40 protein-coding genes (1 of these 40 running past the window's edge) are annotated in these 57,671 nt (G+C 68.6%); 15 read left to right on the top strand and 25 right to left on the bottom strand.

The genetic code is table 11. From position 1 onward, the window contains the following. Positions 1–28: 28 nt before the first annotated feature. The 13 genes from KEG57_RS39780 to KEG57_RS39840 all read right to left on the bottom strand — a co-directional run bounded on the left by KEG57_RS39780 (position 29) and on the right by KEG57_RS39840 (position 18,434). Positions 29–1,102: a monooxygenase gene (locus tag KEG57_RS39780; protein ID WP_272420952.1), complete on the bottom strand. Its 1,074-nt coding sequence runs from the start codon at positions 1,100–1,102 to the stop codon at positions 29–31. Between the two features lie 180 nt (positions 1,103–1,282). Then, on the bottom strand, positions 1,283–3,214 hold the full coding sequence (locus KEG57_RS39785; protein ID WP_272459475.1) for a DUF4215 domain-containing protein: 1,932 nt from the start codon (positions 3,212–3,214) through the stop codon (positions 1,283–1,285). A 199-nt stretch (positions 3,215–3,413) separates the two neighbouring features. After that, the gene (locus tag KEG57_RS39790) at positions 3,414–4,451 is read right to left on the bottom strand and encodes a phosphotransferase enzyme family protein (RefSeq protein ID WP_272459476.1); all 1,038 of its coding nucleotides are present in this window, start codon (positions 4,449–4,451) and stop codon (positions 3,414–3,416) included. A gap of 44 nt (positions 4,452–4,495) precedes the next feature. Continuing rightward, positions 4,496–5,650, bottom strand: coding sequence for a trans-sulfuration enzyme family protein (locus tag KEG57_RS39795; protein ID WP_272420949.1), 1,155 nt, complete (start codon positions 5,648–5,650; stop codon positions 4,496–4,498). A gap of 146 nt (positions 5,651–5,796) precedes the next feature. Beyond that, positions 5,797–6,414, bottom strand: a complete 618-nt coding sequence (locus KEG57_RS39800; RefSeq protein ID WP_272459477.1) for a hypothetical protein — start codon at positions 6,412–6,414, stop codon at positions 5,797–5,799. A gap of 142 nt (positions 6,415–6,556) precedes the next feature. Then, positions 6,557–7,354: an STAS domain-containing protein gene (locus KEG57_RS39805; RefSeq protein WP_272459478.1), complete on the bottom strand. Its 798-nt coding sequence runs from the start codon at positions 7,352–7,354 to the stop codon at positions 6,557–6,559. Positions 7,355–7,564: 210 nt separating this feature from the next. After that, a complete protein-coding gene (locus KEG57_RS39810; RefSeq protein WP_272420946.1) occupies positions 7,565–9,142 on the bottom strand; it encodes a vWA domain-containing protein in 1,578 nt (525 codons plus the stop codon). 163 nt (positions 9,143–9,305) lie between these two features. Next, complete coding sequence (locus tag KEG57_RS39815; protein WP_272459480.1) at positions 9,306–13,235, bottom strand: serine/threonine-protein kinase; 3,930 nt, start codon at positions 13,233–13,235, stop codon at positions 9,306–9,308. Positions 13,236–13,548: 313 nt separating this feature from the next. Then, complete coding sequence (locus KEG57_RS39820) at positions 13,549–13,992, bottom strand: DUF4265 domain-containing protein (RefSeq protein ID WP_272420944.1); 444 nt, start codon at positions 13,990–13,992, stop codon at positions 13,549–13,551. Further along, positions 13,989–15,437: an HNH endonuclease gene (locus tag KEG57_RS39825; protein ID WP_272459481.1), complete on the bottom strand. Its 1,449-nt coding sequence runs from the start codon at positions 15,435–15,437 to the stop codon at positions 13,989–13,991. The genes KEG57_RS39820 and KEG57_RS39825 overlap by 4 nt, the downstream gene beginning before the upstream one ends. A gap of 490 nt (positions 15,438–15,927) precedes the next feature. Then, positions 15,928–16,647 (bottom strand): hypothetical protein, encoded by a 720-nt coding sequence (locus KEG57_RS39830; protein ID WP_272459482.1) that lies wholly within the window; start codon positions 16,645–16,647, stop codon positions 15,928–15,930. Continuing rightward, a complete protein-coding gene (locus KEG57_RS39835; protein ID WP_272459483.1) occupies positions 16,644–17,450 on the bottom strand; it encodes a hypothetical protein in 807 nt (268 codons plus the stop codon). Before KEG57_RS39835 ends, KEG57_RS39830 begins: the two co-directional genes overlap by 4 nt. Positions 17,451–17,486: 36 nt before the next feature. Then, positions 17,487–18,434, bottom strand: coding sequence for a histidine phosphatase family protein (locus KEG57_RS39840; RefSeq protein ID WP_272459484.1), 948 nt, complete (start codon positions 18,432–18,434; stop codon positions 17,487–17,489). Between the two features lie 226 nt (positions 18,435–18,660). On the opposite strand from KEG57_RS39840, the gene KEG57_RS39845 reads away from it, so the two are divergent. Further along, a complete protein-coding gene (locus tag KEG57_RS39845; RefSeq protein WP_272459485.1) occupies positions 18,661–20,229 on the top strand; it encodes a PGRS family protein in 1,569 nt (522 codons plus the stop codon). A 192-nt stretch (positions 20,230–20,421) separates the two neighbouring features. Further along, entirely contained in the window at positions 20,422–21,627 is a 1,206-nt protein-coding gene (locus KEG57_RS39850) for an MDR family MFS transporter (protein WP_272420938.1), read from the top strand. Between the two features lie 52 nt (positions 21,628–21,679). Here the strand turns inward: KEG57_RS39850 and KEG57_RS39855 are convergent, their stop codons facing one another. Beyond that, positions 21,680–22,630 carry an NADP-dependent oxidoreductase gene (locus KEG57_RS39855; protein ID WP_272420937.1) on the bottom strand — a complete coding sequence of 317 codons (951 nt, stop codon included), beginning with the start codon at positions 22,628–22,630 and terminating at the stop codon, positions 21,680–21,682. A 165-nt stretch (positions 22,631–22,795) separates the two neighbouring features. On the opposite strand from KEG57_RS39855, the gene KEG57_RS39860 reads away from it, so the two are divergent. Next, positions 22,796–23,707 (top strand): hypothetical protein, encoded by a 912-nt coding sequence (locus KEG57_RS39860; RefSeq protein WP_272420936.1) that lies wholly within the window; start codon positions 22,796–22,798, stop codon positions 23,705–23,707. 19 nt (positions 23,708–23,726) lie between these two features. Here KEG57_RS39860 and KEG57_RS39865 read toward each other — a convergent pair whose 3' ends face one another. Genes KEG57_RS39865 through KEG57_RS39885 form a run of 5 tightly spaced genes read right to left on the bottom strand, consistent with a single transcriptional unit; the run spans position 23,727 to position 29,915 of the window. After that, positions 23,727–25,019, bottom strand: coding sequence for an acetyl-CoA C-acyltransferase (locus KEG57_RS39865; protein ID WP_276073216.1), 1,293 nt, complete (start codon positions 25,017–25,019; stop codon positions 23,727–23,729). Between the two features lie 13 nt (positions 25,020–25,032). After that, entirely contained in the window at positions 25,033–26,454 is a 1,422-nt protein-coding gene (locus KEG57_RS39870; protein WP_272420934.1) for a 3-oxoacyl-ACP reductase, read from the bottom strand. Next, positions 26,451–27,341, bottom strand: a complete 891-nt coding sequence (locus KEG57_RS39875) for a MaoC/PaaZ C-terminal domain-containing protein (protein WP_272420933.1) — start codon at positions 27,339–27,341, stop codon at positions 26,451–26,453. Before KEG57_RS39875 ends, KEG57_RS39870 begins: the two co-directional genes overlap by 4 nt. Positions 27,342–27,346: 5 nt before the next feature. After that, positions 27,347–29,272, bottom strand: a complete 1,926-nt coding sequence (locus tag KEG57_RS39880) for an acyl-CoA dehydrogenase family protein (protein WP_272420932.1) — start codon at positions 29,270–29,272, stop codon at positions 27,347–27,349. Positions 29,273–29,276: 4 nt separating this feature from the next. Beyond that, positions 29,277–29,915, bottom strand: a complete 639-nt coding sequence (locus KEG57_RS39885) for a TetR/AcrR family transcriptional regulator (RefSeq protein ID WP_272420931.1) — start codon at positions 29,913–29,915, stop codon at positions 29,277–29,279. Positions 29,916–30,101: 186 nt separating this feature from the next. Here KEG57_RS39885 and KEG57_RS39890 point away from each other — a divergent pair, with 186 nt between their 5' ends. The 4 genes from KEG57_RS39890 (at position 30,102) to KEG57_RS39905 (ending at position 35,032) form a co-directional block, all read left to right on the top strand. After that, the gene (locus KEG57_RS39890; protein WP_272420930.1) at positions 30,102–32,510 is read left to right on the top strand and encodes a TonB-dependent receptor domain-containing protein; all 2,409 of its coding nucleotides are present in this window, start codon (positions 30,102–30,104) and stop codon (positions 32,508–32,510) included. 14 nt (positions 32,511–32,524) lie between these two features. Further along, positions 32,525–33,370, top strand: a complete 846-nt coding sequence (locus tag KEG57_RS39895; protein ID WP_272420929.1) for a hypothetical protein — start codon at positions 32,525–32,527, stop codon at positions 33,368–33,370. A gap of 10 nt (positions 33,371–33,380) precedes the next feature. After that, the gene (locus KEG57_RS39900) at positions 33,381–34,244 is read left to right on the top strand and encodes a hypothetical protein (RefSeq protein WP_272420928.1); all 864 of its coding nucleotides are present in this window, start codon (positions 33,381–33,383) and stop codon (positions 34,242–34,244) included. 185 nt (positions 34,245–34,429) lie between these two features. After that, on the top strand, positions 34,430–35,032 hold the full coding sequence (locus KEG57_RS39905; protein WP_272420927.1) for a pilin: 603 nt from the start codon (positions 34,430–34,432) through the stop codon (positions 35,030–35,032). Between the two features lie 3 nt (positions 35,033–35,035). Here the strand turns inward: KEG57_RS39905 and lon are convergent, their stop codons facing one another. Then, positions 35,036–37,447, bottom strand: coding sequence for an endopeptidase La (gene lon, locus KEG57_RS39910; protein ID WP_272420926.1), 2,412 nt, complete (start codon positions 37,445–37,447; stop codon positions 35,036–35,038). A gap of 170 nt (positions 37,448–37,617) precedes the next feature. Here lon and KEG57_RS39915 point away from each other — a divergent pair, with 170 nt between their 5' ends. Further along, a complete protein-coding gene (locus tag KEG57_RS39915; RefSeq protein WP_272420925.1) occupies positions 37,618–38,838 on the top strand; it encodes a GNAT family N-acetyltransferase in 1,221 nt (406 codons plus the stop codon). Here the strand turns inward: KEG57_RS39915 and KEG57_RS39920 are convergent, their stop codons facing one another. Then, positions 38,839–40,923 (bottom strand): glycoside hydrolase family protein, encoded by a 2,085-nt coding sequence (locus tag KEG57_RS39920; protein ID WP_272420924.1) that lies wholly within the window; start codon positions 40,921–40,923, stop codon positions 38,839–38,841. It abuts the gene before it with no gap. A 310-nt stretch (positions 40,924–41,233) separates the two neighbouring features. On the opposite strand from KEG57_RS39920, the gene KEG57_RS39925 reads away from it, so the two are divergent. The 5 genes from KEG57_RS39925 (at position 41,234) to KEG57_RS39945 (ending at position 48,848) form a co-directional block, all read left to right on the top strand. Next, entirely contained in the window at positions 41,234–44,419 is a 3,186-nt protein-coding gene (locus KEG57_RS39925; protein WP_272420923.1) for a beta-propeller domain-containing protein, read from the top strand. 161 nt (positions 44,420–44,580) lie between these two features. Then, a complete protein-coding gene (locus KEG57_RS39930; RefSeq protein WP_272420922.1) occupies positions 44,581–45,054 on the top strand; it encodes a hypothetical protein in 474 nt (157 codons plus the stop codon). Positions 45,055–45,160: 106 nt separating this feature from the next. After that, positions 45,161–46,648 carry a serine/threonine-protein kinase gene (locus KEG57_RS39935; RefSeq protein ID WP_272420921.1) on the top strand — a complete coding sequence of 496 codons (1,488 nt, stop codon included), beginning with the start codon at positions 45,161–45,163 and terminating at the stop codon, positions 46,646–46,648. After that, positions 46,645–47,682, top strand: coding sequence for a tetratricopeptide repeat protein (locus tag KEG57_RS39940; protein WP_272420920.1), 1,038 nt, complete (start codon positions 46,645–46,647; stop codon positions 47,680–47,682). Before KEG57_RS39935 ends, KEG57_RS39940 begins: the two co-directional genes overlap by 4 nt. A 20-nt stretch (positions 47,683–47,702) precedes the next feature. Beyond that, positions 47,703–48,848 carry a putative metal-binding motif-containing protein gene (locus KEG57_RS39945; RefSeq protein ID WP_272420919.1) on the top strand — a complete coding sequence of 382 codons (1,146 nt, stop codon included), beginning with the start codon at positions 47,703–47,705 and terminating at the stop codon, positions 48,846–48,848. On the opposite strand, the gene KEG57_RS39950 is transcribed toward KEG57_RS39945, so the two are convergent. Genes KEG57_RS39950 through typA form a run of 4 tightly spaced genes read right to left on the bottom strand, consistent with a single transcriptional unit; the run spans position 48,849 to position 57,041 of the window. Then, a complete protein-coding gene (locus KEG57_RS39950; protein ID WP_272420918.1) occupies positions 48,849–50,336 on the bottom strand; it encodes an alpha/beta hydrolase in 1,488 nt (495 codons plus the stop codon). It abuts the gene before it with no gap. A 27-nt stretch (positions 50,337–50,363) separates the two neighbouring features. Further along, positions 50,364–53,912 carry a YhaN family protein gene (locus KEG57_RS39955; RefSeq protein ID WP_272420917.1) on the bottom strand — a complete coding sequence of 1,183 codons (3,549 nt, stop codon included), beginning with the start codon at positions 53,910–53,912 and terminating at the stop codon, positions 50,364–50,366. Next, positions 53,909–55,156 carry a metallophosphoesterase family protein gene (locus KEG57_RS39960; RefSeq protein WP_272420916.1) on the bottom strand — a complete coding sequence of 416 codons (1,248 nt, stop codon included), beginning with the start codon at positions 55,154–55,156 and terminating at the stop codon, positions 53,909–53,911. The genes KEG57_RS39955 and KEG57_RS39960 overlap by 4 nt, the downstream gene beginning before the upstream one ends. Positions 55,157–55,202: 46 nt before the next feature. Continuing rightward, positions 55,203–57,041 (bottom strand): translational GTPase TypA, encoded by a 1,839-nt coding sequence (gene typA / locus KEG57_RS39965; RefSeq protein ID WP_272420915.1) that lies wholly within the window; start codon positions 57,039–57,041, stop codon positions 55,203–55,205. Between the two features lie 116 nt (positions 57,042–57,157). Between typA and KEG57_RS39970 the strand changes: the two genes are divergently transcribed. Both KEG57_RS39970 and KEG57_RS39975 read left to right on the top strand, forming a co-directional pair. Further along, entirely contained in the window at positions 57,158–57,601 is a 444-nt protein-coding gene (locus tag KEG57_RS39970; protein WP_272420914.1) for a hotdog fold thioesterase, read from the top strand. 54 nt (positions 57,602–57,655) lie between these two features. Next, positions 57,656–57,671, top strand: partial view of a 3D domain-containing protein gene (locus tag KEG57_RS39975; RefSeq protein WP_272420913.1) — the 5' end (the start) only. It continues 854 nt past the right edge of the window; 16 of the gene's 870 nt are visible here — the first part of the coding sequence; the start codon lies at positions 57,656–57,658; its stop codon lies off the right edge, out of view.

The following is a 57,671-nucleotide window of genomic DNA, read 5'->3' on the forward strand; positions in this document are numbered from 1 at the left end:
CCCGGGGTGAAACCCCGGCGCTACGCCCTCAGAACAGCAGCCCGCACAGCTGATCGCCTGGGCAGCACACGTCGAGCCCGCCGCCGATCTGGTCCGTGTGTGCGCAGACGCGCGACCCCTTGCTCGGGTAGTAGTAGGCCCAGAAGAAGCACATCTCGTCGTTTGCCGACTCTCCGAAGCCGACCTGCTCGTTGCTCTGGTTGTCCCAGGAGCACGTGAATCGAAAGCCACCGCCCTCGGGAATCTGGAACGGCGGGTCGTGAACCACTGTCGGCGGCTCGCTCCAGATCCAGCCATCCACCTCGTAGACCTTCGTATCTGGCCCGTTTGCTGACGGCGCCGACGCCACGGTCACGTTCTTGCCCCATTGATGCGTGTGCCCCGTGATCCCGAAGAACTTCGAGCCGACGAGGTCCGAGGGCAGCTTCATGAACGTCGGCCCGAGTGTTGCTGTCGAATGCGGCGCGATGTTGATGTCGGGGTTTCCGATGAAGAGGAAATCGGCCTCGTCCTTGAAGTCTGCTTCCTTCATCGTGTAGAACGTCGACGTCGCCCCCACCTCGATCTCCGCCAGCGATGCGTTGAGGTAATGCATCTCGAGCCGCACCATCTGGTTCGGCTGCATCGTGAAGGCCACGCCGTCCGGCAGCGTCAGCGTATCCTCGTGCTTCTGCGTGATCATCACCGGCGCGCCCTTCGACGGGTCGAGCGTGTCGGCGAAGGGCTGGCAATCGAACGGCTCGAGCTGCTCCACCGTGTCGTTCGTCCGGTACACGATGAGGTGGTGCGAGCCTGTGGGCAGGACGTTTTGGATCCGGTGAACCCGCACGAGCTCGTCGTTCCCGAGCCGCTTCACCACGCATTGCGTCCGCTCCGTCCCGGCGGGCACCTTCACGGGGTCGAACGTCACGGTATAGGACTTCTCGCTCACGCTGCCGCCGCCGCTCCCGCCGCTGCCTCCGCTCCCACCGCTGCCCCCGCTCCCACCGCTTCCGCCCGATCCACCGGGCCCAGCGGGCCCTGCCCCCAGGTCGACGTTCCCGGAGCTCGAGCAACCGACCATTGCCAAAGAAATGGCGACCACGGGAAGAAGCATTCTCATGGGAATCTCGCTTTCATCACGGCAAGAAGCGCGCGTGAAGGCGAACATAGCCCGCCACCGATGGCGGCGTCCATGCTTTTCGCGGGGACGCACCGACTTCCGCAATGGTCACAATTTTAGAAAAAAAGCCCCTCTCCCGCGAGGGAGAGGGGTTGGGGTGAGGGAGTCTCTCCGTGAGGATCAGGCTCGCGCCGCCCGGCGACGACGCCGGAAGGGCACGAGCAGGGCCGCGAAGAGCGCGCCGAAGAGGCCGAGCGACGTCTTCGTGTCGCTCTCGCCCGCCACGCTGCAGTCGCAGCCGCCCTCGACGTTCTCGCCGCCGCTGGCCGCGCCGCCCGCGCCGCCCGCGCCGCCCGCGCCGCCTTCGCCGTTCGACTCCACCCTGCAGTTTGCGTCGCAGCCGTCGCCGTCCGTCGTGTTGCCGTCGTCGCACTGCTCGCCGTCGGTCTCGACGCCATTGCCGCAGCCTGTCGCCGTGCAGTTTGCGTCGCAGCCGTCGCCGTCGACCTCGTTGCCGTCGTCGCAGTCCTCGCCGTCGGTCACGATGCCGTTGCCGCACGCCGTCGACTTGCACGTCGTGTCGCAGCCGTCGCCGTCGACCTCGTTGCCGTCGTCGCACTCCTCGCCGAGCGTCTGGATGCCGTTGCCGCACGCCGTGACCGAGCAGTCCGAATCGCAGCCGTCGCCGTCGCTCTTGTTGCCGTCGTCGCAGGCCTCACCCTCGTTGACGATCGCATTGCCGCAGTCGGGCAGCTTGCAGTTCGAATCGCAGCCATCGCCATCGATCGTGTTGCCGTCGTCGCACTCCTCCGGCGCCGTCTCGATGCCGTTGCCGCAGACGCTCGGCGTGCAGTTCGAATCGCAGCCGTCGCCATCTGCCGTATTGCCGTCCTCGCAGACCTCGCCGTCCGTGAGCACGCCGTTGCCGCAGGCCGTCGCCGTGCAGTTCACGTCGCAGCCGTCGCCGTTCGTGTCGTTGCCGTCGTCGCACGTCTCGCCGACGCCGACGAACCCATTGCCGCAGCTCGGGTTGAGGCAGTTGCCGTCGCAGCCGTCGCCGCCCACGGTGTTGCCGTCGTCGCAGAGCTCGCCGCCCGTCACGATGCCATTGCCGCAGCTCGTCGGCGTGCAGTTCGCGTCGCAGCCGTCGCCGTTTGCCGTGTTGCCGTCGTCGCACGTCTCGCCGCCGGCGACCACGTCGTTGCCGCAGGCGGTCGGGGTACAGTTCACGTCACACCCGTCGCCGCTGTCCGCGTTGCCGTCGTCGCACGTCTCGCCGTCCGTCAGGACGCCGTTGCCGCAGGCGGTCGGGGTACAGTTCAGGTCACACCCGTCGCCGCTGTCCGTGTTGCCGTCGTCGCACGCCTCGCCGTCCGTCAGGACGCCGTTGCCGCAGGCTGTGATCGTGCAGTTCGAATCGCAGCCGTCGCCGCTGTCCGTGTTGCCGTCGTCGCACGTCTCGCCGGCGTGGGCCTCGGCCAGGCCGTCGCCGCAGAAGCCGACGTCGAGCGTCATGAGGATGTGCATGTCCCCAAAGCCGGCCACCGCGAGATCCGTGATCTCGTCGAGGCCGTACATGGCGCAGGCCTCCGCGCGGATGTAGCTCGGCGCCGACTGCCCGGCGGCATTCGAGCCGATGTAGAAGGAGGTGCCGGTCGGCTGGCCATCCAGCGCGTTGATCTCGACGACGATCTGGTCCTGCGTATCGAAGGAGAGGTTCGGATTCAGGGGGACGGTGATCAGCGACGTCTGCTGATTCGGGACCGTCACGGGGACGGCCGAGCCGAACGGGACGAGGTTCGCCAGCAGCATCGTCGAGCTGAGCGTGTAGAACTTGACCAAGATCTCCTGCTTCGGGCCGCCGGTCACACCTTGGACACCGAACTGCACGCTGCGAATCGCACTCGCTGGAATGCCGAGGCCATACAGATCGAACGCTCGATAAAAGGAGTTTTCGGTCGTGCCGGTGGGGTCACCGCAGGCCACCGAGTTATTCGGCGCGACCGTGTTGGGATCGGTGTTTTGCGTGATGGGCTCGGCGCCGGCGACACTCGAGAGGCCGAGCAGCGCGCCGACACACATCACCCCGAAGAAACCTCGCTTGATCATCATACCCTCCACGCCTCCTCGACGGCCGACGTCGCAAGCGTCCCCCGCACCCGCCGCTCATGCGGCGAGAGACGAGACTTCCGGGACTCGGGCCAGAGGATGGTCAAATATTGCCGGGCAAACGATCATGGATCCGATCCCGCGGCAAGACCCGAGTGCGTGCAGGGCAAACTTTTCCCGCAGGACGAACCGCGCCGGTGACTCAGCCCAGCGCGATCTGCGCCGCGTGCTCGAGCCCCGTGCGCTGTGCCTGTACGCTGTCGAAGAGCGCCAGTTGCCCTTTGCCACGCACCAGGTTGTGCTCGCCCCGGGCCGGGAATCGCCGCGCGTCGAAGCCGAAGTACACCTCGCGCAGCGCGTCCGCGAGAAACCGCGCCGAGAGCTCCAGGCATATCGTCGCGAGCCCGGAAACGATCGCCCCCGCCTCCTCGGCCGACACGAGCCCCGAGCCCCGCGCGATCTCGCCGTACCCCGCGAGCGCCGCGCCGAACGTATCCGCGTCGATCGCCACGAGATCCACGTTCTCGCCCGCCGGATTACACCAGGACCGGAGCGCATCGCCCATCTCGAAAGGCCAGATCATCTGGCCGAGTGTGTCCAGATCCACGAGACACACGGCCTGTTCGCCCTGGAACATGAGATTCGATATTTTGAGATCTCCATGCACGTGCCGAAGCGGGAGCTTCGAGAGATCCGGAAGCCGGGCGGCCTCGGCGAGCAGGCGCCGCGCGAGCGGCTCGACCTCGCCGAACAGCCGATGCCCTGCGTGCGCGTCGAGCGCGGCTTCCAGCGTGGCGAGGTGCTTCTTCGTATCGTGCACCCCCGCCCGCACGTGCCGGTAGTCGTGCACGAGATCCGCGACGGCCGCGTGAAACCGCGCCACCATGCGGCCCGCCTCGCGCGCGAAGCTCGGGCCCGACACGCGGTCGTGGCTCTGCCCTTCCACGAACGAAAGGGCCCGCCACGGCCGCCCTTCCTCGTCATCGACCCAGAGCGCGCCGTCGCCCGTGCGCAGAGGCCGCGGCGTCACCAGGCCTTTTCGCGCGAGGTGCGCGGTCACGGCGTCGATGTCCTCGTTCACCACACCCGCGAACACCGGGTGCAGCCGCTGCACGATCACCTTCCCCGCGCGCCCCTCGACGAGGAACGTGCGGTTGATGAGGCCCCCGCCATGGGGCGCGTGGGGCCGCCCCTCGAGGTCACGATAACGGGCGAGAATCCAGGGCGGAATCGACTCCATCGGCGCGAGGATGCACCGACGGGCGCGTTTTCACAAGAACCGCGCTAGCCCCCGAGCGCCAGGTCGAGATCCTCGATCAGATCCGCGGCCGCCTCGATCCCGACCGAGAGCCGGAGCAGATCCTTCGGCACCGGCGAGCCTTCCCCTTCCACGCTCGCGCGATGCTCGATGAGGCTCTCCACCCCGCCGAGCGACGTCGCGCGTTTCCAGAGCGACACGCGCGACGCGACCCGCACCGCCGCCTCCTCGCCGCCGCGGATCCGCACCGACAGCATCCCGCCGAACCCCCCGTCCATCTGCCGCGCCGCCACCGCGTGCGCCGGGAACGACGACAACCCCGGGTACAACACGGAGAGCACCCGCGGATGTCGCTCGAGGTGCTCGGCAACCGCGAGCGCACTCTTCGACGCCGCCCGCACCCGCAGGAACAACGTCCGCATTCCACGCACGAGTAGCCAGGCCTCGAACGGCCCCGCGATGCTGCCGACTTGCGACCGCGTGACCCGCACGCGCTCCCAGAAATCGCTCGGATGCGCCGCCGTCAAGGTCCCGGCGAGCACGTCGGAGTGACCATTCAGATATTTCGTCGCCGAATGCATCACGAAATCCGCCCCCCATTCGAGCGGCCTCGTCAGCACCGGCGTCGCCGACGTCGAGTCCACGCAGACGAGCGCCCCCGCCGCGTGCGCGAGCCGCGACACCTCGGCGATGTCCGTCACGCCCCAGAGCGGATTTGCGGGCGTCTCCACCCACACGAGCTTCGTCTTGCCCGGCTCGATCGCGGCCGCGACCTTCTCCGGGTTCGACATGTCCACGACCGACACCCGGAGGCCGAACCGCTCCCCCGGGCCACAAATCCAGCTTCGGAGCGACCAGTACATCACCTCCGGCACGACGACGTGATCGCCGGACGAAAGGCTCAGGAACACGGCCGTCGCCGCGGCCATTCCCGAGGCGAACAGCATGCTCTGCGCCCCGCCTTCGAGCGACGTCACCAGCGCCTCGGCCTGATCGAACGTGGGATTGTCGGACCGACCGTAGACTCTGCCCGACCGGTATTGATTGTCCGGGTCTCGCAGGAAGGTCGTCGACGGGTGAATGGGCGCGACGATCGCGCGCGTCTCCGCGTCCACCCAGCCGAGCGCCTGCGCCGCAATGCTCTCCCGGGCGAACGTTCGTCCTGTGGAATCGTGCCGCATGGGCCTCCTCGACGCCCCCACTCTACCCTGAATCTCCGAGGACGCCCGGCCTCTTTTTCATTTGCCAGCGGGAAAACTCTGCGTCTCTTCGCGCAAATGGCTGCGAACGGGCATTCCTGGAAACCCGCGTCGAACGGGCGAGTCGCTCAGCTCCAGGCGAGCTCGATTCGCAACGACACCGTCTCGAGCCCCTCGCGCTCCCCGTCCCGCCGCGGCGGCTCCACGCGCGTCGTCGGGTTTCGTGCGCCGGCGATCGAAAGGACGACGGCCGTGTATCCCTCGATCATGGGCAGGTACCAGGGCCAAAGAAAGCGCGGCATGCCTTTCTGGACGAGCAAGGTCCGCTTCGCGCCCTTCTCCAGGATCTCGAGCTCCCCGAAATCGAAATACCGGAGCGACGCGCGCTGCAATCGCTCCGCGGCCGTCGCCGGCGACACGGCCTTGAAGAACAGCTTGTAGAGCCCGCGGATGTCGCGCTGGGCGACGATCCGAGCCCGCCCGCGCACCGACTCCTCGTACGACATCCCCTCCGCGAGCGCCGTCGCCTCCGTGATGGGCCGGAGCGGGAGCACGTCGTACATGGCCACGGGCAAAAATACCTGCGAGGCGAATGCGCGGACGGCCTCGTCCGGCACGTGCGCGAGCACGGCCGGGAGCCCGCCCGGGATCTGTTCGTCGATGTACGAGCGAACCCCGAGATACGTCGAGCCGCGGACATGAAAGGGGCTCTTGCCAGGCGGCACGGGCGGAGGCGACACGGTCATGCGCGCAAGCGTATCGTGCGCTCGACGAAACACCAGCGACCTCGCGCGGGCCGCTCCTTCGGAGAGCCTTTCGACGCCTGCATCCCCTCCCCTTCGACGACACGGCGGACATCGAGGCGGCGTGGAAGGGCGAGGACGTCGACTAAAACGCCGGCTCCTTCTTCTGCGCGGCCATTTGCCGAATGCAATACGCCAGCCCTTGCCGCAGGGTCCCGAGCGTCTTCAACGACGAGAGATCCATTCCGATCGACACGATCGTCTGCGCCACGTTCGGCCGGATGCCCGTGACGACGCCGCACGCGCCGAGGAGCCCGATGGCGCGCACCATCCCGATGAGGTAGTTCGCGGTCGCCGTATCCACCACATCGACGCCGGTCAAATCGAGCAATACGAAGCGGGCGCCCGTGCGCGAAACCGCGGAGAGCAGATCGTTCATCACGCGCGCGGCGCGGCTCGAATCGATGATCCCCACGAGCGGCAGCGCGATCACGCCGTCCCAGACCTCGAGCACCGGCGTCTCCAGGTTCCGGATCACGTCCTGCTGCCGCTCGATCACCTCGAGCTTTTGCGTGAGCTCGCGCTGCGCCTTTTGCGCCTCGGAGACGTCGATCGACATCCCGATCACGCCGGTGACCTGGCCGTTCGCGTCCTTGACCGGCGTGTACCAGCTCTCCCAGAAATGGCCCGGCGCGGGCTCCGTGATCTTGCGGTGCGCCTCGCCCTGGAGCGCGCGCTCGAGCCATACGTTGACCTCGGGCGGATAAAGATCGTGAACGTTTTTCCCGGTCAGATCTCCCTCGGGCCGCGCGGCTTTCCCGTCGTGAAACCGCATGTATCCCTCGGAATCGACGGCCCAGACGACGACGTCCAGGTTATCGAGCAGCGTCCGCAAAATGGCCGCCTCAGCAGCAGGTCCGCGGTCGACTCCACCACCGTCCATGCCACCCTCCCACGGCCGAAAAGGCCGTTGAGTCGTTCAAATTGAAATGGTCTCAGGGGGTACCATGGACATATAGCCAGCGCCATGTCCCTGACGCGCCGAATCTGGCAAAGCAGTAAATGGACGGGGATGAGTAGCCGCGAATGGACGGAAGCCGTACGAACGGGCCTCCATACCGTCGGGAGAACCCCTAAGGTTGCTACGGAGGCATCAATACTGCGGGTGCTTCTGAATGAGGCTCACGACCTCGAGCAACTCGGGATCGTCACCTTTCACGTTCGCCGCGACGGCCATCGCGTGCGCGTCGGCCAGGTTCTGCGACGTCGGCGCCTTCAGGGCCTCGGCGAACGCGACGATGGCCTTCGCCTTGGGCAGCCCTGCCTTTTGCGCCGCGAGCAGGTCCCCCACGGTCGTCGTCACGAACGTCTCCTGGTCGAGGTACGTGAGCGGCGTCTTCCAGCGCGCCCGCACGGTGATGGTGTCGGTCGCGACGATCTGCGCCGGGTCGCAGGCCTTGAGCACCTGATTGAAGATCATCGCGTCGCTCGGCGCGAGGTGCTGACGCTCGACCTCCTCGGGGTTTTCCGAATACTCCTCGCCGTAGAACTTGTGCATCTGGAAGTACCACGGCATCGTCAGCTCGACCTGCACGCCGCGCGCCGCGATCTCCATCGTCTCGTCGAAACGCTCGACGAACATGCGCGAGGCCTCGTCCACGCCGTCGAGGTAGACGTACGCGCCGCGCCCCTTGTCGGTCACGATATCCATCAGCCGATCGTCGTACGAACCGCCGGGCCCCGTACCCACGCCGACCAGGTAAATGCCCTCCTTGTCGGCGTCCTTCGATTTCTCCCCGATGAAGGCGGCGTCCGTCTCGCCCACGTTCGCCCCGCCGTCGCTGATCAGGACCACGCGGTTCAGCCGCCCCGAACCATAATGCTGCTCGGCGAGCCCATAACCCGCGACGAGGCCGCTGTGCAGGTCCGTCCCGCCGTTCGCCGTCAGCCCGTTTGCCAGGGACACGATCTCCGGATCGTTCGGCCCCGTCACCACGTGGCCGCTCATCACCACGTTGTTGTTCGTGTCCCAGGTGACGGCATTGACGATATCGCCCTCGGCGAGGCTCGCGGCGATGGCTTTCACCGCCGCCCGCTCCCGCTCGATGCCGGGGCCGCCCATCGAACCCGACACGTCGAGCACGAACGTCACCGTCATCGGGCGCCGCGGCTTGACTGCGTCGTACGAGCGCACGGCGATCTGGAAATCGAGCTCGTTCGCGACCGCGGTATTCGCGAGCTCCGGGTAGAGCGCGAGCTTGCCCGCGGCCGGCGCGTCGTACTGGATCCGATAATAATTGAGAAACTCGTACGTGCGGATCTCCTGGGCCATCGGCGTGATGCCCATGCCGATGAGCTCGCGCGCGTGGACGGGGGAGCCCATCGAATTGGAATCGTCGGCCGAGAGATAAAGGACGACGGGCTTCGAGCTGTCGAGCCCTTCGCAGGTGAACTCCGCGGCCGCGTCCGTGCCCGCGTCCGCGCCTGGGGAGGGCACGACCGGATCCGGCGGCGGCTGCTCCCCCAGGGACCCGCCCGAGGAGCTGCTGCCCACGCCCACCGACCCCACGGGCCCAGGCCCGCCTCCACCGCTTCCGCCCGACGCCTCGTCGACGTACCCCCCCGAGCTCATTCCGGTGCTATCCACGGCAATACAAGCGGCGAGGGTCCCGCCGAACGAACCCAGCAACAAAGGAAGCACGGAAAGCGAGCGCAGAGACCGTAGTTTCATGAGGACCTCCAAAGCGAGGAGCCGAAGCGGAGCAAACCGCATGCCCGAGGCACGAGGTACGATTTCAGCGTCGAAGCTCGTTCCTTGTTTCGCCGTCCCCCTGGCGCACGCTGGCACAAGGCACCACGCGCCAACCTACGGCGTCAGGCGGTCACGGCACTTCTCAGGCTCCGGCACCGAGCTCGCGCCCGAGCTCCATCGTGCGGGCATTCTCGGGCACCCGCTCGAGAAAGCTCTCGCGTGTCGCGCCGTCCGTCATTCGGTTCGCCCGCGCGAGGAGCCGCGTCCGCGCCTGGAAGATCGCGTGTTTCCCGCTCGCCGCGCTCCCCGACGCGACCAGCGCCTCGGCATACACCAGCCGAAGCAGCGCCTCGCCCTCCTCCATGCCCCCGAGCGACGCGAAAAGCCCCATCGCCGCCCCTGCAATGCCGAGCCCTGACGGCCAGTTGCCCTGCGCGAGCAGCGCGCGCGCCCACGCCGCGAGCGCGAACGCCCGCAGCGGCCCGATTGCCGCCAGCGCCTCGGCCGCGCCCTCGGCCTCGATCTCCGCCGCTTCCAGGTCCCCGCGCGCGAGCAGCAATGCGGACAGGTAAATCCGCGCCCGCCCCTCCTGCCGCCGGTTCGATTGCTGCGCGAAATCGGATATCGCCTCGCGCAAATGCCGCTCGGCCTCGTCGAGCGCTCCGCGCGCGGCGAGCGCAGGCCCGAGGTTCTGCTTCGCCAGCGCCGCCACGTTGTACAGCCCGAGCCGCCGCGCCTCGCCGAGCAGCTCCACGAGATCCCGCTCCGCCTCGGCAAACAGCCCGAGCTGAATGCGCGCATGCGCCGCGTTCACCCGCCCCACGCAAGCATCCCTGCGGTTACCCGTCGCGAGAAACGCCGGAATGCTTCGCTCCGTCGCGAGCAGCGACGCCGCCGGATCCCCCGTGCAGAGCGCCCGCGACGCGTGCAATGCGTAAAGCCGCGCCGCCACCCCCTGATCCCGCTCCGCAATGGGCCACGCCGCCATTCCAAGCTGCCCGATGAGCACCTCGGCCGCCGCGTGCTCTCCCGCATGCAGCAGCGACGCCGCCACGTGCGCCACCGCGCTCACCGCCGGCGCCGACGTGCCCATGGCCTCCGCGCCCGGCGCGCGCACCGCCTCCGCGAGCGTCTCCAGCGCGTCCTTTTGCCCGAGCCGGACCAGCATCGACGCCGCCGTCGCCGCCGCCCCGTACCACGCCCCGCTCCCCCGCGGCAGCGCTTGCATTGCGCTCGCAGCGCGCGCCGAAGCCTCGGCCGCCTCCCCGAGCCAGCGATACGCCTCCGCCTGAATCCACGCGAGCTCCCCGCGCGCCTCGGGCGACGCGCCCCGCGCCCCCTTCTCGGCCCGCTCGATCGCCGCCCGGAAATCGTTCCCTTCGAGCGCCTGCTCCGCCGCCCGCCGGTACCACGCCGCGGCCCGCGCCGTTGCCTTTCCGCGCTCGTAATGTTCTGCCAGGACAACCGCGTCCCGCTCCCCTGCCTCCTCCAGCCACGCCCCCGCGAGCTCGTGCCCCAGCGCGCGATCCGCCTCCGTCAGCGCCGCATACGCCGCCTCGCGCACGAGCGCGTGCCGGAACGCATACTCCTCCTGCGCGGGAAAACGACTCTGCGGCCGCTTCACCACGAGCTCCCGTGCGCAGAGATCCGTCAGCATCGGCCCGAGCGCGTCCTCGCGTGTCCCCTCGCCGAGCAGCGCCGCGGCCCCGCCTCGCCAGAACACCTGCCCGAATACGCTCCCGGCGCGCAAAAGCCGCCGCGCCTCGGGCGGAAGCGCGATGAGCCGCGCCTCGACCATGGCGAGCACCGTCTCCGGCAGCTCCGCGGCCCGCCCGCTCTCGGCCGCGCGGATCAGCTCCTCCAGGTAAAACGCATTGCCCCCGGCCCGCTCCACGAGCCGCGCCACCATCACGTCCGAGATCCGGTCGCCGAGCACCTCCCGCACGAGCCGCTCGGCCGCCTTCTTCGACAGCTCCTTCAGCCGGATCTCCTGCAAAGGCCGCCCCTCCCAGAGCCCCGGAAACACCTCCGGCAGATCGGGCCGCGAAAGCGCCAGCACGAAAATCGGCCGCTCGGGCAACGCGCGGAGCAGCTCGTCGACGAGTTTTACCGTCGGCCGATCCCCCCAATGCAAATCTTCGAGGATGAGCATCGCCGGCCGCTCTTCCGTCTCGACGCGCAGGAGATCCTCCCACGCGGCCCGGATCTGATCCCCCATCAGCAAAGGATCCCTCCGCGCCGCGCGCAATTCGATGCTCTCCTCGTCCGCCGGCGGCACACCCGCGAGGGGCCCGAGGAACATCACGGCCCGTTCGAGCGCCTTGCCCGCGAGGTGCCGCCCGAGCCGTGCGCGGAGCCTTTGCCGCTGCACATCGAGCGGCATCCCCCCGGACAACCCCGCCTGCCCGCGCAGCATTTGCCCCACGAGCGCGAACGGCGAATTCTGGCTCATCGGATCGCCCTGCCCGACCCAGATCCCGACCGAATCCCGCTTTTCGCGCACCTTGCGCAAAAGCTCGTGCCGGAGCCGGCTCTTGCCCATGCCCGGCGCCGCCAGGATCACCGCCGCGCGCGAGAGCGGCTCCTCGAAACATTCGTCGACGAGCGCCATCAAAATGGCCATCTCGCTCTCGCGACCGACGCAATGCGTGGGCCGGCCGAGCAGCGTGCGCGCCGCCTCCGCCACGTCGCGCTCGCCGCGCAGATAAAGGCCGCCCTCGTCGCCATCGACATCGAACCGCACGTCGAGCAGCCCTGCCATCACGTCGTCGAGCCGGATCGGCGGCGCCTTGCCGGCCGTCGCCTTCTTCCCGAGCAGCCTTACGCCGCGCTCGATCACCGCGCCCATCGGCAGCCCCTCGGACGACACCTCCGCGCCCGCCACGAGCGCCATCGGCGCCTCCGGCAACGCCGCCCGCAATTCCAGCGCCGATCGCGCCGCCCGCGCCGCCTGATCCGTCGCCGCGCCCGTCGACAGAAGGCTCACCACGAGCGTCCCATCCGAAAGCGCGTCGAGCCGCCCCCCATATCGCTCGACGATCGCCGCGAATGCCCTCGACCGACCGCTCTCCGCGTCCATCGCCGTCTCGGCCCCTGCAAGCTCGATCGTCGGCGCGAAAACCTCGCTCTCCCCAACCTTCGGCGCCCGCTCGCCCGGCGGCAATTTCGTCAGCACGAGCGACACCACGCGCCGCTCCTTGCCCGTCAGCCCGCTCGGCCGCATGCTCGCCTCGATCGCGTCCGAGCCTTCGATGAGCCCGAGCCCCGCGAGCTCCGCCGCCACCGCGGCCCCGTCCCGCGGCCGATCCTTCGGCGCTTTCGCCAGCATCCGCGCCACGAGCTCGTCGAGCGCCTCCGGCACCCCGAGCCTTTGCGACGACACCCGCGGCGCCTCCTCCAGCACCACCTTGAGCAGCGCCGCGTGCATCTCCTCCGCCGCGAACGGCGCCCGCCCCGTCAGGCAATGAAACAGCACACAACCGAGCGCGAACACATCCGCCCGCGCGTCGATTCGCTTCGATCCCCGCGCCTGCTCCGGCGCCATGTACGCGGGCGTCCCGAGCACGTAGCCCGAGTTCGTCAGCGCCTCGCCGCCCTCGACCCGCGCGATCCCGAAATCGAGCAGACGCACATCCGTCGCGCTCTGCCCCACGAGAAAGATGTTCCCCGGCTTCAGATCCCGGTGCACGATCCCCGCCGCGTGCGCGACCCCGAGCGCCTCGGCCACGCGCAGCGCGACGCCCACGCTCTCCGCGGCGTCGAGCCCGGTGCGCTTGAGCCGGTCGCTCAGCGTCTCGCCTTCCAGCCACTCGAGCGCGAGCCAAGGCTCCCCTTCGGCGCCGAGCCCGTGCGCCACGTGCCGCACGATCCCTGGGTGATCGAGCCCTTCGAGCAGCTCCGCCTCCCGGACGAAGCGCGTCTCGGTGTCGGCGTGCGCGTGGGCCCAGAGCACCTTCAGCGCGACGAGCCCGCCCGTCCTGCGGTCCCTCGCGCGAAACACCTTCCCCATGCCGCCCGAGCCCGCCACTTTGTCGAGCTCGAACCGATCCGCGACGACGTCTCCGGGCTTCATCCTGGGAGCCCGATGCGTAGCGGAAAGCGCGGGAAAAGGCCAGGTTTTCGGTGCTCTTCTCGTCCGCGGCGGCGGGGTGGGGCGGCCGGCAGAAACCGGCGATAGGGCTCGGGCGGGCGCACGCCGAACTTCTCCTCCAGCTCTTGGAGGGACTGCTCGCTCAGGGGTTCTCCGCGGTCGTCGATTTGCATGTCATCGCAGCTTTGGCAGGGTGTTTGTCCATACTCGTCAGCTTGGGCCCCAGAAGAAAGCTCTGCCCCCCGGTGCGTGAATCGTGATGCTGCACTCGCCGGCCGTGTGAGGTGATCAGTCATCACACGTCCCCCAGGCAGCCCTCCTCGTATTCGAGAACCCCGGCAGCTTCCTGTTCATCCAAGAACTTGCGCACGTCGTTGTAGGGAACAGTCGGCGGGATATCGACGGCAACGAGCCGAGGCAGATCCAACTCGGACTCGCAGCCCATTTGTCGCAGATGATCTCGCACAACGCGAACATCCCCTTCTTCTTCGAACCACAAGCGTACAGTGCTATGACCGGACGCCGTGACCAGCCCAGAAGAACGCAACATGCCGCCTTCATCCGGTGTGGCCGCCACGATGTCGTTGTATGCCACGCCCCGGGCGTAGAACGGGATATTGTCTATCCTGTAGCCGTTCGATACGGGAACTGCCCACAGGCTCTCGAGATCGACGGTCCCGTCCTCGTTCTCGACATCGAATAGAATCTTGACGTGCTCAGGATGCGGCTGTTCGTTCATAACGTGTCGCCTTTCTTTAAGTTGCAGTCGCGGCAGAGGATCTGGCCATTGGAGGGATCTCCGTTGCCACCTTTGCTTCGAGGAATCTGGTGGTCACGATGGCGCTCGTTTCCCGGCGGGCGGACGCCGCGCTGTGACTTTTGGGCGGGCACGGCTTGGGAACCGCATGTCTCGCAAACGTTCACTCCTCCATTTCGCGCAGCGTTGGCCGCATCGATCTCTGCCTTACCCTTTGCTGTGAATAGCTTGCCAGCTCTCGGCCCGCCAGCACTCCCCCCCGCGCGGGGCTGCGTCGTCGTCTTGACCGTCGTCCCATTGGGCGGCGTCGAGGCCGTCGGCGGGCTCGGAGCCGGCGCGCTCGGCAGCTTCGGCCGCCGCAAAAACCCGCCCGGTCCGCCGGCCGCGCTCGGCAGGAACACCGGCATGCTCCGTAGCCTCTGCTGGGCGGCCCGCAGCACCCTCGCCCCCGCGGTCTCCAGGGCTGCCGCTCCCCCGGAGCCGACCATCAACAGGGCGTCCGCCAGGGCGTTCAGGATCGCGAATTTCAGCTCGGCATCCGCCCAGCCTTTGCCATACCCCTTGAGAAATGCCTCCCAGGCGATCTTGGCGAGCCCCTCGTCGTCGTACGTCGGCAAATCCGGGATTGCATCCAGTTGTTGGGCGAGATTGGTCCGGATGTCCTCGAAGACTTGGCTATCGGCTTTGTCCCGAATGTCGTAGCCAAAGTTTCCCAAATAGACGACGTTGATGGAGTCCCTCACTCCATCCGCTTTGCCAAGCGTCGCCCCCCATTCGCGTCCGATCCGCTCACCGATGCGCCTCGCCTCCTCCTCGGCGTCCCTCCGCGCCAAGCTGGCCTTCTGTTCTTCATACGTTTTCCCGGGAGGAGGCGGCGGACACGGCACTCTCGTGCCAGGCGTGGGTGCGGGCGTGGGAGCCGTTTGCCCGACGAAACGCTGATCCGGAGGCCTGTTTCTCGGCCTGTCGCAGGGCCTTATCGCCGACGTCCGCGTCACGGTTCGGACGGTCGTGCGTGCCTCGGCGCTCGGCTTCTCCACTTCCTTCTCCGGCGGAGGCGGAGGCGGCGGCGGCTTGTCGCAGGGCAGATCCTGGTACGCGAGCCCCAAGAGCTTCCGGCTCTCGGACGGCGCGTGGGGGTCATGAACGAAGACGGCCTTGACCGAAGGATTTTCCAGGAGCTTTTCGAGCGGTTCGAACGCCGGTCGATGCACTCCGTCCCCGAGCTCGTACCAGTAGCGCGCATTCGGGCCGACGCGGGGATGACGCCGGCAGACGCGAAACACGCTCTTTCCGTGGAGCTCCTGCGCCCACCCCACCGCGGGCACGCCCGCCGCGCCGCACCCGAGGAGCCATGCCGAAACGCAAAAAGCGAAGAGCACCGGAAGCCCGCGCCGAAGGAACCGCAGCGCAGCACCCACGAGCATCAGGGCGGCACCGGTGACCCAAAGGCGAGGGTGCGACGAGGGTGAGAGCACGCGATGAAAGGTCATGACCAGGCCCACCATGACAGGTCACAGCGGCCACCCCTGTCAACAGCCCCCCTCCGCACCAGACCGAACCCAACCGCGCCCACCCCGGGGACCCCTCCCCACGAAAATCCCCGCGCCGCGCTCCCCCCGGCGACCCCTCCCCGCCAAAAATCCGCCCTGCAATTCTCCGCGGGGACCCCTCCTCCGCCCGCCCCTCGGCGACAAAATCTCGCGGGGAGGCCCTCTCCCCCCGACCTCCCCGCGGGGAAATTCCTGCGGGGACCCCTCCCCGCACGGCGAGCCTCGCCAAAAAGCTCCCGTCGACCCCTCCCCGCGCGTTTCCGCGCGAAGACGCGCTCCTCCCCGAAGCCTCCCGCCCCCGTTTCGCGCTCTTTGACGCCTCCCTTTCACACCTCCCCCGTCCACCTCGTAAGGTCGCAACCCCTCAGAGCTGAATCCCCGCCAGAATCGTCGCAATTCCCTGCACGACGAGGACGAGCCCGCACACCACCGCAAACGCCACGGCCCCGCCCGTCCGCCGGAATAGTTGCGCCTGCCCCCCCACCGTCACGAGGCTACGCATCTCCTCGGATCCGCCGAGCTCCCAGCGCGCCCGTGCGTCCCTGTAAAACCCGTCCACGCGCTCCTGCTTGCGCGTTGCGGCCGTGATCATCACGTCGGCGCCCTCCGGCACCACCGCCTCCTCGACCTCCACGTGCGTCGCGCCGGGCGGCACCAGATCCCGCGCCCACGGCGGCCACGACGACAGCGCCTCCTCCACGCGCACGGCGGGCGACACCCATTCGTCCCCGACCACCTCCGCGTCCCCGAGATCCACCACGCACGTGCCACTCGTGTCGCGAAGCGCCGCCCGCGACGCGCGCAGAACCGAGCGCTCCCCGAGCCGCTGCCGGCGCTTCCCATCTCCGGAAAACCCTCGAAGCGTGGTGCGCACGGCGACGCAGCCCTTCCGCGAGAGCCCGTCGATCGGCTCCTCCGCCGCGGCAATCGTCCCCGCGAGCTCCACCACCCCGGGCTCGATCTCCGCAATCTTCTTCGTCGGGCGCCGCCACACCTCCAGCACCAGCGCCGCCCCTTCCCGCGCCCGAAAGATCAGCGCGCTCCCGGCGACCAGAAGTCCCGCCCCGAGCAATGTGACGATCATCGGAAGTTCCTCCGCGTACGGCTCGCCAGCGACAGCACCGCAAAACCGGCCGCGGAGAGCACGACGAGCGAAAAAAGCCCCCCGAGAAAAAGCAGCGGGCTCATCCTGCTTCCGATGCGCTCCTTGGCGCGATCGAGCGGATCCATCGTCACGAAATCCAGGCCGTCCCGGCAGGGCACGATGTCATTCGTCTGCTTGCAACCGAGCACCGTCACCGGAATGCCGTCCGCGAGGACACGCTCCCGGTACACGGCCGAATCCCCCAGCGTGGCGAGCTCCTTGCCGCACGCCTCCCGGATCGAAACCGGGATCTCGAGCCCCGTCGCTTCCTTTTCCTTCATCGACGCGACCGCGATTCCCACCCGCGGATCGTCGCCGAAGAGCCACGCCGCGTCCTCCTCCTCGTCGATCCGCACCCGCTCGTTCGTTTTGGCAAAAACGAGCCGGAAAGCGAACCCGTCGTTCCTGCGCACGGCCACGTCGTCGAAGCTGCCCACGGCGCAAAAAACCTCGAATCGGCCGCCGCCGCTCGGGGACGGGCGCCCGACGGCCCCGACCCACCCCGCGGCGGGGGCGCCGAGCGGCGAGGACGACGACGCTTTGAGCAGCGAAAGCTCGCCGCGGATCGCGATCGGCCCGTCGTCCGTCCTTCGCTCCGTGTGCGCCGCGAGCCGCGACCCAATCGACGCCGACCGCAAAGACGCCCCCAGAAAAAACAAGGCGCCGAGCGCGAACGGCAGGAACGCGAGGCCAACGAGCACCCGGGTCTTTCGTTTCGGCTCGAAGGAAAGCATCTGCGTCATCGTCGCCTGCCCGGGGCCTGGCCCCAAGGGAAAAGGTTACTGCAAGGAGGCCCAGCCCGTCGAATCGACCCGCGTGATGTAGATCGACCCGCCGCTGCCGTCGGGCTTGTAGATGGCGGCTTCGCCCCACTGGAGCGCGTCGAGCACGCCGCATTGGTGCCCCGCGTGGCCCACGATGGCCACGTTCGTGCCCGGCGGAGGCTCCGTCGCTACGAGCGACATCGTGTTCGCGCAGCGGTTCCCCTCGTCGTACGCGAAGCCCGTGATGTCCTGGTTCGGTTCGACCGCCGGGCCGAGGTTCATGAGCTCGGCGGTCCTCATGCAGCGGCAGAACTCGCTCGCGAGCACGCGCCCGAACGGAAAACCTCGGTTCTTGATGGCGAGCCCCATCTGCTCGGCCTGGGAGATGCCCGTCGCATTGAGCTGCCGCGCCGTCGCGGTCGCGCAGTTCGAATCGCAGCTCTTCCACCAGCCCGGCGACGACGTCTCGGCCGCCGTCCCGAGCTGGAACGCGTCCTCGCACACCTCCGCCTCCGCGTGACGCCATACGAGGTTGTACCCGCCACCGATGAGCGCCTGCCCGATCGTCACGGCGAGCTCGGCCGTCGCCGGCCTGCCCCCACAGCTCCCCGGCGCATCGCAGCCGTACACGGCGTAATGGTACGTGCGGGGCATGTCCGGCGTCGTGGCCACCAGATTGCGGAGCGGCTCGCTCGCCGTGGAGGCCGCGCCCTCGTAAACGACGGTCGCCATGGGATCGTCCGGGCCTTTGGGCATCGCATTCTCGGCGCGGACGATCCGCGACGCTGGCTTGCTCGATTTCACCCACGAGAGCTCGACGTCCCCCAAGGCGACCGATGCCTTCAGCTCGCTCGGGTCGATCACGGTGCCGCCGCGCCCGCCCGCGCCGCCCTCGCCCGTGCAGCCGGACCCGGCGCCCCAAAGACCGAGGATCAACGACGTCCCGACGAGAACCTTTTTCATTGATTCCTCATTCCTAGAGCACTGCCCGGGGCCCGTCAACATCGTCCCGAACACGCGCTCCGCGCCTTGCGGTCCTTCCGCGATTTCCGCAACCGGGCCCACGCCTCGTCATCCAAATCGTCGGCGCTCGCGATGCGATGCCCGGCGGCCCTCGAGGGCCCTGGACGCATGCTCGCTGCGAGCGCCGTCCTCTTCCATTTCAAGCCCACTCCGGAAGCGATCGATCATGCCGACGAACCTCGGCGGGGCCGCGCGCCTCGCCCTTTTGCCCCTCGCCCTGCTCACGCTCGGCGTGAGCTGCGCCCCGGCTCCCGAAGCCGAATGCACGGATGGCCCCATTTGCGAGACGAGGGCCACCGGCGAACGTTACGTGGTCCCGCGCTGCGTGCCCGCCTGGAACGACGGGCCCGTCCCCGCCGATTGCGGCGTCTTCGTCTCGACGACCCTCGGCGACGACGACGGCCCGGGCACACAGGACAAACCCTTCCGCACCCTCGCCCACGCCGCGCAGATCGCCGGCGAAGGCCGCCCCATCTACGCCTGTGCCGAGGACTTTTACGAGCGCCTGGTCCTGCCCGCCGGCGCCAGCGTCTTCGGCGGCCTCGATTGCCAGGAAGGCTACCGCTGGAAAGACAAGACCGTAAAGACCCGCCTCTATGGCTCGCCCGACGAGGTCCCGCTCGTGCTCGCGCCCGGCCCGCTCGCGACCCGCATCGAGGACCTCGCCGTCTTCGCCGCCGACGCGACCCGCCCCGGCGGATCGTCGATCGCCCTGCTCGCCGACCACACCCACGCCGAGCTCTGGCGCTGCGACGTGCGCGCCGGGGAGGGCAAAGACGGCGAGAATGGCGCGAGCCTCCCGTCCGATCCCGCGCTCGACGGCCTCGACGGACTCGACGGCCAGGCGGCCTGCGTCGCCGATCCCGACCTCGGGACCCCGGGCGGCACGCGCGTCGAGCGCATGTGCGAGGGCGGCAGCGTCACCATGGGCGGACAAGGCGGCGACGGCGGCGCGATCCTGCCGGATTCGTTGCAATCGACCCCCGGAAAGGCCGGCGAGCTCGGCACGCCCGCGGCGCCGAGCTTCGGCCTCGGCGGCGCGGGCGACGCGGGGAGCGGCTGGAGCTGCGCGGCTGGCAAGGGCGCGCCCGGCAATCAAGGATCACGGGGCACGCCCGGCACGGGCGCGGCGGGTTTCGGCCGGCTCGACGCCACGGGATATTTCGGCATCGCGGGCGGCACCGGCGGGTTTGGTTTGCCCGGCCAAGGTGGCGGCGGCGCCGGGGGCGCGCGGGGCGCGGCCTCGATTTGCGCCAATGCGACGCCCGGGGCCGGCGCGAGCGGCGGCAGCGGCGGCACCGGCGGCTGCGGCGGACATGGCGGCATGGGCGGCGGGGCCGGCGGCGCGAGCATCGGCATTGCCAGCATCGAATCGACGATCGTGCTCTGGGACGGACGCGTCGCGGTCCATCGAGGCGGCCGCGGCGGCAACGGCGCCGATGGCCAGATCGGCGGCGCCGGCGGAATGGGCGGCAAGGGCGGCACCGGAAAAGGCCTCTCCGCGCCCGACGCTTGTCCGGGCGGCGCGGGCGGCGCGGGCGGCAAGGGTGGCCCCGGCGGCGGCGGCCTCGGCGGGCCTGCCGTCGTGATTGCCCACGTCGGCGCCGAGCCCGAGCTTCGCGGCGCCGTCTCGCTCGCCACGGGCAAACCCGGCGACGGCGGAAAGGGCGGCGACGGCGACGTCGCGGGCAACCGCGGCGCGCCCGGCATCAGCGCGGCCATCCGATCCTTTTGATGCTCCGCGCTTGACGTGCGCGCGCGTGCGCGGCACCGTCGCGGCAATCGTGAATTGTATGCGCCTCACCCCCGGCCCCTCTCCCTCCGGGAGAGGGGTGAACGACGCCTTTTCTCCCCTCTCCCGAGAGGGAGAGGGGATGGGGGTGAGGGAATCGTTCTTCGACGAACTTCGGTTCCGGTACACCGGGACATGAGCTCGCTCGCCGTACGTTTTGCCGGCATCACCGACGGTTTGCCCCGGGCGTTCTGGTCGCTCTGGGCCGGCATGTTCGTCAACCGGGCGGGCAGCTTCGTCGTCCCGCTCCTCTTCGTTTATCTCACGCAGCAGCGAGGCCTCGACCTCCCCACCGCGGGCCTCATCGCCTCGCTCTTCGGCGCCGGCTCGCTCGCGGGCACGTTGCTCGGCGGCGCCCTTTCCGATCGCCTCGGCCGCCGCGCCACGATGCTCCTCGCGCTCGTCACGAGCTCCGCCTTCATGATCGGCCTCGGCCTCGCGCGCGAGACCTGGCAGATCGCTTCGGCCACGGTCTTCCTCGGCTTCTTCTCGGACATGTTCCGCCCCGCGAGCCAGGCCCTCGTCGCCGACATCGTGCCGCCCGAGCACCGCGTGAAGGCGTTCTCCCTGCAATACTGGGCCGTAAACCTCGGGTATGCGTTCGCCGCGGTCCTCGGCGGCTTCATGGCGAAGCGGAGCTTCTTCGCGCTTTTCCTCGGCGACGCGCTCACGACGCTCGTCCTCGCCGCGATCATCTGGCGCTCCGTCCCCGAAAGCCGCCCGGCCGAGGCGCACCGCGACAATCGCGGCAGCGTGCTCACGCCCTTCTTCGACGGCAAGTACCTCCCGTTTCTCCTCTGCAACCTCGCGCTCACGCTGGTCTTTTTCCAGCACCTCTCGGCCATGCCGGAGGACATGCGCCAGAAGGGCCTCACCACCGAGCATTACGGCATCGCGGTCGCCACGAATTGCTTGCTCATCGTGCTCTGCCAGCCGCTCGTCACGCGGTGGGTGAAGGACGTCCCGCGCGGCGTCCTGCTCGCGGCCGCCGCGACGCTGACGGGCATTGGATTCGGCACCGTGGCGCTCGCCTCGACGCTCCCGGCCTACATGGCCACGATCGCGGTGTGGACCTTCGGCGAGATCATCTTCGCGCCCGTGAACGCGAGCATCGTCGCCGACCTCTCGCCGAAGCATCTCCGCGGCCGTTACCAGGGCGCCTTTTCGCTCACCTTCAGCTTCGGCGCGATGGGCGCCCCCTCGATCAGCACGCGCCTCCTGCCGAAGACGGGCCTCCCGCTCTTCTGGCTCCTCTGCCTCGTGCTTTGCCTCGCTGTCGCGGCTTGCCAGCTCGTCTGGGGCAAGAACCTGCCGCCGCCGGCTCCCGAGGAAAAACCCTGACGCGCGCGGCCACGCGGAACCCCCCGCGTGGCCGCATGTCTGGACGACCGTTTTACAGGACGAGCACGGCCTTGCCGCGGGTGCGCCCCTCGCGGCTCTTTTCCTGCGCCAGCGCAGCCTCCGCGAACGGCAGGATCGACGAGACGTGCGTGCGGATCTTCCCCGCGTCGAGGAGCTCCCCGAGCTTCGCGAGCTCCTCCGCGTTCGGCTCCACGAAATGGTAATACGCCTCGATCCCGCGGGCCCTCGCCTCGTCCGCGTTCGGCGTATCCACCACGCTCACGAGCCGCCCGCCGGGCTTCACGAGCTCGTAGCTCAGGGAAAGCGTCTCGCCGCCCACGCAATCGAACACCACGTCCACGCCCTCGGGCGCGATCGCCCGGACGGCCGCGCGCACGTCGCCCGCGCGGTAATCGATCGGATGATCGACGCCGAGCGAACGAATGAAATCCTGGTTGTCGGGCCCGGCCGTACCGATCACCGTCGCCCCTGCGTGCTTGGCGAGCTGCACGCCGAACATCCCGACCCCGCCGGACGCCGCGTGCACGAGCACCGTCCGCCCCGGCCCCACGCCCGGCGCGCGCCGGAACAACGCCTGATACGCCGTCAGCCCCGCCAGGGGCACGCTCGCGGCCTCGTGGAGCAGCAGCGATTTCGGCTTCGCGGCCACGATCGACTCCGGCACGACCACGAATTCGGCGTACGTCCCGCCCTGCACCTCGGGCTTGCGCGTATATACGTACACCACGTCGCCGCGCTGGAAACGGCTGACGCCCGCGCCCAGCGCGTCGATCGTGCCTGCGCACTCCCAGCCGGGGATCAGCGGGAATCGGTGTGGAAGGGCCTTCGCCAGGTATCCCTCGCGAATTTTCCAGTCGACCGGGTTGATGCCGGATGCGGCGATCCGGATCCTCACCTCGCCCGGGCGGGGCTCGGGCGTCGGCAGATCCATGGGCGTAAGCGTCTCGGGACCTCCGAACTGTTCGATGGCAATGGCTCGCATGGGCTCTCTCGTCTCCGGGATACGGCGCGATCTTTCGCGCAGGGGACGCGAAATGTAGGCGTCGAAGGGTCCTCGACAAGCGACCCGAACGCGCGCCCAGAAAAAAGTGACACCGGTGGGCGGCCTCGCTGTACCATGCCGTTTCCCCCGAACACGAGGTCCCCCGTGCTCCGACGACTCCTCTTCCCCATCGCTGGAATCGGCCTCTCCCTGTTCACGATCGCCTGCGGCGGAGGCGCGCAAACGACCCCGCCGCAGACGGCCGCGGACGCGGACGCAAGCACGGACGCGGGCTCGGACAGACCGACGACAAGGGCGAAGCGGACCCCGACGGACCCGGACCTCGGCCGTGACAAGGAGAACCCGGTGCCCCGCTGCGGCCCGGTCGACAGCTACGCGTTCATCTCGGAGTACACGTGCAAGGACGGTTCGCAGCCGCTCGGCGCCGATCCCGAAAAAGGGCGGCAGGCGCGCTCGGGCAACGTCGGCGCGAACCACACGGGGCACATCATCGACAGGTACGTCGTCGAGTGTCCGGACGGCGAGGTCGAGGTCTTCGTCGACATGTACGGCTGCCCGGCCGCGGAGAGAAAGCTCGAGGCGATGAGGGACACGGAAAACCCCTTCGGCCCGCCGGGCGAATCCTTGCCGCGCCCGCGCCTTCTGGCGATCGCCACCGTGTTCAAGAAGATGAGCGAGGCGCCGCTCTCGGAGGCGAGCCGCGAGCACATCTCGAACGCGGTCGCGTGGGCCTCGGCGAGCCCCGACATCGAGGTGACGCTCTGCCCGTGGTTCCGCGATTACATCGACGGCCCGAACCCGAAGAGCCACTCCCCGGTGGCGACGATCCTGCTCGCCTACACGATCCTCGGCGTCGCGGCGCACCAGATCGAAAACCCGCGCGCCGATCCGATAGCCACCCAGGTCGTGGGCTTGCGGACGGCCGTGCGTGTCTATCGGGAGCTCCGGGACGACGGCGCATTCCGCCGCGTGCCCATCCTCGAACAGCTCGACAAGGTCGAGGCCGACGGCAAGCTCGCGGACTGGTTCACCAAGAACGCGAGCTGCGGTCCCTAGTCCCGAGGGGGACGCTCTGTCAATCGATCCGCTCGAGCAGCGCCGCCGCCCCGAGCCCGCCCGCCGCGCAAATTCCGAGAAGCGCCGTCCGTTTGTCCGAACGAACGAGCTCGTTCGCCATCGTCGTCACCATACGCGCGCCCGTCGCGCCGAACGGGTGACCAAGCGCGATCGATCCGCCGTGCACATTGAGCCGTGCCGGATCCACCTCGCCCACGGCCGCGCTCTTGCCGAGCCTCTCGCGCGCGAATGCCGCGCTGCCGAGCATCTTCAACACGCAGAGCACCTGCGCCGCGAACGCCTCGTGCAGGTCCACGAGATCGATCTCGGCGAGCGTGCGCCCGGCCCGGTCGAGCACCTTCGGAATGGCGAGCGCCGGCCCCATGAGCAATTGATCCGCCGGATCGACGCCCACGTACGCCCACGAAGTCAAAGCCGCGCGCGGCTTGTACCCGAGCGCCCGCGCCTTCTCCTCGCTCATCAAGAGCACCGCCGCCGCGCCGTCCGTGAGAGGACTCGCGTTGCCCGCCGTCACCGTGCCGTCTTTTGCAAACACGGGCCGAAGTTTTGCGAGTTTTTCCTCGCTCGTATCGGCGCGCACGAGGCCATCCGCGTGCACCCATTTCCCTTCGGACTCGACCGGCGTGACCTCCTCGTCGAACCGCCCCGACGCCATCGCCGCCGCCGCGCGATGATGCGAGCGCGCCGCGAAAGCGTCCTGCGCCGCGCGAGAAATCTCGTTTCGACGCGCCATCTTCTCGGCCGCCTCGCCCATCACCTCGCCCGTCGTCCGCTCGGCGATCTTCGGCCGCGTCGGCAGGATGTCCGTGAACGGCGCGAGTTTTCCGACCGCGCCGAGAATCGCCTTCGGATCGGCCTTCCCCAGCGCGACCGGCGCGAGCGCGTGCACCACCTTTTGCGGCAGCTTGATCTCCGCATTGCTCGTCGAATCGCTCCCGCCGGCGATCACGATGTCCGCCTCGCCGCGCTCGATCGCCGCCGCCGCGAGCGTCACCGCTTGCAGGCCCGACGCGCACGCCCGCGTCACCGTCATCGCCTCGCAGGCCGGATCGAGCTCTAGATCCAGCGCGATCTCGCGCCCCACGTTCGGCGCCGTCCCCGGCAGGATGACCCCGCCCCACACGATCGACTCGACGTCCCGCCGCCCGAGGTTCGCCTTCTTCAAAAGCCCTCGCGTCGCGGCCACGCCGAGCGCGATCGTGTCGAGCTTCGTGAAATCCGTGAATGCCTTGACGAACGGCGTTCGCAGACCATCCACGACCACCGCCCGCCGCCCTGTTTTTCCAGACATCCCCATTTCCCCTTCACGCGCCGATGAGCGCGCCTCCGCAGACCCGAACCGTCCGCCCCGTGATCCCCGCGGCCCCCGGGCTCGCGAGGAATGTGATGACCTCGGCCACGTCCTCGGGCAAACCACCCTGCCCGAGCGCGGCGAGGCGCCGCCCTGCTTCACGCACCGCCACCGGGATCGCCGCCGTCAACCGCGTCTCGATGAACCCCGGCGCGACCGCATTCACCGTGATGCCCCGCTCCGCCAGGATTGGCGCGAGCCCCGCGACGAACCCGAGGATCCCCGCCTTCGAGGCCGCATACGCCGATTGCCCGACGTTGCCGGCGATCCCCGCAATCGACGACAAGCACACGACACGCCCGCCCTCGCGCATCAGCGGCTCGAGCGCCTCGTGTGTCCGGACGACCGCGCCGAGGTTCACGCCGATCACCTCGTCCCATTGCTTCTCGCTCATGCGCCCGAGCGTCTTGTCCCGCGTGATCCCCGCGTTGTGCACGACGACGTCGAGCCCGCCGAGCTCCCGCACCACATCCGCGATCCGCGCGGTCGCATCGTCCGCCCCGAGATCCACGAGCAGCGCCGAGCCTTGAATCGATCGCGCGAGCTGGCTCGTCGGCCCATCGTCGCCCGGTCTGTCCAGACAGACGACGTGCGCCCCCTCCTCGGCGAGTCGCCGCGCCGTCGCCGCGCCGATGCCCCGCGCCGCGCCCGTCACAACCGCGACCTTCTTTTCGAGCGGCCGCACGAACGGCGGTTTTTCGTCGGACACCTTCGTCCGTGCATCGACCACGAACGGCTGAGCCGAGACGAACGCCGATCGCGGCGAAAGCAAGAATCGAAGCACCGGCCCGAGGCGCGCCTCGGCGCCTTTCTCCACGCGCACGAGGTTCGCCGTCGCGCCCCCGCGGCCGATCTCCTTGGCCACGCTCCGGACGAACCCTTCGAGCGCGGCTTGCGCGGCCGCCGCCGCGGGCCCATTCCCGCTCGGCCGCCCGAGCACGAGCACGCGGCCCGACCGCGCGAGGCGGCTGACCAGCGGGTGAAACGTCTCGTAAAGGGCGCGAAGGCCGGCGACGTCCCGGAGCCCCGTCGCATCGAAAACCACGCCCGCGACACGCTCGTTGTCCCCGAGCGCCGAAAGCGCGCGCGCAGGCCTGCCGTAGGCTTCGCCCGGCTCCACGAACGCGGACGCGATCGAATCGGACCCGGTCGAGTACGCATTCGCGCCCGCCGCCGCGAGCGTCTCCGCAATCACGGGCGCGAGCTCGGCGCCCGCCGACGCGCCCACGACCACACTCGCGTCCGCGAGGGGCCTCTCGCGCCACGGCCCGCGCGCGCGCCGGAGCGGCACCGGCAGCGGAATGGGCAAACCAAGCGCATTCACGACCGCCCGCGCCCGGGCGTTCCTACCAATCTCGAGCAAAACGTCACTCATGATCCCTTCTCCGCCTCGAAGTGACCTTCCAGATAACTTCCGCCCCCATGGGCGTCTCCCACCCAGATCCCGCGATTCTGATCGACGTACACGCCGACCCGCGCGGGCAGGACGAGCGGCCGGGTGAACCGCACGTCGATGGTTTGCAGCCGGCTCGGATCCCCCGCGAGCCGCGCCCGGTTCAAGGCCTCGACCGCCCGCGCGAGCGTCGAGAACCCGTGCAGGATGCACGACCGGAAGCCCGCCGCGCGCGCATACGGCGCGATCCAGTGGATCGGATTAAAATCGCCGGTGAGCTTCGCGAAGTCGAGCCCCGCGCTCTCCGGGATGCGGGAAAACGCGATTTCACGCGCGTCCGCCGGCACCGTCGGCCGCGCCTTCTTCTCCTTGCCTTCGCGCTTCTCGAGCGGAATGAACGTGCGCATCTCGGCCACGAGCGCCATGCCCGCGCTCTCCGTGCCCGTCTCGATCACCTGCGTCACGAGCGCGCGGTGGCCGTCGTCGTCCACACGATCGATCCGCGCCCGCACGCGGAGCGGCTCGTTTGCCGGCAACATCGCGCGTTGCTCGATCCGACAGCCCGCATTCACCACGCGGCTCAGCGGATACGGCAGCACCGCGAGCGCCCGCGCCGCGAGGGGAAATCCCCATTGCGGAAACATGTGCGCCGGCAAGCGTCCGCGATACCACGCGGGATCGCCGCCCACGTGCCGCACGTAATCGCGCACGAGCTCCGCGGGCCGCGGCGGAATCTCCTCCTCCAGCCACCCGCCCCGCTCCGGATCGATCCCGCTCGCCGGCCGACGCACGAGCGACGCGAGCGCCGCCTGCCCCATTCCTTTCAGCACCGGGAGCTGCGAAAGCACGTGTTTCGTCGAGACACCCATGGGTTTTACTCCGCGGCGACGGCCTGCTTTTCGGCCTCGGGCGAGAGCATCGCGAGGATACGTCCGCCCGTCGTGGTGATTTCCTCGTGAAGCGCGCGCGCCCGGAGCTCGGCCCGATCGAGATACCTCTCGGCAAGCTCCCGCCGCCCCGGATGTTTTTTCGCCTGCGCGACCAGAATCTCCGCGATGGCCTCGTCCGCGAGGAGGCGAATGAGCCGCTCGGCGTGCAACATCGCGAGCGAAAAATCCCGTTTTGGATCCCAGCCCTTCGTCAAGGCGTCGGGCCAGGACGCAAACGGCACGACCGTCAGCGTCCGCAGCTTGCCCGCCGCGGTGCGCGTGAGGAGGTGCTGCTGCGCCGAAAGCGAATACCCCTGCACCCGCGCGAGGCGCCGATCGAGCTCGTCTTTCCCCGTCAACGCGCCGAGCCGCGCGTCCGCGATCCGCGCGAGGAAATCACGCGGCCGCTTGATGGCACCGAGCAGCGTGTCCTTCATGGCCATGAGCGCCTGGATCTGGCTCGTCCCCTCGTAAATGGGCATCACGAGCGCGTCGCGCAAAAGCTTCTCCGCGCCGTAATCCTTCGTGTACCCGACGCCGCCGTGGATCTGGATCGCGCGCCGGGCAATCTCCACGGCCTTCTCCGCGGCCAGGTATTTCAAGAGCGGCGTGAGCCTGCGCGAACGCGCGCGCCACCGCGGCAGCTCGCGCGCCACGCGCTCCCGCTCGGCCGGCCCGAGCCCCGCCGAGAATCGCTCGAAGAGCACGAGCTTCTGCGCCATCTCCTCGCTGTACGCCGCGTCCACCGCGAGCGCCCTGAGCCCCTGGATGTCCGTGCGCATCTCGTCGAGGTAATCGGCGATCATCTCGTGCCGCGCGATCGGCTTCCCCATCGAGCGCCGCTCCTCGGCATACGACTTCGCCAGGCGATACGCGGACTCCGCGAGCCCGATGCTCTCGAACCCCACGCCGACGCGCGCGTTGTTCATGAGCACGAGCATGTACTTGAATCCCTCGCCGCGCTTGCCGACGAGCTCCCCCGGCACGTTCTCGAACGAAAGCGCCGCCGTCACCGAGCCGTGGTGCCCGAGTTTTTCCTCGACCCGATCGATCGTCACGTACCGCTTGCGCGTCCCATCCGGCAGATCGTCATAAGCCTTGACGAGGAACATCGACAGACCGCCGAGCCCCGCGAACGGATCGTCCGGGTTCTTCGCGTCCTCGGTCCGCGCGATGACGAAATGGTATTTTCCGTGCCCCGACGTGATGAAAATCTTTTGGCCCGAGAGATACCAGCGCCCATCGGCCCCGAGCTCCGCGCGCGTGCGCAGCGCGGCCATGTCGCTGCCCGCGTTCGGCTCCGTGATATCCATGCAGCCCCACGCGTCTCCGCGGGCGATTTCCTCGATCGCGCTCGCGAAACGCGTGGACTCGATCCGCCCGCGCGCCGGGTCGAGCGCCGTCGATCCCTCGTAGATCGAATACGCGAGCATGGCCATCGCCATCCCGCCGTGGAACGAGTGATGCGTCATCACCGACACGTCGGCGCGCGCGATCATCTCGCCGGAGAGGAAATACAGAAGCAGCGGCGCATTCAGCCCCCCGAGCTCCCGCGGCAAACACAGCCTGTGCAGCTCCGCCGCCTTGATCGCCTCGAAGATCTGGTTCATCGCCGGCCCGGCGATCGCCTCGCCGTCTTCGAGGTGCGTGTCCTCGCGATCGATCGCGGCAGCGCGCGTCGCGATCTGCTCGGCCGCGAGCGCGCCCGTCGATTCGGCGACTTCGCGATAGAAGGCCACGGCCTCCTGGGGCGTCTTGAAGCCGTCCTCGGTTCGATAGCCGAGCTCGGTCACCTCCACGAGCGGAGCCCAGTCGACACCTTCCTCGAAATGGAACCGCAGGTCGTCGTTGTCGGTGAAGAAATTGGCCATGGATTCACCTTTTCGGAAGGGCCCCGCCGCGCGGCCGGGCGGGGGTAAACAAGCTCGCGCGCGCGATCCGAGCGAGCTCCTTGTCGCTGCGGGCGCGCGCGTCGTCGTCGAGCGCCCCTTGCATCACGGACGCCGTCGCGACCGCGGAGATGACGAACAGCATCACGTGCAGCACGTACGCCTCCGGATCGACGTCGGCGTGGTGTTTTCCCGCGGCCTGCCCGGAGCGAATGTACCCCGCGACCGCCTCGAGCCACGGACGCACCGGCCCTCGCAAGAGCTTCCGCATCTCGGCAGGCCGATCGAGCGCCTCGCGCAAGACGACCCGCGCGCGATCCGGATCCGCGGCGAAGAACCCGGAAAGCTCGCCAAACACCGCCTCGAACCGATCCTCGCTCGCCGCCGCCGCGAGCAAGAGCCGCGGCAACGTATCATTCCAGTGCGCGAGGATCGCGCCGAGGACCGCCTGACGCAGGTGCTCCTTTGACGGGAAATGGTGCAGCACCGCCTGCTTCGTCAACGAGACCTCGTCCGCCACCGCTTGCAGGCTGGTCGCGTCGAAGCCTTGCGCCGCGAAGAGGCGCGTCGCCGCGGCAACGATGGCGCGCGGCACGTCGGGGTCGGGAGATCGAGCCAGAACCATCCGGTCAGGACTTCCCTACCAGTTGGTAAGCGGCCGGTCAAGTGCGGTCTTACGTGCCGCGTCATGAAGCCGGGGCGTGACACGGGCGTACGTCTGCCGGCCGATCCAACGGCCGTTCCACGAGGACGCGAAATGGGTAGCACGACAAGCAATGCTCGTGCTACCAGCTCGGGACGAGATCCTCGCTTGCGTCCGCGCCTCCTTTTCCCTTCGTCCCTCCTCCTTCTGGCATGGCTCGTCGCCTTGCCCGCGCGCGCGCACGACGAGGTCACGCCACCCGTGCCGAAGAGCCAGCCCGCGCCGACGTGGCCCGAAGGCCGCGCGGAGGCGCACGACGTGATCGTCCCGCTTTTGATCACCGTCGGCCCCGACGGCCGCGCCGTGGCGATCGAGATCGAGGCGAGCGTCTCGCCGGCCTTCGACGCCGAGGCGCTCCGCGCCGCGGCGCAGTGGACGTTCGAGCCCGCGCGCCAGAACGGAACGCCCGTGAAGGCGCGGATCCGGATGATCGCCCGATTCGAGGGCGTGACCGCGGTACCACCGGACAAACCAGCGGACAAACCCGCGCCCGGCCTCCTGGATCCGCCCCCGCATTCGCATCCGCATCCGCCGCCGCCCCCGCCTCCGCGCCCGATTGCCGTGACCGTTCGCGGCGAAGGCCCGCCGCGCAGCGCCTCCGAGGTCGTGCAAAAGCGCGACGTCCTCGCGGCGGCGCCGCATCGCACGGCGAGTGATCTCCTGCGCGTGGTTCCCGGCGTTTTCATCACGCAGCACGGCGGCCAGGGCAAGGCACATCAGATTTTTTTGCGTGGCTTCGACGCGGCCCACGGGCAGGATCTCGAGCTCCGCGTCGCGGGCGCGCCCGCGAACGAGGTCTCGAACATTCACGGCCAGGGTTATGCCGACCTGCATTTCGTGATGCCCGAGGTCGTGAAGAGCGTCCGCGCGAAGGCCGGGCCCTACGACCCGCGGCAGGGCGATTTCGCGGTCGCGGGAACCATCGAAATGGATCTCGGCCTCGCCGAGACGGGTTTTACCTCGTCCCTCGGGCTCGGCACCTACGGCGAGCGGCGCCTCTTCCTCGCGTATCGCCCCCAAGGCACGACCGAAGCGACCTTCGCGGCCTTCGAGGCGCAAAGCACCGACGGATTCGGCCCCTCGCGCGCCGCGCGCCGCGCCTCCGCGATCGCCCAGCACGTCTTTCCGATCAGCACGAGCCTCTCGGCCCGCGTGATGGCCTCGGCCTACGCGGCGCGTTTTTCCTCGCCGGGCGTGCTCCGCCGCGACGACATCGAGCGTGGCCTCGTCGATCGATTCGCGACCTACGACGCGCGCCAGGGCGGCGACTCGACCCGCATCCAGGTCGTCCTCTCCCTCGATCACGATGACGACAGCGGCAAAGCGCGCTTCTCCTTCACGCCCTACTTCGTCGCGCGTGGCCTCCGGCTCCGCGCCAATTACACGGGCTTCCTCCTCGACCCGGTCGACGGCGACGCGCAGCAGCAGATCAACGAGGCGACGACGTTCGGTTTGTCCACGCATTACCACCGGAAGACGCCGATCTTCTCCCCCGAGGACTCCCTCGAAATCGGCGTCCAGGCCCGGGGCGACACGATCGAGCAATCGCAGCGCCGCCTCTCGGTCGTCACCGATCGCGTCATGGAAACGCGCGTCGATGCCCGCGCACGCGCCGCCGACGTGGCCGGATACGTCGACGCCTCGCTCCGGCCGCTCCGCCGCGTGGTGATCCGCGGCGGCGTGCGCGTGGACGGGCTTTTTTATGGCGTCACGGACCTCGCCACGGGCGAAGGCGCGGGAGCGGCGCGCGCGGCCATGGGCGCGCGCGTGGGAGGCAAAGCGACGGTCGACGTCACCTTGATCCCGGGCCTGCACGCGGTCGCGAGTTATGGCGACGGCTTTCGCTCCCCGCAGGCCCGGACCCTCGGCGACGGCGAACGCACGCCCTTCACCACCGTGCGCTCCTTCGAGGCGGGCATTCGTTATGCCGACGGCGACCGCATGCGCGCGAACCTCGCCGTCTTTCACACCCGCCTCTCCGACGACCTCGTCTTCGACGAAAAGGCCACCGCCTACGAACGCGTCGCCGCCACGCAGCGCACCGGCTTTTCGCTCGATTTCGTCCTCCGTCCGCGCGCGTGGATCGTCGAGAGCGGCAGCGTCACGTATACCCGCGCATCCTTCACAGCGGGCCCCGATATCGGCTCGCTCGTCCCCTACACGCCCCAGCTCGTCGCGCGCACCGACGTCGCGCTCACGCCTCGCCTCGCCCGCCTTTTCCGTCGGGATCTCGTGGGCAAGATCGGCGTCGGCCTCGCCTACCTCGGCGTTCGGCCTTTGCGTTTCGCCGAGGTTGGCCGGGACATCTTCCTCGCCGACGCCACGATCGGCGCGCGGCTGCGCGAGGTCGAGATCGAGCTCGACGTCTACAACCTGCTCGACGCGAAATGGTACGACGGCCAGTTCACCTACGCTTCGAGCTTCACGCGCGGCGCGGCGCCTTCGCTCGTTCCGCTCCAGCATGTGACGGTCGGCGCGCCGCTCACCTTGATGGGCACCTTGTCCCTCCACCTCTAGAATCCGAGGAGTACATGAAGCTCTCCATGGTTCGCCTGGGCCTCTCCTCCGCCGCCGGGTTTTTCCTGGTCGGCCTCTCCCTCGCCACGGGCGCCCTCGCCTCCGCCTGCGGCCCCGCCGAAACCACGAGCGGCAAGCGTGTCGCCTTGCAGACGCGTATCGTCGCCGACGACGGGATCGACGCGCCGTTCGTCAATGCCTACGGCTGGTCGATCCGCCTCTCGCTCGCCGCCGTCTCCATCGGCCCGCTCTATTACTTCAATGGCGCGCCGATCTTCTCGGCCGCCGCCGCGCCACCGCGCCCGGGCGATACGTTCGCACGCTTCCTCGGCCTCGGCGTGGCCCACGCGCACCCCGGCCATTACCAGGCCGGCGACGCGATGGGCCAGGTGCTCGTCTCGTCCTCGGTGGACCTCGCGAAAGGCCCCGCGGACCTCCCGCCCGGCGATGGCGTGGCCGGCCTTTATCGCTCCGCCCGCTTCTCGTACGAGCCCGCGCCCACGGGCGACGCGAAGGACACGCTCGCGGGGCACGTCGTCGTGCTCGAAGGCGAGGCGCAGAAAGACACGCTGACACGAATCTTCCGCGTCGAGGCCGACGCCGCCGACATCCTCGACGCTTACGGCGAGCCGCGCCTCGAAGGATGCGCCTTCGAGGGCGAGCCCGACGTGCAAAACGACGGCACCATCACGATTCACATCGCGCCGAGTGTATGGCTCGATCAGGCCGAATTCGACGCGGTTCCGGAGAGCGCGGACGGTTCGCCCGTGGTCCTGCCGCGGGACGGCCTGGCCTTCCGTGCCATCACGCGCGGCTTCAAAAAAGGGTCCGCCGTGACCTTCGCGTATTCGACACCTTGAGGAGAATCCCATGAAACGACTGTCTGGAATGACGCACCTTTGCTTCGCCGCCGCGCTCCTCGCCGGTTGCGGCGCCGAAGAGCCCGCGGGCACGGGGGACGTGGCGATCACGACCTGGGGCGAGGGGTACATCGAGGAGGAAATCCCGGCGTCCGACTTCGAGGACGGCTGGAGCATCAAATTCTCGAAATTCCTCGTGGTGCTCGGCGGCGTGCGCATCGCCGACGATACCGGGGCGATCGGCGCCGAGCTGAAGACCACGAAAATCGTCGATCACGTGGCCCCGGGGGTCAAGCCGCTCGTCACGTTCGAGGACCTCGAGGCCAAACCGTGGACGAACGTCAGCTTCGAGGTTCGCCCCGCGGGGGGCGATACCGAGCTCGGCGACGGCGCGACCGCGGCCGACCTCGACGCAATGAAACAAAGCAAATACGCCATCTGGGCCGAGGGCGAGGCCACGCAGGGCGCCGTGAAAAAGACGTTCCGCTGGGGCTTCGGCGTGCCCACGGCATACACCGAATGCAAAGGCGAGAAAGACGGCCGTGAGACCGTCGGCGTCCTCATCACGAACGGCGGCATCGACAACGTGGAGCTCACGATCCACGGCGATCACCTCTTCTACGACGACCTGCAATCGCCGAACGCGAAGTTGCGCTTCAACGCTCTCGCCTCGGCGGACACGGACAACGACGGCGAAGTGACGCTCGCCGAGCTCGCGGCCAAGAAGCTCGTGGACATCGATCCCGCGGACGGCGCCTATGGCACGGGCGCGGCTGGCGACGTGAACGACCTCGGCGCGTTCGTCACGGACCTCTCCCGCACCGTGGGGCATTTCCGCGGCGAGGGCGAGTGCATCGCGACGGATCCGAAATGACGTTCCCCCTGCCGGAAATGGTCACCCCTCGCCCTTCGGGTGACATTTTTCGTCACCGGGGCGTGACGCACCGCAGCGCCTGCGGATGGCGCGCTCCGCTTTCTTGCATCGAAGCGCAGGATAAAGGACGATACGCGGATGGCACGTGGCGTGCTTGACGCGCGCTCTCCGGGGGAACGAGGAACATGAAACGGCGGAGGGAGGGTCGAGGGTTTACCTTGGTCGAGCTGATGATCGTGGTCGCGATCATCGGCGTCCTGGCAGCGCTCGCCATTTTCGGCGTGCGGCGTTACCTCGCGGCGGCGAGGGTCAGCGAAGCGAAGCAGACCATCGGCGCCATCGCCCGTGGCATTGCAATGCTCACCGAGCGCGCCGCGAAGAGCGAGGTCCTCCCCCTCGGCAGCCTCTCGGAGGCGAGCACCACGACCTGGTGCCCCGAATGCGGCGGCACCATGCTCTGCGTCGCGCCGCAAAACGTCCCCGCGGCCCGGAAATACCAGCCCGAAAACCTGAGCGGCAAGGACTTCGACCAGTGCTGCTGGCGCTGCGTCCGCTTCGGCCTCGATGACCCGACGTATTACCAATATCGGTATTCCGTGGGTCAAGCATATCTCGGCCCGCCCCTCGGCGGGCCCGACCCCGGCGCCACGGGCGTCGAGGTCGCCGCCGTGGGCGACCTCGACGGCGACCAATCCGTCAGCACGTTGACGCTCACCGCCACACGCGACGCGCCCACCGGCCAGCTCCGCTTTTCCACGCAGGTCTTCGTGGCGAACGAAGACGAGTGATCGTCACGCCGCCCGCGGCGTCTCCACCTCCACCGGCCAGGCGGCCGCAGGCACCGCGCGCAAAGCGATCGTCAGCACCTCGTCGAGCGTCTCCACGAGGTGGAAATGCAGTGACCGCAGCACCTCCTCGGGCAGATCCTCGAGCTCGGCTTCATTGTCCCGCGGCAGGATGATCTCCGGAATGCCCGCCCGATGCGCGCCGAGCACCTTTTCCTTCACGCCGCCGATCGGCAAGACCCGCCCGCGCAGCGTGATTTCCCCGGTCATCGCGACATCACGCCGGACGCGTTTGCCCGAGAGCGCCGACACGATCGCCGTCGCCATCGTCACGCCCGCGCTCGGCCCGTCCTTCGGAATCGCGCCGGCGGGGACGTGGACGTGGATGTCCCGCCCCTCCAGCCGCTCCCGCGGCACGCCGAGCGCCGCGCTGTGCTCGCGTGCATATGTCAGCGCCGCGCGCCCGCTCTCTTTCATGACGTCGCCGAGTTGCCCCGTCAGCGCGAGCTCGCCCTTGCCCGGAACGATGCTCGCCTCGACGTGCATGATATCGCCGCCCTCCTGCGTGTAATACATGCCCGTGGCGACCCCGAGTTCGTCTCGATCGAGCGCGGTCGTGGGCCGCATGCGTGGGCGCCGGAGGAGCGCCCGGACGTCCGCCACCGTCTCGACCAGCACCCGCTGCGCCGCGCCCGTCGCAATACGATGGGCCGCTTTTCGCGCCAAGGAGCCGATCGCCCGTTCGAGCTGCCGCACGCCCGCCTCGTGCGTGTAACTCGTGATGACGTCGAGCAGCGCCGTGTCCGACACGACGAGCTGCTCCTCTTCGAGCGCGCACTCACGCCGCTGCCGCGGGAGCAGATACCGCCGGGCAATCTCGAGCTTTTCGATCTCGGTGTATCCCGGAAACGTGATCGTCTCCATGCGATCGAGCAGCGGCGCCGGAATGCCCTCGCGCAGGTTCGCCGTGCACACGAAAAGGACCTCCGAAAGGTCGAACGGCAAACCCAGGTAATGGTCGACGAACGTCACGTTCTGCGCCGGATCGAGCACTTCCAGGAGCGCCGCCGCCGGATCGCCCTGGTACGAAACGCCGAGTTTGTCGATCTCGTCCAGCGTGAAGACGGGGTTCTTCGAGCCCACGCGCCGCATGCCCTGCAGGATGCGGCCGGGCATCGCGCCGACGTACGTGCGCCGGTGCCCGCGGATATCGGCCTCGTCGCGCGCGCCGCCGAGCGAGACGCGGATGTATTTGCGACCCATCGCCCGCGCGATGCTCTCCGCGATGCTCGTCTTTCCCGTGCCGGGCGGACCGAGGAAGAGCAGGATCGGCCCGCGCGCCGCCCGCTGTGCCCGCTCGGGCGCCGAAATCTGCCCCTTCAGGCGCAATTTGATCACGCTGAGCAGCTCGAGCACCCGGTCCTTCACGTCGCCGAGGCCGTAATGGTCCTCGTCGAGGATCTGCCGCGCCATTTCCAGATCGACGTGGTCGTCCGTCCGCCGATTCCACGGCAAATCGCCGACCCATTCGAGCCAGCTCGTCACGACCTGCGCCTCGGGCGAAGTCTCCCGGCTCATCCGCCGCAGCCGCCCGAGCTCGCGCCGCACCTCCTCGCGCACCTCGATCGGCAGATCCGCCGCGTCGATCTTCTTCTCCAGCCGATCCGCGATGCCCGCCTCGTCCTCCTCGCCGAGCTCTTTCTGGATCGCCTTCAATTGCTCGCGCAGATAAAGCTCCCGCTGCCTTTCGCCGAGCTCCTCCTGCACCGTCGTCCGGATCTTCTCCTGCGTCTCGGCGATCCCGATTTGCCGATGCAAATGCACCGTGAGCGCGCGCAGCCGCTCCACGGTCCGCAAGGTCTCCAGGAGGCCCTGTTTCTCGGCCACCGGGAGATCGAGGTAAAACGCGACGTGATTCGCGAGCGCGCTCGGATCCTCGACGCCGCCGAGGAACTGCTCGAGCGCCTCTTTCGGCGCACCGCGGCGCTTGCCGTACTCGATCGCCCGCTCGCGCACCTCGCGGGCGAGCGCGAGCACGACCGCCTCCTCCCCCGGGCGGCGAGGCAGATCGGCGAGCTCCACGCAAGCCGCGCGCAGGATCCCGTCCTCCGTGACGTATCGCAGCGCCGTGGCGCGGCGCTCGCACTGCAAGACGAGCGAGAGCCCTGTCCCCAGACGCTGGACCTGGGCGATCCGTCCGATCACGCCGACCGCGAAAAGACTGCTCTCCGTGGGCTCTTCCGAGGTGTCACGTTGCGCGACGGCGAAGACACGCTTGTCCTCCCCGTCTGCGCGAAGCGCTATCTCCACCGCGCGCAAGGTCTTCAGCCTTCCTGCGGTGATCGGCGTCGCGAGCCCGGGAAACAGCACCGTGTCGCGCAGCGGTAGGACGGGCAGGGTGAACCGTTCGGCCATCATTTCCCCCGGATTTGGCGGTCAGATCGACGTTTGCGAGGGCCGTGCCATCGGGGACGTCACCGTTCGTCCACCAAGAACGCCACCGATGCCCCTCCTCCGCGCCCGGGAGACACACGGAGCACGGAGCGAGCGCGCGGGCGCGGCGAATGATGTGGTAGGTTCGTCCCGCCATGACCATCGAGATTCGCCTTCTCGGCCCCGAGCACGCGGACGAGTTTGCCCATCCCATCCTTACGGCCTTTGGCCTCCCGCCCTCGCCCGAGCGCGCGGAACGATCCCGGCGGCTCCCCGAGTTCGTCACACGGATCGGGGCCTATGACGGCAATGCGATCGTCGGCAGCGCCGGCGCGTTCGCCTTCGACTTCAGCACGCCCGGCGGCGGCACCGTGCCCACGTCGGGCCTGACGATGGTCGCAGTGATGCCGACGCACCGGAGGCGCGGCATCCTGCGCAAGCTCATCGAGCGACAGCTCGCCGACGCGCGCGACCGCGGACAGCCCATCGCGGCGCTCTGGGCGACCGAGGCGACGATTTATGGTCGCTTCGGGTACGGGATCGCCGCGTTCTCGGGCGACGTATCGATCGAGCGCGACCGATCCGCATTCGTGGGCTCGCCCGTCCCCTTTGAAGCGCATTTCGTGAGCGAAGCGGAGGCGCTCGAACGCATGCCGCCCCTCTACGAGCGCGCGCGCCGCGCAGCCCCGTGCATGCCGTCGCGCTCGCCCCTGTGGTGGAGCCTTCGGAGGCTTCTCGATGTGGAGTCGACGCGGGCCGGATCGGGGCCGCTGCAGCGCGTGATCGTCAAGGTCGACGGCCGCGACGAGGGGTATGCGCTTTACCGCACCCGCCTCGAAATGACGGCCCCGCAGATCCCGGTCGTCACGGTGACGGTACAGGAGGCGATGGGCGCGTCGCCCGCGGGCACGCGCGCCGTGTGGCGGTACCTCTGCGACATCGATCTCGCGACGCGGATCAACGCCACGTGTTTATCCCCGGATCACCCGCTCTTCCTCCTGCTCGCGGAGCCGCGGCGCATGCATTACCGCACCTACGACTCGGTGTGGGTCCGCATCGTGGACGTGCCTCGGGCGCTCGCAGCGCGACGTTATGGCGCGGAGGGCTCGATCGTGATCGAGGTCGACGACGAATTCTGCCCGTGGAACACGGGTCGGTATCGGCTCGACGCGGCCACCTCGCACGTGACGCGGACCGAGGACCCCTGTGATTTGCGGGTCTCGGCCGCGGCGCTCGGATCGGCATACCTCGGCGGTTTTTCGTTCTCGCGCCTCGCGGAGATCGGAGGCGTCATTCCGCGGACCGAGGGCGCGCTCGAGCGCGCCGATCGCATGTTCGTCGGGTCGCGCCTCCCGTATTGCCCCGAAATCTTCTGATTACTGCGGCATCCCCTGCTGCGGCGGCGGGGGCGGGCCCGGCGGCCTCGGGCCCCGGCCGCCCGGGGGCCTCAAACCCTTGGGAAAACGAGGCCTCGGCGGCCCGTCGTCCGGCCCCCCGCTCATCGGCACGCGGCGCGGGCCTTTCATTGCTCCCTCCTCGGCCGGATCCTCGGCGCGTGACATCAGCGGTTCGTCCGCGCCCTCGCGATCGTCGCCGCCGGCCCGGTCTTCGGCCTCGGCCTTCTTGTCGTCAGCCTCGGAATCGAAGGCGAGCCGCTCTGCGAGCGGCATCTCGGGCAGCTCGAGCAGCGCACCGTCCCCGAGAAACGGCAGGATGTTGATGTACGCGTTCATGGCGTGACAAACGGAGTCTGTCCGGACGTACCGTTCCCGAACGCTCCAGAACACGCCGCCCGCGGCCGCCTTCCGGTTCTTCACCACGAAATCGTTCTCGGGCGCGTAGGTGTATTGCATGATCTGCCGAACGGCGGCGACCACGGCGTCCTTGTAGGCGTCGCAGTTCTCCTTGCCCTTGTCCCGGCAGAACATGAATACCTCGCTCATGACCTCGGCGAGCCAGCCCGTGCCGCTGCTCGAAAGCGAGCCCTTCCAGCGCCCGTGCCGGTAGGCGTCCTCGGGACGCTTCCATTGCCGCCCGAGGAGCTCGCGCGAGCAGCGGAAGACCATGTCCTCGATGCGTTTGTCGCCGGTGGCCTTGGCGAAATCGAGCAGCGAGAGGACGAGCCAGGAGCTCGAAATCGGGTTCGGCTTGCGGTACTCGTCGCCGACGTAGCAGCCCTGCGTTTCTACCTTCTGGGCGAGGTACATCGCCGTCGTCGCGGCGGCGTCGAGGTACTTCTTGTCCTTCGTCGCGCGGTTCAAACGCGAGAGCGCCGAGAGGACCTGCCCGGTATAAAGCGTCGACTCCTTCGCCTGCACCGCCCAGGGCCCGCCCTCGTGCTGGCTCAACGACGCGCGCACGGCGCCCGTGGGAAGCTGCATTGAAATGAGCCAATCCCCGGCCTTGCGCGCGGCGTCCATGTACTTCGCTTCCTTCGTCAGCGCGTGAAGCTCGAGCAGCGTGAAGATCGTCTTCGACGTCGTGCCGACGACCAGCTTTCGCTCGGGTTTGCCGCGCTTCAGATCGAGCGTGTAGAAAAACCCGCCCGCGGTGTGGTCGCGCTCGTCGCGGCTCTGCATCGAAAGAAGGAATTCGGCCGTGCTCTTCGTCTGGTCGAGCAGGCTCTTGTCCTTCTTCATCGCGTGGAGCTTGAGCAGCGTGAAGCCCGTCGAGGCCGTGTAAATCGTGTGGAGCTCGGGCTCGAACGCATCCGCCGGGGCGTGATAGTACTTGTGCGCCCCCTTGTGCTCGGCGTCGAGGATGCGGAGCAGATACGCTTGCCCCTCGTCGATGCGCTTCGTGAGCAGCGCCTTGTCGAACGATCGGAGCGGGACGAGGCCGTGATCGAGCTCGAGCCCCTTGCCCTCGTGTTCGAGGATCGACATGCCGTGGTCGGGCAGCTCGATGGCGAGCCGCGTCGTCCCGAGCGCCTCCTTCGTCCCGCCCCCGGAAGCGACGGCGCGCCGCGTCGCTTCCTTGAGCGTCACGCATAAGGACGTGTCCGACGCTTCGCCGCGCGCCACCTGGGCGCCATCGCGATATCCCCACACGACGGCGCGAAATGGCTTGGGCGATGTCACGGGAAGCTCGCAGGCCACGCTCTCCCCTTCCTTTTCGATCGCCGCGACCTTTCGCGCGAAGCCGAGCACGCGATCGCGAAAGACCTGATTCTCGAGCGGCGCGCCCGCATTGTCGGGGCCCGTGATCTTCGGGTCCGGCACCTTCGGCAGGTTCTCGGTGATCTTCGCGTCGAAGCGGTCGTCGTGCAGGTCCGGCCCGCGGACGCGCGCCTTCTTCTTCTCGGGCGCAATCGCCGCGCTCGCCGTGCCGCTCGGAGCCGGCGCCGCCTCGCTCTCCTTGCCGCTGTCGCGGTTGCAGCCCGCTGCGCCGACGAGGGACAACGCCGCCGCGGAGGCGAGCGCCGAGAACCAGGCTATCGAAATGGGGCTTCTCTGCCGCATGGAATGGTCCTGAAGGGAACTCCGACCCTTACCAAGGATCGCGGACCTGCGCAAGGCAGCACGAAATCGCCGCACGCCCCAGGCGTCCCCCGGGGACGGAGCGTCCGCGACACCGCAGCAGATATTTTGCACCCATACGGACAGCAGGTTTTCGCCATTGACGCAACGCACGACATCGTTGTGCGACATGTATGCCCATCGGCGCTCGCAAGTGTGGTGCGGCGGCGCCTTGACGTCCCCCGGATGCGTCGGTTAGGTAGGAAGGCTTTTATTCCTTCATCTTGTGTGAAGGACGAAGGGAGCGACATCGATGCGCAGCTTCTTGAATCGTGGCCCCGTGGCACGAACGGCGGGTCTCTTGACGGCGCTATTGTTCGTGGCCGGGCCGGGATGCGCCACGAATACGGGTGATGGCGAGGAGAACACGGGCGAGAGCAAGGAGGCCGCGAAGGCCCAGACCTCGTTCCTGTCGGCCGATCAGCCGAACTACCAGTTCACGTGGGGCGAAGAGGAGGAAGAGGAAGAGGAGGAAGAAGAAGAGGAGGAAGAGGAGCAGGAGCTCGAGGAGGGCGACATCTACCGTGTCATGAACAATGGCACCCTCCTGAACCTCAACTGGTATCGCGGCCTGCAGGTGATCGACGTCAGTGACGTGACCGAGCCCAAGGTCGTCGGCCAGCTCCAGGTGGGCGGCACGCCGGTCGAGATGTACGTCGACGGGACGCGCGCGATCCTCTTGATGAACGACTGGTACGGCTACAAGGGCAAACCGAACAGCCTCGAGGTCGACAGCACGTCGGGTGGCACCGTGCTCCTCGTCGACATCTCGAACCCGTCGAAGCCCGTGGTGCGCTCGCAGTACGACGTGCCTGGCTACATCCAGACGAGCCGCTACGCGAACGGCGCCACGCAGGACGCGCTGTTCGTCGCCGCGAGCCACTACGACTGGTTCATCAACGATCAAGGCTATTGGGAGTGGATCCAAGGCAGCACCGTGAAGAGCTTCGACGTCGGCCAGACGGCGATGACGGAGAAGAGCGAGCTGCCCCTCGGTGGCTACGTATCGGCCATCCACGCGGAGAACGAAGTGCTCCTCGTCGCGCGCGAGCAGCACTGGTGGTCGTCAGGGCAGAGCGACGTCGCTGTCATCGACATCTCCGACAACGGCGGCACGATGGTCCAGCGCGACGAGGTGACGGTCAACGGTTACATCCGGTCGCAATTCCACATGGACTACCGGAACGACCAGCTCCGGATCTTCTCGGGCCCGCAATGGAGCACGGGCGATCATAGCTACCTGCAGACGTACGACGCGTCGAACCTCGACAACGTCGTGCCGATCGACACGGTGGCGTTCGGCGAGAACATGTCGCTCTTCGCCGCGATCTTCCTCGATGATCGGGCGTTCGCCGTGACGTATCGCAACTACGATCCGTTCCACGCCTTCTCGATCGATCCGAACGGTCACGCCGAGGAGAAGAGCGAGTTCATCGTCTCCGGCTGGAACGACTTCTTCCGGCCCGCGTTCGACAACTCGCGCCTCATCGGCATCGGCGTCGATGATCAGAACGGCCGCAAGCTCGCCGTCAGCCTCTACGACATCACGAACCTCGAGAACCCGAACCCGCTGCTCGACCGCAAAGAGGTGGCCGGCGAGGATCACGGCTGGAACTGGTCCGAGGCGAACTGGGATCACCGCGCGTTCAGCGTGCTCCACGACGCGGTCAACGTGACGGCGCCGACGGGCCAGACCGAGACGGGCCTCGTGCTCCTGCCCTTCGCCGGCTACAAGATCGTGAACGGCAACTGGTCCTACGAGTCGGCCGTCCAGATCTTCACGTTCTCGAACTCGACGCTCACGCGGCGCGGCATCATGGACCATACGGACGCGGTCCGCCGCACGTTCAAGCTCGACGCGACGAACGGGGCAAACCTGTCCGAGACAAACCTCCGCATCTGGGATCAATCGAACCTCGACGCGCCCCAACAGGTCGGCGAGCTCGGCCTCGCGCCGGACTACGGGCAGGTCTGGGTCTTCGACGACCACCGCGCGCGCCTGCGCGGACCGGACTTCGACGATTACTGGTACTGGTACGATCCGAACGCGATGGCCAAGGTCGAGATCATTCCGGACGACGAGCCCGTCGACACCGGCACGCCCGTGGCGACCATCGAGATCCCGGTGAACGCGCACTACTACCAGGTGGGCGACCTGCTCGTCAGCGTCTCCGGCAAGTGGCTCGACTATCCGAACTTCGAGACGACCATCAAGGCGTGGGACCTCTCGGATCCGGCGCACCCGGTCGAGGCCGGCCAGCTCGTCACGACGGAGCTGCCGTACAGCTACTACTACTACGGTTACGGGGCCGGGGCCGTCGTCGGAAAGAAGTCGCTCGGGTTCATCTCGACGAACAATGTCCAGGGCGAGCCGGTCTCGATGGAGTACTGCTATTCGTACACCTACGACTGGTCGTCGTGCCGGGGCCAGGAGGGCTGCACGATCTTCACGGGCAGGCGCGAATGCCGGAAGATCAACGACGGCGCGCTCGACTACTGCGTCGGCGGGTTCGCGCAGTGCACCGATCACGCGGACGCGGAGTCGACCTGCGTCCCGCTCGACTGGTCGGAGGCGGAATCGCAGGCCTACACGTACTGCTACGGGAGCGAATACGAGGCGGCGCGCTTCCGGACGAAGGCAAAGCTCACGCTCGTGAATTTCTCGAACCCGTCGCAGCCGACGGTCCTCGCGCCGATCGACGTGACGGCCGGGCCGGACGAGGAGTTCGTCCAGGTGAACGCGGCCGACGACGACATCTATGTCACCGTCAAGAAGTCGGATGCCAAGCCCGGCGACACGCGCCCCTACGCGCGGTACTACGTGAAGCAGCTCGAGCTGAAGCACCCGTCACAGCCGAAGCTCGAGGCCCCGATGAACGTGCCGGGCAGGTTCATCGCGAAGAAGGGCAACACCCTCTTCACGCAGGATCTGGTCTGGGGCAACAGCCAGTACATCGAGACCGCCGTCGCGAAGCTGCAGATCAAGGGCAAGAAGGCCGAGCTCGACAACTATCACCACTTCGCGAACCGGTACGTCCATCAGCTCTTCATCGACGGCGACAGGCCGGTCGCCTCGCACAACCTCGTGTGGGAGCCCTACAGCTACTACACGAACAACAATGACCGCTTCAGCGTCCTCAAGCCGAAGAGCGGCAACAACAATACGTTCCAGGTCCTGTCGAACGTGAAGCGCCCGGCCAACGCGAGCTTGCTCAGCGTCGACGAGCGCCGCGCCTTCTTCTCGCTGAACGGCGGCGTGCTCATGGCAAGCCTGGAAGACCCGACGACGCCGACGTCCACGGCCTTCTTCCCGGGTTGGAACTGGTACTACAGCGTCACGCCGGTCATCGACGACGACGAGGTGCTGATCGCGGCAGGGCGCTACGGCGTGCACGAGGCCGATCTCGACACGTACAACCTGCTGACGAGCGGCAATTAATCGCGCTCTGCCATTACGACGCTCGCGGGCCCCGCGGGCTTCGCGAGCGTCCCCCCCTCCGTCGGGCGACGCCTCCTGACGCACCCCGCCGTTGACACCACCTGCCCCGTGGCGCCATGATGCGCCGCGACGCACTCCCTCATCCACGCGTCGGAAATTGTATGAGCAAACGCAAAGAGCTGTCCTACAAATGGGTCATCATCGGCGGCGGCGTCATCATCTCGCTCTACTTCGTGATGCGCCTCCTCCTGCTCGGCGGGGTCGAGACCTCGATCGTCGCGAGCTTTGGCCCCGAGAAGGGCGGCCTTGTCATCGCCGGCATCGTGGCGTTCGTCTCGTACTTCGTCGGCGGCATCCTCATCGGCATCTTCAGCCCCGGTGAGACGGTCAAGGAGCCGGCCCTCGCGACGTTCATGGCGATCCTGCCGAACGCCATGCACACGATCATCTGGCACCTCCAGTACAGCTACCCCCTCGGCGGCGCCCTGGTCGGTCTCGCGACCACGTTCGTCGTCGGCATCCTGATGGCCGTCGCAGGCGCATGGATCGGCGAAAAGGTCCAGGGGCGGACTGTCGAAAAACTGCGCGAGGAAGGCGAGCTCCCGCCGCCGAAACCCTCGAGCGACAGCAACTGACCCGCGTCTTCTCGTTCCGCCTCCCCGGCACCCCCGCCATCTTCTTCACACACCCTCACGACACGCGAGATCCACGAACGAATATCGTGGTATCCTCGGTCCCATCGTGACCGTCATCGCCGAGGGACAGCTCATCGCCGGAAAGATCCGCCTCGAGCGCCCGCTCGCACGGGGCGGCATGGGCGCGGTCTGGATCGCCCACCACCTCAAGCTCGATCGGGCCGTGGCCGTGAAATTCATGGAGTCGGGCCTGACCGCCTCCGACACCGCACGCGCCCGCTTCGAACGCGAAGCACGCGCCGCGGCGCAAATCCAGAGCGCGCACGTCGTCGAGGTGCACGACTACGGTGTCGAGTCCGAAACGCCCTACATCGTGATGGAGCTGCTCCGCGGCGAAGATCTCGCCGCGCGCCTGGACAAACGCGGCAAGCTCGACCTCGCGGAGGCCCTGCGCATCACGCAGCCGATCTGCAAGGCGCTGCGCCGCGCGCACGAGCTCGGCCTCGTGCACCGCGACCTCAAGCCCGGCAACGTCTTCCTCGCCCGGCAAGACGACGACGAGATCGTGAAGCTGCTCGACTTCGGCATCGCCAAAGCCGTGTCGCCGGGCACGCCGCAGTCGGGTGACGTCACGCGATCGGGCAACCTCGTCGGCTCGCCGCTCTACATGAGCCCCGAGCAGATCCGGAAGTCGAAGGAGGTCGATCACCGCAGCGATCTCTGGTCGCTCGGCGTGATCCTCTACCAGATGCTCACGGGAAGGACGCCGTTCGTCGAGGACGAGGTCGGCGCCGTGCTCGTGGCGATCTGCACCGATCCGATCCCGAAGCCCTCGACCCTCGCGCCAGAGCTCGGACCCGAGGTCGATCGTTTCTTCGACCGCGCCCTCGCCCGTGATCCGGCCGAGCGCTTCCAGAGCTCGCGCGAGCTTTTCGAAGCCCTCGAAGCACTCACCGCGAAGCCCGCCGCCGAGGTGAAAAGCACACCCGTCGCAAAGCACGACCCGACACCCTCGCTCGAAGCGAGCGACGAGATCGTCCCGAGCCCGTCGCCGCGCCCGAGGGAGAAGAACACCGTGGTCGCGCTCGCCGAGACGATGGCTGCTCCCGACGGTCCGGGCACGCTCACGATGTCGCCCTCCGGCCGGACGCAGGACGATGGCTCGACGCCGAAGCACAAGCAACGGAGGTTCGTTGCCGCGGGGCTCGGCGCGCTCGCCATCGGCGCCCTCGGATGGGTGTTCCTCGGCCCGGTCGCGCCGGCCCAGGAAGCGCGCATCGACGGCCCGGGCAGCCCGACGTTGCCGCTGCCGCCGCCCGTGACCGAGCCCGAGGCGCCCGCGCCCAAGCAGCCTCCGCCCACGCCCGAGGCGGTCCCGAAGACGACGCCCGAGACGCTCGCCGAGGTCGATCCGCAGAAGCGGACGCCCACGGAGGCGCCCGTTCGTAGTGACAAACCGGTCGTTCCTGCCAAACCCGCGACCCCGAAGACGGACGCGGACGGCAAACCCGAGCCCGCGCCGGCCTCGACGACGAACGAGGACGACGAGCTGCTCGGTCTGTCGAAGCCGGCCACGACGCAGCCCCCGCGATGAATCGAAGCCGCCGCGTCTCCCTCGCCGGAGCCGCGCTCTTGGCGGCGCTGATCTTCCCCTTCGGATCCCGGGCGGACGAGCCGCCGAAGACCGAGACGGTGACCCCGCCGCCGCCCGCGGAGCCCTCCGAGGAGGAGCTGCGCGAAGAAAAACGCGCCATCGCCCTCGAAAAAGGCCGCCGCGCGATGCAGCTCTTTCGCGCGGGCCAGTACGCCGACGCCTATCCGCTCTTCCGCGACGCCGACGAGGCATTCCACACGCCGCAGCTCGTGCTGTACATGGCGCGTTGCCAGGACAAACGCGGCAAGCTCCTCGAAGCGCGCGCGCTGTACGAGCGGACGGTCGCCGAGCCGCTGCCGGAGACGCCATCGAACTCGCTCCTTCGCGCACGGCAAGCGGCGACCGCGGAGCTCGGCCCGGTGCGCCTGCGTATCCCGACGCTCGCCGTCGACGTGCGCGGTCCGCCGCCCACGGAGGTGACGCTGTTCGTGGACGGCGAGCTCTGGCCGATGGATGAGCCGCGCGAGCTCGATCCGGGCAAACACGAGGTCGAGGCGTTGGCACGGAGCGGCGCGCGGACGACACGCGAGGTGGAGCTGCCCGAGGGCCGAAGTGTGTCGATCGTCCTGCGCCTCGGCCTCTTCGCGAAGGGCGTGGAACGGACGATCGAGCCCGCGGCGGCCCCGCCGACGAGGCCGACGTGGAGCATCGTGGCCGCGAGTGGGCTCTTTTCGATCGGCGCGCTCGCGCTGGTGACGGGCGTGGTGATGGGCGGGCTCACGCTCGATCGGCGTGAGGTGCTCGAAACGGAATGCGTGCAACAGCGGTGCACGCCGGCGGGCATCGACGCGTACGAGCAGACGAAGGCGTATGCGTCGGTGTCGAACCTGGGGTTCGGGGCGGCGGCAATCGCCGCGACGGCGGGGGTCTCGGTGCTCTTGTTCACGCCGAGCACGAAGCCCGCGGCCGCGCGCGGCGCACGCGTGGAGCTCGACGTTCGAGGCGGGTTCATGGCCGTGCGAGGCGTGTTTTGAGGCGGACCGCGCTGCTTTTGATGGGCCTTGTGGCGGGGCTCCTCGGCTGCGAGACGTTCATCTCGCTCGGCGACGATTACACGCAGCAATGCACCACGCTCACGACGGTGTACCGGGACGCGGACAAGGACGGCGAGGGGAACCTGCACGATCCGCTCACCTGGTGCGGGGCTCCGCCGCCCGAGTACGTGACGAACACGCTCGACTGCAACGACAAAAGCGCCGAGGTGAACACGCGCGGGATCGACGATCAGTGCGACGGGATCGATCAGGACTGCGACGGCAAGACGGACGAGGATTTTCCGGTCCTCGATTGCCCGATTCTGATCGACGACAGGAAAAAGCCGTGCCCGGGCCGCACGGCCTGCGTGGGGAAGGACGTGCTGTGTTATGCGCTCTTCTACTACGACGCAGACAACGACGGGGCCGGCAGCACGCCGCGCATCGTCGAGGAACCCGGGAGCTGCACGCCGCCGCCCGTGCCCCTGGGCGGAGGCGCGTGGGTGCACGAAGGAAACGATTGCGACGACACGAATCCAGCCATCCATCCGGGGGCGAAAGAGATCTGCGACGACGGCGTGGATCAGAACTGCAACGGCACCGTCGGGAAGGTGTATCTGCGACAAACGTTTTCGCTGGGCGTGCTGAACACGGGGGCCGCGGCGGAGCTGTGGTCTTCCGGGACGAACAGCGGGTTCGTGCAAGCGGCGCCGAGCGATGGGGAATGCAATGGCCCGGAGGACGACGTCACGGGCACGGACGACGGGAACGTCGTGGGTGTCGGGCTCGGGGCGTGTGTCCCACCCGCGACCTCGGGCGAGCTCGAATCGCCGGTCGTGGACACGACGGGCGCGCCGAAGTTGTGGCTTTCTTTCCAGCAGTGGATCGATTTCACGCCCGCAGGGACGCTCGGGGCGCCCCCGGCGGTGGCGCTGTCGGTGCAACAAGGGCCCCAGCGGACGATGCTGTTCTCGCTGGCGAACCCCAGACCCACGGACGACCAGCCGGTGCCGGGATGGGACGAGTTGGAGCGCGAACTCGCCACCTTCACGGGCCCGGCCACGTCGCTCGTCTGGTCCTACGAGAGCGGCGACACGGGGGGCTGGGGCGGATACGCGATCGACGACGTCTTGCTCGTCGACGAACGCTGCGTCGACGCGCCCTGACTATTTGCAGGTCGTCCCTTCGGGCGGGAGCTTCCGATCGACGAGGTAATCGGTGACCGCCTGGTCGATGCAGGTGTTGCCTCGGAGGAACGAGATGTGCCCCGGGCCCTCGCGCGTGAGGAGCACCCCCGAGGAGAGCTGCGCCGCGAGCGAGACGGCCCAAGGATACGGCGTGGCAGGATCCCCCGTGGAGCCCACGACGAGGATCGGCGGCGCGCCGTCCGCGGAGATCGGTGTATTCGAGCGCCAGGGCTGAAATGCCCAGCGCGCGGAGGGCAGCGCCGTGGCGGGCAAATACATGCCGATTCGCGGCGCCTTCGCCTGGAGCTCGTTCGTGAGGTTTTGATAGACCTGGGGATCATTCGGAAACGTGTTGTCGATCGAGGTGACCCCGTAATAAACCTCGAACGACGCGTCATACGTGCCATCCGCGCTGCGGGCGACGTACGCGTCCGCGAATTCGAGCAGGCCCGAGCCGTCTCCCGCGGCCGCGAGCGCGAGCGCCTGGGCGAGGTATTTCCATTGGTGTTTATTGTAGAGCGGCTGTGACACGGCGTAGATGAGCTCGCCGGGCCCGAGCGTGCGCGTGCCGCCCGGCGGCGCAGGCAGCGGGGAAGCCTCGACCGCGGCCTTCACGGCGTCGTACGCGGCCCACGGGTCGCCGCCCGAATGGAAGGCGCACGCGGGTTTCGCGGCGCAGTCCGCGAGGAACGCTTCTAGCTCGGCCTCGAAGCCGAGGGCCTGCCCCTTGATGAACGCATCGCCGGAGACCGTCGGATCGATCGTGCCGTCGAGGACGAGCGCCCGGACACGATCCGGGTAGGCCTCGGCGTAGATCGTTCCGAGAAACGTTCCATAGGAAAAACCCACGTACGTGAGCTTGTCGTCGCCGAGGGCCTCGCGGAGGAGGTCCATGTCGCGGGCGATGTTGTTCGTCCCGACGAACGGCAAGAGGTCGCCGCTCCGCTGCTTGCAAGCGGCCGCGAAGGCGTCCGCGCCGGCGACGAGGGCCGCGCGCTCCGCGTCGTCGTCGGGCGTCGGATCGAGCCCGATGAGGGGCGCGAGGTCGTCGACGCAATCGATCGCGGGCGTGCTGCCGGCCTGGCCGCGCGGATCGAAACCGACGAGATCGAACCGATCCTTGAGGCGCTGCGGCAAAGCGATCTGCGCCGCGCGCGCCCAGCCCACGCCGGATGCGCCGGGGCCGCCGGGATTGACGAGCAAGGAGCCGATACGCGCGGACGGAACCGCGGCCGGGCGGCGCACGAGCGGAATCGAAAACGTCCGTCCGTCCGGCGCGTCGTGATCGACGGGCACAGAGAACGTGGCGCATTCGAAGCCGCCCCCGCAATCCTCCCAGGAAATGCCAGGAGCAGGGGGCGCTTGCGGGGGATCGGGATCACCGCCGCAGCCGAGAAAGAGGGGGGAAACGAGGAATGGGAAGGCCCCGGAGAGGCGCCGCGCGATCGTGACCATGAGGAGGTTCATGGTACCGCGAGGCGAATCAGGGAGGCGCTAGCTTGCAGGACGCAAACGAGCGCGCCCGCCGAGCGTGTCGAGGTCGTGCAAGCAAAGGCGGGACGGCGGGACGGCCTCGCGGGCGAGATCGGCGACGCGCGCGTGGTGCGTGAAGAAAAGGACCTGCGTCTTCTGCGAGAGTTCGCCGAGGATGGAGAGCGCGGCGCGGGAGCGCGCGTCGTCGAAATTGACGAGGATGTCGTCGAGGACGAACGGAATGGGTTCGTTGTGCTCGAAATGGCGCTCCAGGCTCGCCATGCGGAGCGCAAAAAAGAGCTGATCCCGCGTGCCGTCGCTGAGGCCCTCGACGCCGACCAGGCCCCCCGCGGGCCTCACGCATTTCAGGATCGGCCGGCCCTCCTCGCCCTCGTCGTCTCCGCGAATCCCCACGAACGACCCGAGCGTGAGCCGCTCGAAGAGCTCGGAAGCGCGGCGCACGATCGGCCCCTGGTGTTTCTCCCGGTATTGCTTGATCTCGTCTTCGAGCAGCCGGTAAGCGAGGCGCGCACGGGCATACTCCTCGACGAGGGTCGCCATGGCCGCGAGGTGCTGCTCCGCCTCCTCTGCCGCCTCGGCCGCCTTGCCGCTGCCGTCGAGCAGGGCGAGCCGCTCTTCGAGCTTGCCGATCTCCTTGTCGATGTCGGCGCGCGTATTGCTCGTCGCCTCGTTCTTCAACTCGACCGCGTTGAGGGCGGTGGCGACGTCGTCGCCCGTGAGCCCCTGGCATTCGGCGACGAGCGCCTCGAGGCCGAGCCCTTCGCCGAAATCGAGGAGCTGTCGCTCCAGCGGGTCGAGCCGCGCCCGGAGGTCGCGCACCTCCTTCGATCGCTCCTCGGCGACGACGAGCTCGGAGACGCTCGTCGCGCGCGCCTCGTCGAAGAGCTGGGCGAGCTTGCGTTCGGCGGCCTTGCGCTTGTGCGTGACGTCCTCGAGCTCGCGTCGCTTCTCGTCGAGCTTGCCCGTGACCTCGCGCTTCTTGATGTCGTCCTTCTCGGCGAGGGAGAAGCGTTCGACGAGCATGTCGGCCGCTTGCTCCGTGGGCTCGCCGGCGAGGTCGGGCGCAGCGACGCGCACGACGTCGAGCACGTTCGCGGAAAACCTCTTGGAGTCCTGCTCGATGCCCGCGATGCGATGCCGGATCGCGCCCGCTTTCTCGCATCGCTTCGTGAGCTCGGCCCAGAGCCGCAGGACCTCTTCGGCCTCGTCCGGGCGCGTGGTCCGGGCGAGATCCATGCTCTGCATCGCCTCGGCCCACGAGGCCGACCACGCGTCGAGCTCGGCCTGCTTCTTCGTGAGATCCGCCTTGAGCTGCGCGGACTCGGCCGTGCGTCGCGTGAGCTCCTTGTCATGGGACTCGCGCTCCGTACGCGCCCGCGCGGCGCGCTCGCAGACCGAACGTGCCCGCTCCATCAGCGCCGAGAGAGAGGCTTCACCCGGCAGGGGAGCGCCGAGGAGCCGCGCGAGCGCCTCCTCGTGATCCGTGCGCAGCGTGCGCATCGACGCGAGCTCGGCCTCGGCGGCCATCCAGCGCGCGCGGTCCTCGGCGAGCTTCTCGTAATGCACGAGAAACCCCTTCATCTCCGCAGGCGAGAGCGGCGCGATCCCGGAACGCGACCACTCCTGTTGCCACCTCGCGCTCTCGGCTTCGCGCGCGGTCGCGAGCGCCGCGAGCGAGGCCGAGAGCTCGTCGATCTCCTGCAGGAGGCTCGCGCGCTCGAAGGACAACGTCGAGACCTTCGCGACCCGATCCGCCTCGTGGAACAGGCGCTTCGCGAGTTCGTCGGCGTGCCGCACGCGCGCCTCGTAGTCGAGCACCATCTCGATGCCGACGCGCGCGGGAGCGGCGCGGAACGTCGCGACGTCTCCTTGCTCGATGACAGGATCCGCGAGGATCGAGCGACGCATCGCGACCCAGAGCGCATCCCGATGCTCACGCGCCGCCGCGACCTCGTCCTCCGTCGGCACGGCCCCGCCGCGCCGCGTGCGCTCGAGCTCCCGATCCACGTCCGCGAGCTTCTTGCGGCGATCCGCGAGCGTCTGCGAGAGCCCGCGCGCCTTCGCCTCGTCGTCGGCGAAGGCGCGTTCGAACCGCTCGATGGTCTCACGCGACGGCAAGGGCAAGGCCCCGATGCGGTCGAACGGCAACTCGAAGAGCGCGAGCGCCGCGTGCTCCCTGCGCACGCGCGCCCCGAGATCCTCGGCGACGCGCTCGCGTTCCCGGATGAGTTTGTCGAGATCACCCTCCCGCTGCGCGCGTTCGACGGCGCGTCCGAGATCGGCGACGTCGGCGAGCGGAGGCAACCCCGCGCCGCGCTGTCGCTCCTCGGCGAGCCTCGCCTCGACCGTCGCGAGCGCGCTCTCCGCGGCGCGGACCTGAGCATCGAGCGCCACGTGCTGCTTGACGAGCCCGCGGACGCGCAGCTCCAGCGCCGCGGGCAAACGCCACGCCTCGGCTTGTTCCGCCGTCATCGACCGACCGAGCCGCGCGCAGATCGCGCGCACTTCGTCTTCGATTTGCCGGAGCTCGCCGCGGAGCCGCGCCCCGTCGCCGCTGGCTTTCCGATGGCTGCCGAGGTCCTCCTGGATCTTCCGAACCGCTTGCGCCTTGTCGAGGAGCTGCGCGGGGACGTCGAGCGACACGAGCTTTCCTTCGAGCTCGGCGATCTCGGCGCGGAGCCGATCTTCCCACGGGCCCGCGTCGGCGATCACGGCCTGCGCGCGCCGCCGATCCTCGGCCGCGGTCTCGGGCAAGAGGACGACATCGCGGCGCGCTTCGAGCGAGAGGAGGATCTCGGTGCGCTCGGCGATGGGCCGGAGCGCGCGCTTGATCCGCGAGAGTCGGCGGTGCTCGCGCAGCAAGCTCTCCCGCTCGGCCTGGGCTGCGGCGGCGCGCTCGCGCAACGCGTCGAGCTCCTTCTTGTGCTCCTCCCAGGCGCGCACGGGCTGCGAGAACGTCTTCTGATCGTCCTTCGCCTTCTTGAACTTCTCGATGACGTGGTTGAGCTTTTTCGTGCGGCCGCGCGGGACGAAGATCTCCTCGGCGCGTTGTTCAAGCTTGCGCAGGAGCGAAGAGAGCCCGGTTTGCCCGAGTCCCGCGCCGAAGAGGCTCTCGCCGAGATCGCCGCGCCCCTCGACGAGCGCGCGTCCGCCTTCGACGAGGCGATCGTGCGAGAGGCCGAACATGGTCTCGAACTGCCCCTGCTCGAGGTTGCCGAGCAGGCGCCGGAGGTGCTCTTCCTCGATCGGCGCGTCCGTACGATCTCGTAGGGTATTCTTGCGGCCCTTCGTGCGGACGATCGAGAGCTCCTCGTCGTTCTCGCTACCGATGCGCCCACCGATGCGGAGGTCGGGCTTCTTATGGCGATGATCGTCCGCGGTGCGCTCGGGGATGCCGAAAAAGAGGCCCGTGACGGCGCGTAGCGTGGTGCTCTTGCCGGCCTCGTTCGAGCCCACGACGACGTGCAGCGCGCGCGCGGGCGAGGAGAAGTCGAGGAGCAGGTCGGAGAACGGCCCCCAGCGGAGCAGCTCGAGCGCGAAGATCTTCAAGGCGCTTCCCCCTCCGGGAACAGCTCGGGCAGGAGGTAGTCCGGTAGCTCCGAGACGAGACGCCGGACGACGTCGATCTCCTTGATCCGCGGGCCCACCTCGGCCTGGAAATACTCGGGCGGGAGCTTCGCCGCGATGTCGTCGAGCTCGCGCCCGAGCTTGCCGAGCTCGACATCGTCCTCGACGATCCATCGAAGCTTGCTGAGGAGCGCCCCCACGGGATCATCACGCTCGGCGTGCGCGTCGAGATCGGCGAGGGTGCGCGTGCGGACCTGGACTTTCTCGACCCAGACCTCGCCGAGATCGTTCGCGAGCGTGCAGAGCTCGGTGCGGAATTTGTCGGGGTCACGCGAGAGCGCGGCGTGCGCGCGGCTCGGGCCGGTGACGGCGACACGCGCGCAGAGGTTACGGCCCATCGCCGCGTCGACCTCGCGCGAGAGCGCGGCGCGGCAAAGCTCGAGGACGTCGTCGGGCGAACGCGCGGGCGAGGCGTCGACCTGGCAGGCGGCCCAGCGCGCGACGTCGAGGATGCGGTGCTCGACCGATTTCACGCGGCCGTCCTCGACCGTGACGAGGCTCGCGCCCTTGGGCCCGGTCTCGCGGGCGTGGCGGCCCTGCAGGTTGCCGGGAAAAACGATCCAGGGGGTTTCGTGGAGGACCTCGCGCGCGTGGACGTGCCCGAGGGCCCAGTAGTCGTAGCCCTTCTGGACGAGCGACTCGACGCGGCAAGGCGCGTACGGCGCGTGCCCCTCGCGGCCCTCGGCGGCGGTGTGGAGCAGGCCGATGTTGAAGTAGCCCGTCCGCGGACCGGGGTAGGTCTGGGCGAGGTCCTCGGTCGTCTCGGCGCGGGCGTAGCCGCGGCCGTGCACGGCGACGCCGACGTCGTCGAGGACGATGGTCTCGGCGCGGTCGGTTCGGAGCTCGTGCACGTCCTTGGGCAAACGGAGGATCTTGCTCTTCGCGTCGTGGTTGCCGCGGACGATGAAGACGCGGATGCCGGCGTCGCGCAGGCGCGCCATCTGCCGGACGAAGAAGAGGCCCGTGTTGTAGTCGGTCCAGTCGCCGTCGTAGAGGTCGCCGGCGATGAGGAGGAAATCGACGGATTCGGCGATGCACGCCTCGACGAGCGCTTCGAGGGCCCGCCGCGTCGCGCCGCGGAGTTTGTCCGCGGGCGCCCCTTCGTATCGATCCAGCCCGCGCAGAGGACTGTCGAGGTGGATGTCCGCCGCGTGAAAAAACTTCATCAGGGGCCGCGGATACTACCCGCGGCGCCCCGCTCGGTCGATCGATTTACTCGACGGCCTGTGCCTGTTCGATCGCGTCCTCACGCCGATCGCGCAGGTTCACCGCGAGCACCTTCTTGCGCACCCGCACGAACTCCGGCGTGACCTCGACGAGTTCGTCGGCGTCGATCCACTCCATCGCGGTCTCGATCGTGAGCAGCCTCGGGCTCGCGAGCAGGACGTTCTCGTCCTTGCCGTGGTTGCGGATGTTGGAGAGCTTCTTCTCCTTGATCACGTTGCAGTCGGTGTCGTTCGGGCGGTTGTGCTCGCCGCAGATCATGCCCTCGTACACCTCGACGCCCGGCACGATGAAGAACGTGCCGCGCGGCTGCAGGTGGTGGAGCGCGTAGGGCGTCGCGACGCCCGCGCGATCGGCCACGATGGCGCCCGTGGGCCTGCGCATCATGGGCCCGCCCCACGGCGTCCAGCCGTCGAACATGGTGTTGAGCAGGCCCGTGCCGCGCGTCGACGTGAGGAACTCGCCGCGGAAGCCGATGAGCCCACGCGACGGGACCTGGAACTCCAGGCGCGCCCGGCCAAACCCGGGGTTCGTCATCTTCACCATGCGCCCGCGCCGCGACGAGAGGCGCTCGGTCACGATGCCGACGTACGTCTCCGGCACGTCGATCACGACGAGCTCGACGGGCTCCATGGCCTGCCCCTCGATCTCGCGCGTCACGACCTCAGGGTTCGAGAGCTGCATCTCGTAGCCCTCGCGCCGCATCGTCTCGACGAGGATCGCGAGCTGCAGCTCGCCGCGGCCGAGCACGAGGAACGTGTCGGGCGAATCGGTCGGCTCGACGCGGATCGCCAGGTTCTTCCGGGCCTCGCGCTCCAGCCGATCCTTGAGCTGACGGCTCGTCAGGAACTTCGACTGCTTGCTCTTGCCCGCGAACGGCGAGGTGTTGACGCCGATCTTCATCTTGATCGTCGGCTCCTCGACGACGATCCGCTCGAGGGCCTCGGGGCGCTGCGGATCGGCGATCGTGTCGCCGATGTTCACCTCGAGCCCCGCGATGGCCACGACCTCACCGGCCTGCGCGCTCTCCGCGTTGACGCGCTTCAGGCCCTCGAACGTGAAGAGCGCCTTCACCGCGCCCTTCGTGACCTTGCCGTTCTCGCCGAGGACCACGACCTCGCCTGCCTGCCGGATGCTGCCGCGCGCAATGCGCCCGACCGCGAGCCTGCCGACGTAGTCGTCGTGCGTCGTGTTGCAGACGATGATCTGCAGCGGCTCCTCGGGGTCACCCTTGGGCTCGGGGACCCGCGCGAGGACCGTCTCGAAGAGCGGAACGAGGTTCGTGAGCTCGTGCTCGAGCTCGCGCTTGCACTGGCCGAGCTTGCCGATCGCGTAGACCGTGGGGAAATCGGTCTGCGCGTCGCTCGCGCCGAGGTCGCAGAAGAGGTCGAAGACCTCGGAGAGGACCTCGTGCGGACGGGCGTCCTGGCGGTCGATCTTGTTGATGACGACGATGAGCGGGAAGCCACGCTCGAGGCACTTCGAGAGCACGAAGCGCGTCTGCGGCAGGGGCCCCTCGGCCGCGTCGACGAGCAGGAGCGCGCCGTCGGCCATCATGAGGGTGCGCTCGACCTCGCCGCCGAAGTCGGAGTGTCCCGGGGTGTCGACGATGTTGATCTTGACGCCCTTCCAGCGGACGCTCGTGTTCTTCGCAAGGATGGTGATTCCTCGCTCGCGCTCGAGGTCGTTCGAGTCCATCACGCGCTCGGCAACCACCTCGTTTTCGCGGAAAGCGCCCGCCTGGCGGAGCATGTGATCAACGAGCGTGGTCTTACCGTGGTCGACGTGGGCCACGATGGCGATGTTGCGGAGATCCTTGCGGGCCATTTTGGGGGCCGCTCCTAGCACGCGCTTTGTGACGAGGCGAGCGAACCCGGCGGGCCGCGCACGAGCGATGGCCTTCCAGACCAAGGGCTTTTCCGGCATGGTGCGCGACGAAAAAAATGTTGGATCTGGACGTCTTTCGGCAGCTCGCCGAGGAGCTCATCCCTTTCAACAAGTGGATCGGCGTCAAGGTCGACCACCTCGCGCGAGGCCACGTGACGCTGTCGATCCCGTGGCGTGACGAGCTCATCGGTGATCCCGTGCGCCAGGCGATCCACGGCGGCGTGATCAGCATGCTCGCCGACACGGCAGGCGGGCTCTGCGTGTGGACCGCGATCGAGAACCCCGCGCTCGGTCGGGTTTCGACGGTGGATCTGCGCGTCGATTACCTCCGGCCCGGTCGACGCGAGACGCTCGTCGGCGACGCGACCACGGTGCGCGTCGGCGCCAAGCTCGGCTGGGCCGACATCCGGCTCTACCACCCGAGCGACGCGTCGGAGCTCGTCGCCACGGCCCGCGGCGTCTACGCGCTGAAGAACCCGAAGCAGCCAAGAGACGCCTGACCCCCCCCGGCGTCCTCTTGGCCATCGGCGGGCGAGCGAGGGTATCCTCGTCGCATGCGACCTTTGACCA

The organism is Polyangium jinanense, assembly GCF_028435365.1.

What these genes read in the sequence shown, in the direction of transcription:
- KEG57_RS39780 (WP_272420952.1), bottom strand. Translation starts at nt 1,102, where the DNA reads ATGAGAATGCTTCTTCCCGTGGTCGCCATTTCTTTGGCAATGGTCGGT.
- KEG57_RS39785 (WP_272459475.1), bottom strand. Translation starts at nt 3,214, where the DNA reads ATGATGATCAAGCGAGGTTTCTTCGGGGTGATGTGTGTCGGCGCGCTG.
- KEG57_RS39790 (WP_272459476.1), bottom strand. Translation starts at nt 4,451, where the DNA reads ATGGAGTCGATTCCGCCCTGGATTCTCGCCCGTTATCGTGACCTCGAG.
- KEG57_RS39795 (WP_272420949.1), bottom strand. Translation starts at nt 5,650, where the DNA reads ATGCGGCACGATTCCACAGGACGAACGTTCGCCCGGGAGAGCATTGCG.
- KEG57_RS39800 (WP_272459477.1), bottom strand. Translation starts at nt 6,414, where the DNA reads ATGACCGTGTCGCCTCCGCCCGTGCCGCCTGGCAAGAGCCCCTTTCAT.
- KEG57_RS39805 (WP_272459478.1), bottom strand. Translation starts at nt 7,354, where the DNA reads ATGGACGGTGGTGGAGTCGACCGCGGACCTGCTGCTGAGGCGGCCATT.
- KEG57_RS39810 (WP_272420946.1), bottom strand. Translation starts at nt 9,142, where the DNA reads ATGAAACTACGGTCTCTGCGCTCGCTTTCCGTGCTTCCTTTGTTGCTG.
- KEG57_RS39815 (WP_272459480.1), bottom strand. Translation starts at nt 13,235, where the DNA reads ATGAAGCCCGGAGACGTCGTCGCGGATCGGTTCGAGCTCGACAAAGTG.
- KEG57_RS39820 (WP_272420944.1), bottom strand. Translation starts at nt 13,992, where the DNA reads ATGAACGAACAGCCGCATCCTGAGCACGTCAAGATTCTATTCGATGTC.
- KEG57_RS39825 (WP_272459481.1), bottom strand. Translation starts at nt 15,437, where the DNA reads ATGCTCGTGGGTGCTGCGCTGCGGTTCCTTCGGCGCGGGCTTCCGGTG.
- KEG57_RS39830 (WP_272459482.1), bottom strand. Translation starts at nt 16,647, where the DNA reads ATGATCGTCACATTGCTCGGGGCGGGACTTCTGGTCGCCGGGAGCGCG.
- KEG57_RS39835 (WP_272459483.1), bottom strand. Translation starts at nt 17,450, where the DNA reads ATGACGCAGATGCTTTCCTTCGAGCCGAAACGAAAGACCCGGGTGCTC.
- KEG57_RS39840 (WP_272459484.1), bottom strand. Translation starts at nt 18,434, where the DNA reads ATGAAAAAGGTTCTCGTCGGGACGTCGTTGATCCTCGGTCTTTGGGGC.
- KEG57_RS39845 (WP_272459485.1), top strand. Translation starts at nt 18,661, where the DNA reads ATGCCGACGAACCTCGGCGGGGCCGCGCGCCTCGCCCTTTTGCCCCTC.
- KEG57_RS39850 (WP_272420938.1), top strand. Translation starts at nt 20,422, where the DNA reads ATGAGCTCGCTCGCCGTACGTTTTGCCGGCATCACCGACGGTTTGCCC.
- KEG57_RS39855 (WP_272420937.1), bottom strand. Translation starts at nt 22,630, where the DNA reads ATGCGAGCCATTGCCATCGAACAGTTCGGAGGTCCCGAGACGCTTACG.
- KEG57_RS39865 (WP_276073216.1), bottom strand. Translation starts at nt 25,019, where the DNA reads ATGTCTGGAAAAACAGGGCGGCGGGCGGTGGTCGTGGATGGTCTGCGA.
- KEG57_RS39870 (WP_272420934.1), bottom strand. Translation starts at nt 26,454, where the DNA reads ATGAGTGACGTTTTGCTCGAGATTGGTAGGAACGCCCGGGCGCGGGCG.
- KEG57_RS39875 (WP_272420933.1), bottom strand. Translation starts at nt 27,341, where the DNA reads ATGGGTGTCTCGACGAAACACGTGCTTTCGCAGCTCCCGGTGCTGAAA.
- KEG57_RS39880 (WP_272420932.1), bottom strand. Translation starts at nt 29,272, where the DNA reads ATGGCCAATTTCTTCACCGACAACGACGACCTGCGGTTCCATTTCGAG.
- KEG57_RS39885 (WP_272420931.1), bottom strand. Translation starts at nt 29,915, where the DNA reads ATGGTTCTGGCTCGATCTCCCGACCCCGACGTGCCGCGCGCCATCGTT.
- KEG57_RS39895 (WP_272420929.1), top strand. Translation starts at nt 32,525, where the DNA reads ATGAAGCTCTCCATGGTTCGCCTGGGCCTCTCCTCCGCCGCCGGGTTT.
- KEG57_RS39900 (WP_272420928.1), top strand. Translation starts at nt 33,381, where the DNA reads ATGAAACGACTGTCTGGAATGACGCACCTTTGCTTCGCCGCCGCGCTC.
- KEG57_RS39905 (WP_272420927.1), top strand. Translation starts at nt 34,430, where the DNA reads ATGAAACGGCGGAGGGAGGGTCGAGGGTTTACCTTGGTCGAGCTGATG.
- lon (WP_272420926.1), bottom strand. Translation starts at nt 37,447, where the DNA reads ATGATGGCCGAACGGTTCACCCTGCCCGTCCTACCGCTGCGCGACACG.
- KEG57_RS39915 (WP_272420925.1), top strand. Translation starts at nt 37,618, where the DNA reads ATGACCATCGAGATTCGCCTTCTCGGCCCCGAGCACGCGGACGAGTTT.
- KEG57_RS39920 (WP_272420924.1), bottom strand. Translation starts at nt 40,923, where the DNA reads ATGCGGCAGAGAAGCCCCATTTCGATAGCCTGGTTCTCGGCGCTCGCC.
- KEG57_RS39925 (WP_272420923.1), top strand. Translation starts at nt 41,234, where the DNA reads ATGCGCAGCTTCTTGAATCGTGGCCCCGTGGCACGAACGGCGGGTCTC.
- KEG57_RS39930 (WP_272420922.1), top strand. Translation starts at nt 44,581, where the DNA reads ATGAGCAAACGCAAAGAGCTGTCCTACAAATGGGTCATCATCGGCGGC.
- KEG57_RS39940 (WP_272420920.1), top strand. Translation starts at nt 46,645, where the DNA reads ATGAATCGAAGCCGCCGCGTCTCCCTCGCCGGAGCCGCGCTCTTGGCG.
- KEG57_RS39945 (WP_272420919.1), top strand. Translation starts at nt 47,703, where the DNA reads ATGGGCCTTGTGGCGGGGCTCCTCGGCTGCGAGACGTTCATCTCGCTC.
- KEG57_RS39950 (WP_272420918.1), bottom strand. Translation starts at nt 50,336, where the DNA reads ATGAACCTCCTCATGGTCACGATCGCGCGGCGCCTCTCCGGGGCCTTC.
- KEG57_RS39960 (WP_272420916.1), bottom strand. Translation starts at nt 55,156, where the DNA reads ATGAAGTTTTTTCACGCGGCGGACATCCACCTCGACAGTCCTCTGCGC.
- typA (WP_272420915.1), bottom strand. Translation starts at nt 57,041, where the DNA reads ATGGCCCGCAAGGATCTCCGCAACATCGCCATCGTGGCCCACGTCGAC.
- KEG57_RS39970 (WP_272420914.1), top strand. Translation starts at nt 57,158, where the DNA reads ATGTTGGATCTGGACGTCTTTCGGCAGCTCGCCGAGGAGCTCATCCCT.